58 protein-coding genes and 1 pseudogene (1 of these 59 only partly in view) are annotated in these 57,671 nt (G+C 45.2%); 52 read left to right on the forward strand and 7 right to left on the reverse strand.

Going from position 1 to position 57,671, the window contains the following annotated elements:
- From LRL21_RS30880 to LRL21_RS30895, 4 genes are all read left to right on the forward strand, one after another.
- Positions 1-330: the 3' portion of an ABC transporter substrate-binding protein gene (locus tag LRL21_RS30880; protein WP_240419620.1), read on the forward strand. 684 nt of this gene lie to the left of the window's left edge; 330 of the gene's 1,014 nt are visible here — the last part of the coding sequence; its start codon lies off the left edge, out of view; it ends in the stop codon at positions 328-330.
- Between the two features lie 27 nt (positions 331-357).
- Positions 358-1,149 (forward strand): ABC transporter ATP-binding protein, encoded by a 792-nt coding sequence (locus tag LRL21_RS30885; protein WP_240419621.1) that lies wholly within the window; start codon positions 358-360, stop codon positions 1,147-1,149.
- Positions 1,139-1,990: an ABC transporter permease gene (locus LRL21_RS30890; RefSeq protein WP_240419622.1), complete on the forward strand. Its 852-nt coding sequence runs from the start codon at positions 1,139-1,141 to the stop codon at positions 1,988-1,990. The genes LRL21_RS30885 and LRL21_RS30890 overlap by 11 nt, the downstream gene beginning before the upstream one ends.
- Before the next feature lie 166 nt (positions 1,991-2,156).
- A complete protein-coding gene (locus tag LRL21_RS30895; RefSeq protein ID WP_240419623.1) occupies positions 2,157-3,113 on the forward strand; it encodes an aromatic acid exporter family protein in 957 nt (318 codons plus the stop codon).
- 52 nt (positions 3,114-3,165) lie between these two features.
- Here the strand turns inward: LRL21_RS30895 and LRL21_RS30900 are convergent, their stop codons facing one another.
- Positions 3,166-3,312, reverse strand: a complete 147-nt coding sequence (locus LRL21_RS30900; RefSeq protein WP_144026350.1) for a lmo0937 family membrane protein — start codon at positions 3,310-3,312, stop codon at positions 3,166-3,168.
- A 157-nt stretch (positions 3,313-3,469) separates the two neighbouring features.
- Positions 3,470-3,586, reverse strand: a complete 117-nt coding sequence (locus LRL21_RS30905) for a YjcZ family sporulation protein (protein WP_218638991.1) — start codon at positions 3,584-3,586, stop codon at positions 3,470-3,472.
- A gap of 449 nt (positions 3,587-4,035) precedes the next feature.
- Between LRL21_RS30905 and LRL21_RS30910 the strand changes: the two genes are divergently transcribed.
- From LRL21_RS30910 to LRL21_RS30965, 12 genes are all read left to right on the forward strand, one after another.
- A complete protein-coding gene (locus LRL21_RS30910; RefSeq protein WP_240419624.1) occupies positions 4,036-4,602 on the forward strand; it encodes an outer spore coat protein CotE in 567 nt (188 codons plus the stop codon).
- Positions 4,603-4,821: 219 nt separating this feature from the next.
- A complete protein-coding gene (locus tag LRL21_RS30915; RefSeq protein ID WP_240419625.1) occupies positions 4,822-6,258 on the forward strand; it encodes a putative amidoligase domain-containing protein in 1,437 nt (478 codons plus the stop codon).
- Between the two features lie 69 nt (positions 6,259-6,327).
- The gene (gene mutS / locus LRL21_RS30920) at positions 6,328-9,039 is read left to right on the forward strand and encodes a DNA mismatch repair protein MutS (RefSeq protein WP_240419626.1); all 2,712 of its coding nucleotides are present in this window, start codon (positions 6,328-6,330) and stop codon (positions 9,037-9,039) included.
- Positions 9,040-9,111: 72 nt separating this feature from the next.
- Positions 9,112-10,563 carry a S41 family peptidase gene (locus LRL21_RS30925; protein ID WP_240419627.1) on the forward strand — a complete coding sequence of 484 codons (1,452 nt, stop codon included), beginning with the start codon at positions 9,112-9,114 and terminating at the stop codon, positions 10,561-10,563.
- 18 nt (positions 10,564-10,581) lie between these two features.
- Positions 10,582-12,519: a DNA mismatch repair endonuclease MutL gene (gene mutL / locus LRL21_RS30930; protein ID WP_240419628.1), complete on the forward strand. Its 1,938-nt coding sequence runs from the start codon at positions 10,582-10,584 to the stop codon at positions 12,517-12,519.
- Positions 12,520-13,317, forward strand: a complete 798-nt coding sequence (locus tag LRL21_RS30935) for a class I SAM-dependent methyltransferase (RefSeq protein ID WP_240419629.1) — start codon at positions 12,520-12,522, stop codon at positions 13,315-13,317.
- Positions 13,311-14,273 carry a tRNA (adenosine(37)-N6)-dimethylallyltransferase MiaA gene (miaA, locus tag LRL21_RS30940; RefSeq protein ID WP_240419730.1) on the forward strand — a complete coding sequence of 321 codons (963 nt, stop codon included), beginning with the start codon at positions 13,311-13,313 and terminating at the stop codon, positions 14,271-14,273. Before LRL21_RS30935 ends, miaA begins: the two co-directional genes overlap by 7 nt.
- A gap of 19 nt (positions 14,274-14,292) precedes the next feature.
- Positions 14,293-14,538 carry an RNA chaperone Hfq gene (gene hfq, locus LRL21_RS30945; protein ID WP_076228519.1) on the forward strand — a complete coding sequence of 82 codons (246 nt, stop codon included), beginning with the start codon at positions 14,293-14,295 and terminating at the stop codon, positions 14,536-14,538.
- A gap of 129 nt (positions 14,539-14,667) precedes the next feature.
- On the forward strand, positions 14,668-17,547 hold the full coding sequence (locus LRL21_RS30950; protein ID WP_240419630.1) for a transglycosylase domain-containing protein: 2,880 nt from the start codon (positions 14,668-14,670) through the stop codon (positions 17,545-17,547).
- A gap of 143 nt (positions 17,548-17,690) precedes the next feature.
- A complete protein-coding gene (locus tag LRL21_RS30955) occupies positions 17,691-18,401 on the forward strand; it encodes a peptidylprolyl isomerase (protein ID WP_240419631.1) in 711 nt (236 codons plus the stop codon).
- Between the two features lie 36 nt (positions 18,402-18,437).
- Complete coding sequence (locus LRL21_RS30960) at positions 18,438-19,097, forward strand: alpha/beta hydrolase (protein WP_240419632.1); 660 nt, start codon at positions 18,438-18,440, stop codon at positions 19,095-19,097.
- Complete coding sequence (locus LRL21_RS30965; RefSeq protein ID WP_240419633.1) at positions 19,094-19,708, forward strand: YdcF family protein; 615 nt, start codon at positions 19,094-19,096, stop codon at positions 19,706-19,708. The genes LRL21_RS30960 and LRL21_RS30965 overlap by 4 nt, the downstream gene beginning before the upstream one ends.
- A 112-nt stretch (positions 19,709-19,820) precedes the next feature.
- On the opposite strand, the gene LRL21_RS30970 is transcribed toward LRL21_RS30965, so the two are convergent.
- Complete coding sequence (locus LRL21_RS30970) at positions 19,821-20,603, reverse strand: GNAT family N-acetyltransferase (RefSeq protein WP_240419634.1); 783 nt, start codon at positions 20,601-20,603, stop codon at positions 19,821-19,823.
- A gap of 226 nt (positions 20,604-20,829) precedes the next feature.
- Between LRL21_RS30970 and LRL21_RS30975 the strand changes: the two genes are divergently transcribed.
- The 6 genes from LRL21_RS30975 to glnA all read left to right on the forward strand — a co-directional run bounded on the left by LRL21_RS30975 (position 20,830) and on the right by glnA (position 27,355).
- Complete coding sequence (locus tag LRL21_RS30975) at positions 20,830-21,756, forward strand: histidine phosphatase family protein (protein ID WP_240419635.1); 927 nt, start codon at positions 20,830-20,832, stop codon at positions 21,754-21,756.
- A gap of 120 nt (positions 21,757-21,876) precedes the next feature.
- Positions 21,877-22,872, forward strand: coding sequence for an AAA family ATPase (locus LRL21_RS30980; protein WP_240419636.1), 996 nt, complete (start codon positions 21,877-21,879; stop codon positions 22,870-22,872).
- A complete protein-coding gene (gene hflX, locus LRL21_RS30985; RefSeq protein WP_240419637.1) occupies positions 22,869-24,191 on the forward strand; it encodes a GTPase HflX in 1,323 nt (440 codons plus the stop codon). Before LRL21_RS30980 ends, hflX begins: the two co-directional genes overlap by 4 nt.
- Positions 24,184-25,434: a methionine gamma-lyase family protein gene (locus LRL21_RS30990; protein WP_240419638.1), complete on the forward strand. Its 1,251-nt coding sequence runs from the start codon at positions 24,184-24,186 to the stop codon at positions 25,432-25,434. Before hflX ends, LRL21_RS30990 begins: the two co-directional genes overlap by 8 nt.
- A 95-nt stretch (positions 25,435-25,529) precedes the next feature.
- Complete coding sequence (locus LRL21_RS30995) at positions 25,530-25,943, forward strand: MerR family transcriptional regulator (protein WP_076228527.1); 414 nt, start codon at positions 25,530-25,532, stop codon at positions 25,941-25,943.
- 74 nt (positions 25,944-26,017) lie between these two features.
- A complete protein-coding gene (gene glnA, locus LRL21_RS31000; protein ID WP_240419639.1) occupies positions 26,018-27,355 on the forward strand; it encodes a type I glutamate--ammonia ligase in 1,338 nt (445 codons plus the stop codon).
- Positions 27,356-27,542: 187 nt separating this feature from the next.
- Here the strand turns inward: glnA and lexA are convergent, their stop codons facing one another.
- Positions 27,543-28,166, reverse strand: coding sequence for a transcriptional repressor LexA (gene lexA / locus LRL21_RS31005; protein WP_240419640.1), 624 nt, complete (start codon positions 28,164-28,166; stop codon positions 27,543-27,545).
- 84 nt (positions 28,167-28,250) lie between these two features.
- Between lexA and LRL21_RS31010 the strand changes: the two genes are divergently transcribed.
- The 5 genes from LRL21_RS31010 (at position 28,251) to LRL21_RS31030 (ending at position 31,416) form a co-directional block, all read left to right on the forward strand.
- Positions 28,251-28,691: a LysM peptidoglycan-binding domain-containing protein gene (locus tag LRL21_RS31010; protein WP_240419641.1), complete on the forward strand. Its 441-nt coding sequence runs from the start codon at positions 28,251-28,253 to the stop codon at positions 28,689-28,691.
- A gap of 154 nt (positions 28,692-28,845) precedes the next feature.
- Positions 28,846-29,058: a DUF896 domain-containing protein gene (locus LRL21_RS31015; protein ID WP_076228530.1), complete on the forward strand. Its 213-nt coding sequence runs from the start codon at positions 28,846-28,848 to the stop codon at positions 29,056-29,058.
- Positions 29,059-29,076: 18 nt separating this feature from the next.
- Entirely contained in the window at positions 29,077-30,066 is a 990-nt protein-coding gene (locus LRL21_RS31020; RefSeq protein ID WP_240419642.1) for an aldo/keto reductase, read from the forward strand.
- A gap of 24 nt (positions 30,067-30,090) precedes the next feature.
- Positions 30,091-30,603, forward strand: a complete 513-nt coding sequence (locus LRL21_RS31025) for a hypothetical protein (protein ID WP_240419643.1) — start codon at positions 30,091-30,093, stop codon at positions 30,601-30,603.
- Between the two features lie 15 nt (positions 30,604-30,618).
- On the forward strand, positions 30,619-31,416 hold the full coding sequence (locus LRL21_RS31030) for an HAD family hydrolase (RefSeq protein ID WP_240419644.1): 798 nt from the start codon (positions 30,619-30,621) through the stop codon (positions 31,414-31,416).
- Between the two features lie 330 nt (positions 31,417-31,746).
- On the opposite strand, the gene LRL21_RS31035 is transcribed toward LRL21_RS31030, so the two are convergent.
- Positions 31,747-32,289 carry a 1,2-dihydroxy-3-keto-5-methylthiopentene dioxygenase gene (locus tag LRL21_RS31035; RefSeq protein WP_240419645.1) on the reverse strand — a complete coding sequence of 181 codons (543 nt, stop codon included), beginning with the start codon at positions 32,287-32,289 and terminating at the stop codon, positions 31,747-31,749.
- 233 nt (positions 32,290-32,522) lie between these two features.
- Here LRL21_RS31035 and metH point away from each other — a divergent pair, with 233 nt between their 5' ends.
- The 16 genes from metH to LRL21_RS31115 all read left to right on the forward strand — a co-directional run bounded on the left by metH (position 32,523) and on the right by LRL21_RS31115 (position 48,923).
- Positions 32,523-35,966, forward strand: a complete 3,444-nt coding sequence (gene metH / locus LRL21_RS31040; RefSeq protein WP_240419646.1) for a methionine synthase — start codon at positions 32,523-32,525, stop codon at positions 35,964-35,966.
- A gap of 93 nt (positions 35,967-36,059) precedes the next feature.
- Positions 36,060-37,007, forward strand: coding sequence for a ribonuclease Z (gene rnz / locus LRL21_RS31045; RefSeq protein ID WP_240419734.1), 948 nt, complete (start codon positions 36,060-36,062; stop codon positions 37,005-37,007).
- 73 nt (positions 37,008-37,080) lie between these two features.
- Entirely contained in the window at positions 37,081-37,434 is a 354-nt protein-coding gene (locus tag LRL21_RS31050) for a CidA/LrgA family protein (protein ID WP_240419647.1), read from the forward strand.
- Positions 37,421-38,113: an LrgB family protein gene (locus tag LRL21_RS31055; protein ID WP_240419648.1), complete on the forward strand. Its 693-nt coding sequence runs from the start codon at positions 37,421-37,423 to the stop codon at positions 38,111-38,113. The genes LRL21_RS31050 and LRL21_RS31055 overlap by 14 nt, the downstream gene beginning before the upstream one ends.
- 112 nt (positions 38,114-38,225) lie before the next feature.
- Positions 38,226-39,032 (forward strand): GNAT family N-acetyltransferase, encoded by an 807-nt coding sequence (locus tag LRL21_RS31060; RefSeq protein ID WP_240419649.1) that lies wholly within the window; start codon positions 38,226-38,228, stop codon positions 39,030-39,032.
- Between the two features lie 26 nt (positions 39,033-39,058).
- A complete protein-coding gene (locus LRL21_RS31065; RefSeq protein WP_240419650.1) occupies positions 39,059-40,015 on the forward strand; it encodes a lysophospholipid acyltransferase family protein in 957 nt (318 codons plus the stop codon).
- Positions 40,016-40,088: 73 nt separating this feature from the next.
- The gene (locus tag LRL21_RS31070) at positions 40,089-40,304 is read left to right on the forward strand and encodes a hypothetical protein (RefSeq protein ID WP_240419651.1); all 216 of its coding nucleotides are present in this window, start codon (positions 40,089-40,091) and stop codon (positions 40,302-40,304) included.
- A 171-nt stretch (positions 40,305-40,475) separates the two neighbouring features.
- Complete coding sequence (locus tag LRL21_RS31075) at positions 40,476-42,761, forward strand: DEAD/DEAH box helicase (RefSeq protein WP_240419652.1); 2,286 nt, start codon at positions 40,476-40,478, stop codon at positions 42,759-42,761.
- The gene (locus tag LRL21_RS31080) at positions 42,758-44,194 is read left to right on the forward strand and encodes a ribonuclease H-like domain-containing protein (protein WP_240419653.1); all 1,437 of its coding nucleotides are present in this window, start codon (positions 42,758-42,760) and stop codon (positions 44,192-44,194) included. The genes LRL21_RS31075 and LRL21_RS31080 overlap by 4 nt, the downstream gene beginning before the upstream one ends.
- Before the next feature lie 157 nt (positions 44,195-44,351).
- On the forward strand, positions 44,352-44,735 hold the full coding sequence (locus LRL21_RS31085) for a cyclic-phosphate processing receiver domain-containing protein (RefSeq protein WP_240419654.1): 384 nt from the start codon (positions 44,352-44,354) through the stop codon (positions 44,733-44,735).
- A 9-nt stretch (positions 44,736-44,744) separates the two neighbouring features.
- The gene (locus LRL21_RS31090; protein ID WP_240419655.1) at positions 44,745-45,521 is read left to right on the forward strand and encodes an ABC transporter ATP-binding protein; all 777 of its coding nucleotides are present in this window, start codon (positions 44,745-44,747) and stop codon (positions 45,519-45,521) included.
- Positions 45,521-46,555 (forward strand): SAM-dependent methyltransferase, encoded by a 1,035-nt coding sequence (locus tag LRL21_RS31095; RefSeq protein WP_240419656.1) that lies wholly within the window; start codon positions 45,521-45,523, stop codon positions 46,553-46,555. The genes LRL21_RS31090 and LRL21_RS31095 overlap by 1 nt, the downstream gene beginning before the upstream one ends.
- Before the next feature lie 60 nt (positions 46,556-46,615).
- Positions 46,616-47,266, forward strand: a complete 651-nt coding sequence (locus LRL21_RS31100; protein WP_240419657.1) for a class I SAM-dependent methyltransferase — start codon at positions 46,616-46,618, stop codon at positions 47,264-47,266.
- A gap of 282 nt (positions 47,267-47,548) precedes the next feature.
- Entirely contained in the window at positions 47,549-48,082 is a 534-nt protein-coding gene (coaD, locus tag LRL21_RS31105) for a pantetheine-phosphate adenylyltransferase (RefSeq protein WP_240419658.1), read from the forward strand.
- A 16-nt stretch (positions 48,083-48,098) separates the two neighbouring features.
- On the forward strand, positions 48,099-48,473 hold the full coding sequence (locus LRL21_RS31110) for a DUF1304 domain-containing protein (RefSeq protein WP_240419659.1): 375 nt from the start codon (positions 48,099-48,101) through the stop codon (positions 48,471-48,473).
- 48 nt (positions 48,474-48,521) lie between these two features.
- Complete coding sequence (locus tag LRL21_RS31115; RefSeq protein ID WP_240419660.1) at positions 48,522-48,923, forward strand: hypothetical protein; 402 nt, start codon at positions 48,522-48,524, stop codon at positions 48,921-48,923.
- A 138-nt stretch (positions 48,924-49,061) separates the two neighbouring features.
- Here the strand turns inward: LRL21_RS31115 and LRL21_RS45845 are convergent, their stop codons facing one another.
- Positions 49,062-49,184 carry a hypothetical protein gene (locus LRL21_RS45845; protein ID WP_275900984.1) on the reverse strand — a complete coding sequence of 41 codons (123 nt, stop codon included), beginning with the start codon at positions 49,182-49,184 and terminating at the stop codon, positions 49,062-49,064.
- 95 nt (positions 49,185-49,279) lie between these two features.
- On the opposite strand from LRL21_RS45845, the gene LRL21_RS31120 reads away from it, so the two are divergent.
- Genes LRL21_RS31120 through LRL21_RS31140 form a run of 5 tightly spaced genes read left to right on the forward strand, consistent with a single transcriptional unit; the run spans position 49,280 to position 53,640 of the window.
- On the forward strand, positions 49,280-50,416 hold the full coding sequence (locus LRL21_RS31120; protein ID WP_240419661.1) for an AAA family ATPase: 1,137 nt from the start codon (positions 49,280-49,282) through the stop codon (positions 50,414-50,416).
- Complete coding sequence (locus LRL21_RS31125) at positions 50,403-51,626, forward strand: TadA family conjugal transfer-associated ATPase (protein ID WP_240419662.1); 1,224 nt, start codon at positions 50,403-50,405, stop codon at positions 51,624-51,626. Before LRL21_RS31120 ends, LRL21_RS31125 begins: the two co-directional genes overlap by 14 nt.
- A 36-nt stretch (positions 51,627-51,662) precedes the next feature.
- Complete coding sequence (locus LRL21_RS31130; protein ID WP_240419663.1) at positions 51,663-52,508, forward strand: type II secretion system F family protein; 846 nt, start codon at positions 51,663-51,665, stop codon at positions 52,506-52,508.
- Between the two features lie 15 nt (positions 52,509-52,523).
- The gene (locus LRL21_RS31135; RefSeq protein WP_240419664.1) at positions 52,524-53,387 is read left to right on the forward strand and encodes a type II secretion system protein; all 864 of its coding nucleotides are present in this window, start codon (positions 52,524-52,526) and stop codon (positions 53,385-53,387) included.
- A 55-nt stretch (positions 53,388-53,442) separates the two neighbouring features.
- Entirely contained in the window at positions 53,443-53,640 is a 198-nt protein-coding gene (locus LRL21_RS31140) for a Flp1 family type IVb pilin (protein WP_240419665.1), read from the forward strand.
- Between the two features lie 146 nt (positions 53,641-53,786).
- On the opposite strand, the pseudogene LRL21_RS31145 reads toward LRL21_RS31140, so the two are convergent.
- Positions 53,787-54,278 (reverse strand): annotated as a pseudogene (locus tag LRL21_RS31145) (IS110 family transposase); the annotation flags it as partial.
- A gap of 383 nt (positions 54,279-54,661) precedes the next feature.
- Between LRL21_RS31145 and LRL21_RS31150 the strand changes: the two are divergent.
- The 4 genes from LRL21_RS31150 (at position 54,662) to LRL21_RS31165 (ending at position 57,053) form a co-directional block, all read left to right on the forward strand.
- Positions 54,662-55,147: an NUDIX hydrolase gene (locus LRL21_RS31150; protein WP_240419666.1), complete on the forward strand. Its 486-nt coding sequence runs from the start codon at positions 54,662-54,664 to the stop codon at positions 55,145-55,147.
- 192 nt (positions 55,148-55,339) lie between these two features.
- The gene (locus LRL21_RS31155; protein ID WP_240419667.1) at positions 55,340-55,726 is read left to right on the forward strand and encodes a hypothetical protein; all 387 of its coding nucleotides are present in this window, start codon (positions 55,340-55,342) and stop codon (positions 55,724-55,726) included.
- A 461-nt stretch (positions 55,727-56,187) separates the two neighbouring features.
- The gene (locus LRL21_RS31160) at positions 56,188-56,667 is read left to right on the forward strand and encodes an NUDIX hydrolase (protein ID WP_240419668.1); all 480 of its coding nucleotides are present in this window, start codon (positions 56,188-56,190) and stop codon (positions 56,665-56,667) included.
- A 164-nt stretch (positions 56,668-56,831) separates the two neighbouring features.
- Positions 56,832-57,053, forward strand: coding sequence for a hypothetical protein (locus LRL21_RS31165; RefSeq protein WP_240419669.1), 222 nt, complete (start codon positions 56,832-56,834; stop codon positions 57,051-57,053).
- The last annotated feature ends 618 nt before the right edge of the window (positions 57,054-57,671 follow it).

Consider the following 57,671-nt stretch of genomic DNA (forward strand, 5'->3'; position numbering starts at 1 on the left):
CAAAGTTATATTAACAAAAGCAAGGATACGATCCAGAAATTCGCGAATGCCATTCAGAAAGCGCAGAATTGGGTAGCTTCTGCCAGTGTGGACGATATTTCCAAGGCGATCAGCTCCTATTTCCCGGATACCCAAAGCGAGATTATTCAAGGTGTGGTTAAACGCTATAAGGACCAGGGCTCTTTTGCCACAGATGGACTGATTGATGAGCAGGAATGGAATAACCTGCAGGATGTGATGCAAGCAGCAGGGGAATTGAAGCAGCGTGCAGATTATAAGACATTGGTCAATAATCAATTCGCCGAGCAAGCCAAAAAATCGGTGAAATGACCCAAATGCACTTTGGAGGGGTGGAATATGCGACAGGATGCAGTAGTTCTTGAAGATGTATCTCATGTTTATGTGAACAATCGCGGCGCCTTTCTTGCTGTGGAGCATATGAACCTGAAAGCAGCACAGGGGGAATTTGTCAGCTTGATTGGCCCGAGCGGCTGCGGAAAAACCACGCTGCTATCGCTTGTTAGCGGGCTTATCAAACCCACCGCAGGAACGGTATATGTTGCAGGTGAGCCTGTAAGCCAGCCTACCTCCAAAGTCGGCTATATGCTTCAGCAGGATTACCTTTTTCCTTGGCGTACGATCTACGAAAATGCGTCCATAGGTCTTGAATTGATGGGTCGAAAGACAGCCGCGGATAAGGAAATCGTAAATCAGCTGCTGGAAGATATGGGTTTATCCCGTGCTATCGGCAGCTATCCGCATCAGTTGTCCGGAGGCATGCGTCAGCGTGTTGCGCTGGTAAGAACCTTGGCAACTGAACCTGATATATTACTGCTTGATGAACCGTTCTCCGCGCTCGATTATCAGACCAAGCTGCAGCTGGAGGATTTGGTTGCCAGTACACTGGGTGCATTGAACAAAACGGTAATTTTGGTCACTCATGATATTACAGAGGCAATCGCCATGAGTGATCGGATTATTGTGCTTCAAGCAAATCCCGGGCGAATAAGAACTGAGGTGGAGGTTCCCGCAGCGATCCGCGCCAGCCTGCCTTTAATAGCCCGTGAGCAAACAGGTTTTCACGAATTGTTCCACGAGCTGTGGAAGCATCTGGAGGAGAAGGAGGTGCACCTTGTAGATGAAGGATGAAGCAGTTAAGCAGCTCAGTACAACTGAACAAGCTGGTTTTACTGCTCAATTAGCCGAGCAGGAGCTTGGGCGATTCAGGAAGGATGCGAGGCGAATCACCTGGATCGCCCGATTCACGCAATTATCGATTCTGGTCGTATTCATGGTGTGGTGGGAATTGGCAGGCAGGCTGCAATGGATCGACGCATTATTGTTCAGCTATCCAAGCCGGATAGCGGTGCTTTTATACAGTAAGGCAATGGATGGCTCTATATTCATCCATCTGCAGGTGACCATCTGGGAAACGATTATAGGATTTGTGCTGGGGACTTTATTTGGCACAGCGGCTGCAGCGATAATCTGGTGGTCGCCTTTTTTGTCCCGTGTACTTGATCCTTATATTGTCGTGCTTAACAGTTTGCCGAAGGTAGCATTAGGTCCATTGTTTATTGTTGCTTTTGGTGCAGGGCAATTCGCCATTATTGCAACAACTTTATCCTTGACCGTAATCATTACACTTCTTGTAGTGTCTAACAGCTTTAAAGAGGTAGATTCGAATTACTCCAAGGTTGTCAACATTTTCGGGGGGACACGCGGACATATATTTCAGAAGGTTATCCTGCCTGCCACATATCCAACCATTCTTTCCACGTTAAAAGTCAATGTCGGACTTTCCTGGGTCGGTGTGATCGTAGGAGAGTTTCTTGTTTCCAAAGAAGGGCTCGGTTATTTAATTATATATGGCTTTCAGGTATTTAATTTTACGCTGGTCATCGGGAGTGTCATCCTGATAGCTATAGCAGCGGCTGTTATGTATCAGGGTGTGGCTTTTTTGGAGCGAAAGCTAATGGGTCGGAGGTAGTAAATTAAGAAGCGGGATGACAGCACCTGTACAGTGTTTCGCAGCATGTTCGAATGGTGGTTGAATCCTCGTCAGATTAAAGATAAGATAATTCATAATCTTATCTTTTTTTGTCGTTTCAGCACCATCCATGTCAGTTCAATTCATAATACGACCGGGGGATCTAATGGGAATTCGAATAATGAAGACGGCTGCAGCTGTAATAGCAGCTATCTATTTGGCTCATTTGTTAGGCCTACATAGCCCTAACGCGGCAGGCTTATTAGCGATCCTTGGTATTGATGTTACCAAAAAAAGGGGACTGCAAACGTCATTCCAACGGTTGATGGCTTCTTCCATTGGGCTTTTTGTCGCAGTAGTTTTATTCTGGCTATTGGGTTTTGAGGTTTGGGTGGCCGGACTGTTTGTGCTTATCTTGTATCCGATCCTCTCCCGTCTTAAATTGAAAGAAGGCATTGTCACAAGCTCTGTTATTATGTTTCATATTTTTAACGAGCAGAGATACGGCTTCGATCTGATTGTTAATGAGCTTGCTTTGCTGCTGGTAGGTCTGGGTACGGCTACCTTGATCAATATTGTGTATATGCCCAAGGCGGATAAACAATTATCGGACATGCGGGCCAGACTGGAAAGCTGTTTTTCTCATATTTTTTCTGAAATAGCTAATCATTTACGAGATAACGGACACATTTGGAGCGGTAGCGAGCTCTTGGAGGCGCATGATATCGTACAGGATGCACTGTTGATAGCTCGGCGCAAGCAAGAGAATACGTTACTGCAAGAGGACGCTTTATGGATGGTATATTTCTATATGCGCAAACAGCATTTGGATTCGATTGACAGGATGCTGGAGTACGTGGCACAGGTGTACCAGACGCTACCTCACGGTGAGCTGTTAGCGTCCGTATTTGACGAATTAAGCGAGGATGTCAAGGTTGAGTATTACACGGGCAGGTCTGAGAGTAAGCTTCGTGTTTTGCAGGGGGAATTTCGTCAAATGCCGCTGCCTGTAACCCGTGTTGAATTTGAAGTGCGGGCCGCTCTGCTGCAGCTGGCCGTAGAGCTGGACGCTTTCCTGGCCGTAGCGAAGCGGGAGAAGAAACAAAAAGCAGCCGCTCAATGAGCAGCTGCCGGATCATGCTAAGATGAATTCCTTCATGCATGATGCTTTTGGGCTAACGGGTTTTTCTGCCGCTGATCAGATTGAATACTAGTGAAATGGCGGCAATAACAAGTAAAATATGTATTAAATTACCTGCTACATCAAAGGCAAAGCCAAGGCCCCACAGGACAAGTATCACTACAAAAATGGTCCAAAGCATATCGACACTTCCTTTCAGTTTTTCAGGATGCTTGCAACTTCATGTTCATTCTTAACCAGATTAGCCATGATTAAATCATCTGGAAGGATGGCTATTGAAATTCAGGCAAAAGAAAAACCGCCTTCCAGCTAGCTGAAAAGCGGTTCGATCCTATGATTTAGATGAATGTGCGGCTGATGATAACCAATAAAATGAAGAGTACAAGTATGACACCAGTCGTAGTGCCCAAACCATAACCACCGCAACTTCCACCAACTCCTGCTACTACACCCATATTGACCCCTCCTTTCGCCTTACATTAGTATGGTATGTGTGACAATGGCTTTGTGATTGGACGGTTCATAAAATGGGTGCATATCTCGCTTTCTAATGAACAGACGGCTGCCATTGTGCGTCGTCTGTTTCTGTATGCGGCAAATCTATTTACATGAAACAATTGCCAGAGTGTATTGTGGGTTGTCCGATATCGCAAAAGCCGGCTGGCAGCAGTCGTCCGACTTCTGTTAAAAAGTTGTCATTCTTTGCTCAGCAGGCAGATTGTAACCGATTATGGGGTGTTAATTGGCAGCAATTCAATATATTATTTCGACCCTAATATAAATTCAATCGGCATAGCATATGAATTTTAATAACTATCTAGATTTATCTATGCTTATTTTATCAACATTCGCCCATGTCCTGCATACAAATGTAATGAATGATTGAATGGAGGAGGTAGAACAGATGTCAATAGATAAAGATTTGCAAACCAGAGAGATCTATACCAAAGCTGTCTGCGGAAAAGGACGCAAATTTTCGCAAGTCACCAATACGGTCACTCCGCCTCATGCTCCGACAAGTATACTGGGTGCATGGATTATCAACAACCAGTATGAGGCGGTGAAATCTGGTGAAAACGTCGAGGTGGTGGGTACTTACGATATCAATATTTGGTACTCCTACAATAAAAATACCAAGACGGATGTTGCCAAAGAAACGATTTCGTACGTGGAGGTAGTAGGACTCTCTTTCCTGGATAAGCGCCACAAGCCGATAACCGCCGAAGTATCGGCTGTCGCTACTCAGGAACCCAATTGCGTGGAAGCCAGTATCTCTTCTCGTGGAGATAGTGTGATTGTCCGGGTGGAACGTGAATTCAAGGTGGAAATGATCGCTGAAACAAAAGTTTGCGTAGTGGTGTCCGCGAACGGCTGCAATGATTTTGACGACAAGCATGTGGAGTTTGATGATGCAGGCAGCGATGACTATGAAGATTTGGATCCGGATTTGCTGGATGACGATTTGAACTGATGCTCCTGCTTTTATTATATGACACTTAGGTTCATTTCGGCAGAGGGCGTTAGCCCTCTTTTTGTTATAATTTCAGAATAATAAATTTTCAGCAGAGCTGAATATTCTGATATTTCAAGAAAAGCAACCTATTGGATACGAATGTATCTTCACCGAATAGGCTTCGATCAGAAGCTTTTCTTCTAATTTTCAGAAATTTTGTGCTTGGGGGGAATTAACATGCGTGTATGGCTCTTGCACTCGAATGAACCGACACTACCGCTATTATTAGATCGGCTGCAGGTGCCTAACGGTACACGTTTGCCGGTTCAGCTCGATTCGACCTGTATTATACATTGGGGCTGTTTTCAGCCCCAAAGACAGGAGCAATTGATTTTACAGCCGGTAAAAAGTCAGCTCCGCGCTGCGAATCCAGAGAAGGCTGCGGCTTTGCTGCAGCTTCATGGAATAAAGAGCCATTGGGAGCCGGAGGGTCAGCGGTTTTCTTATGAATACAGGATTCCCGTGTTTCATTTGCAGGCATTGAGTTTGTTCCAAAAGCAATCTGTTGTTTATTACGGGAAGCAGCTGCCCTTATCACTGCGACAGTCAGGAGAGGGGGAGTTTGAGGAATTATCTATTGAAACTCTTTCTTACCATGCGGTTCGCTCAAAGCGTGAGGCAGTAAAGGCGCTTTATGCGCTTGGTCTCGACTATGGTGTCGTTCATATCGGGGTGCGTCCCGGGGGAGAGCTTGTCGTGCTGGAAATACAGGCGATCCCACAATTGACAGTCCGCCTAGCAGAGCTGTTCGCCGACGCGATTCACCGGTTTGCTGAAGAATTAGACGCTTCCTACATAAGCAAAGAGGTAGCTTTACTGGGAGCCGACCCGGAATTTTTACTGCGCGATCCAAGAGGCAAGGTTACCTTTGCTTCGAAGTTTTTGAACAAGGACGGACCGGTTGGCTGTGATGCTATCGTGCTGCCGAGCTTTCGCAAAATTTATCCGCTGGCGGAGCTGCGGCCGGAACCGAGTGCCGATGTTGATCAATTGGCTAACCAGCTGTACCGTACCATGCAAATGGCATCAAGAAGAATAACGGACGATACGCTCGAATGGGTGGCAGGCGGCATGCCGATACAAGGTTTTCCTTTAGGGGGGCATCTCCATTTTAGCGGGGTCTGGTTGAACGTTGAGCTGCTGCGTACATTGGATAACTATCTGGCTCTGCCGCTCACATTGATTGAAGCTCCTACAACGGGCCGTAGAAAGCCCAAATACGGCTTTCTGGGTGATTATCGCAAGCAGCGTCACGGAGGCTTTGAATACCGTGTACTTCCAAGCTGGCTCATCTCCCCGAAGGTTACGAAGGGTGTGTTCGCGCTAGCCAAGCTGATAGCCGATCATTATCGCCTGCTGCCGTCGCGCCCTCTTCAGGATGTATCCGTACAGGAAGCTTATTATTCCGGTGACAAGCTGGTGATTCGCCCCTTACTGCCCACTTTGTGGAACGATCTGGTACGACTCCCTACTTATCGCAAGTATGAACGCTGGCTTGTGCCACTTAGAGCTATGCTGTTGAAAATGGACGCATGGGATGAGCAACAGGATATTCGCAGGAAGTGGCAAATTGGTCCTTATCATAGAAAAGAAGAATCGTCCGTGCATTCATGATATAATGGAAAAGGTATAAGGATAACTAGAGTCTATATTATGAATGCACACATGCATGGAGGTTGCAGCATGGCGACATACACGCCGATGATCGAGCAATATCTGGCCATCAAGGCGGAGGTATTGGATGCTTTTTTGTTTTTTCGTTTAGGTGATTTTTATGAAATGTTTTTTGAGGATGCGATTCTGGCTTCCAGGGAGTTGGAAATAACGCTGACCGGTAGGGAAGGGGGAGCCGAGGAACGCATTCCGATGTGCGGAATCCCCCATCATGCGGCAGATAATTATATCGCCCGATTAATCGAAAAGGGCTACAAGGTTGCGATCTGTGAGCAGGTCGAGGATCCGTCACAAGCCAAAGGAGTAGTTCGCCGCGAGGTCGTCCGCATTGTAACACCGGGTACGGTGATGGATGCAAGGTCTCTGAGCGAAACCAATAATTACATCGTGTCAGTCATGGAAACGGATGAGGGAAGCTTTGGTTTTGCGGCTTGCGATATATCCACGGGTGAGCTGTTCGTGACCCGGCTGGAGGGCACCAAGGCCCTGATTCTGGACGAAATGAATGTGTATCATCCCTCGGAGCTGCTGGCGACTCCTGGCCTGCTGGAGCAATTGGGAGAGCAAGGCAATGCTTGGGCGGGTTCGACGGTATTAACGCCGCGCGAGCCTCTGCAAGAGCAAGAAAATCTGGCGCTCAGCGCCTTTTTTGCCGAATCTGAGCTAGCATCCTTACCGAATGGCGGGGAAGCTGTTGTTAGACAGCTGATGGCGTATTTGATAGAAACCCAGAAGCGGTCGCTCGGACATATCAAGCACATTCGTGTCTATGAACAGAATCAATATATGATCATGGACCCTTTTACCCGACGCAATCTGGAATTGGTCGAGACGGTACGTGATCGGGCGAAGAAGGGTACGCTGCTGTGGCTTCTCGACAAGACGGTTACGGCAATGGGCGGAAGATTGCTGCGTCGTTGGATAGAGAAGCCGCTGACAAGCGCCACGGCCATACAGGAGCGTCTGGAAGCTGTGGATCGATTGTATCATCAACTGATCGTTCGCGATGGACTTAAGCAATCGTTAAAGGAAGTGTATGATCTGGAGCGGCTCGTTGCCCGTATCGCTTACGGAAACGCCAATGCAAGAGATTTGTGCTCCTTAAAGGTGACTTTGCAGCAGATACCGCTCTTGAAGCAGGAGTGCGAATCGTCGGGCTCTACGACACTAGCTAAGCTGGCTGCACAAATGGATCCTTGCGCGGATGTGATGAACTGGATTGAAGAAGCGATTAGCGATGAACCTCCGATATCGATTCGTGATGGCGGTATGATTAAGCCGGGTTACCATGCTTACTTGGATCAGCTGCGTGAAGCCAGCACGAATGGCAAGCAGTGGATAGCGGCGCTGGAGAAGCAGGAACGCGAACGAACTGGCGTTAAATCCTTGAAAATTGGCTATAACAAAGTGTTTGGCTATTATATCGAGGTCAGTAAATCAAATCTGTCTACCCTGGAGGCAAGTCGTTATGAACGGAAACAGACGCTTGCCAATGCAGAACGATTCATTACACCGGAATTGAAGGAAAAGGAAGGCTTGATTCTCGAAGCGCAAGAGAAGATGGTTGATCTGGAATACGAGCTGTTCATGCAGCTGCGGGACAAGCTATCCGTACATATATCCAGATTACAGAAGCTTGCTGAGCAGATTGCGGCTGTTGATGTGTATCAATCAATGGCAGCAGTAAGTGCGGCTAATCGTTACTCCAGGCCGGAAATTGGCGAGTTCTACGAGCTGCATATCGAAGAAGGACGGCACCCCGTTGTGGAGGCTGTGATGCAGGATGGTTTTTTTGTCGCGAACGACACGGTGTTGAACTCGAATGATGGCAGCATGCTGTTGATCACCGGACCGAATATGGCGGGGAAAAGCACTTATATGCGCCAAGTGGCCATTATTTGTCTGATGGCGCAGATTGGCTGCTTCGTGCCAGCGAAAGCCGCAACCGTGCCTATCATTGACCGGATATTCACGAGAATTGGCGCAGCCGATGATTTAATTGGCGGTCAGAGCACGTTTATGGTGGAGATGATGGACATTCAGGTGATGACCGATAAAGCGACGTCCAAAAGCCTCGTTATTATTGATGAGCTGGGGCGTGGAACCTCGACCGGTGAAGGGATGGCTATTGCTCAGGCGGTAATTGAGCACTTGCATGATCAAATCGGCTGCAAAACGCTCGTGTCCACCCATTTTCACGAATTGGCTCATCTGGAAGAATCGCTGCACTCGCTGCGCAATTACTGTATGGCTGTCAAGGAAAGTGGTCGGCAGGTGACCTTTCTGCGTAAGCTGGTTCCTGGCGCAGCAAGTACGAGCTATGGTATTTATTGTGCGCAAATTGCCGGTTTGCCGGGAGGCATCATTGACCGCTCTTACGAGCTGCTTCATGCCTTCGAACAGAGGGCGGAGCTTCTGGCGGATCAAACTGCTCCTGTTGTCGCTGCTTCTACAATTGTAGAGGTTGCGCCTTCTGTTAAGCAGACTTATTCAACCGCTGCAATCGTTGCTGCTCCAATATTGTCAGAACAAATTCATGAAACCGCTGCGGCCGTCCAGCTAAGCTTGTTCCAGGAAGATGCTTCAGCCTCCAATCGTTCGAAGAAAAAGGCGGATGCCCGAACTGAGCAGCTTATCGAGCAGTTGAAGACGGCTGATTTAATGAATATGACACCTATGATGGCGATGAACTTTTTATTTGATTTGAAAAAGCAATTATAGTATTTATTCGTTCGCTGGTTTGAAATTCATTGATTTATAACCTTTGTTTTGATGAGAGGATGGCCTTATTACATGAAAAATAACAGCAATCGCGCCTTTTGGCGGCACACGACTTCCATCGCAATCGCGCTATCCCTTCTTCTTCCTACAGCTTCAGCTGCGTGGGGGGCTGGACAAGCAGATGTGGAGGCTGCCCGTACTAAAGAAGTTATGGAGCTTTTGGAAAAATATCACGTTAGCGCTCCTATCAAAAAGAATCTAGCGGACAAGCCTATTAAAGAGATGATAAGCTCTCTTAATGATCCGTATACGGTTTATTTTTCACCTGAAGAATTAAAAAGCTTTGAGAATGCGGTGCAAAACAACTATGTGGGCATTGGTATCCGTGTTACTGAGCTTCCAGAAGGTGTGTTTGTTACGGAAGTATTTGAAGGGCCTGCTTCCAAAGCGGGGATGAAGTCGGGAGACCGTATTGCTGCGGTAAATGGTGAATCGGTAACAGGAATAAATGTTGATGATATTATTAAGAAAATTACAGGTCCCGAAAATTCCAAGGTATCCGTTACCGTTGAACGGGGCGAGCAAAGTCTACCGTTATCGATGACGCGTCAAACGATCCAGCTGCCATCTGTAACACACAAAAGATTTGATCCCGGCGTAGGCTACTTAAGTGTAACCGGATTTTCTGGCGATGCGGATGAAGAAATGACGGCACAGCTAGCCGAGTTAAAGGCACAGGGAATTAACAGCCTGATCCTTGACCTGCGCGACAATCCCGGCGGCTTGCTGGATACGGCGTTAAACATGGTCAAGCTGTTCGTCAAGGAAGGCATCATGATTCACACAAAGGATAAAAACAATGTGGATGAGCCTGTAAAATTCAGCAATGGAACCACACAACCTTTTCCACTGTATATTTTGGTCAATGAATACAGTGCAAGTGCCTCCGAGGTATTGACAGGAGCTCTTCAGGACTACAATGTGGCGACCAAGGTGATCGGTATGAAAACGTATGGCAAGGGCAGTGTGCAGACAATCTTTCCTATGGCGAGCGGCGGGGCCATGAAAATTACGATCGAGGAATATTTAACCCCCAAGCTGCGCAAGGTCAACAAGATTGGCATAAGCCCTGACATCGAGGTTGACGGTGAGGTTCCGCAGCTAATTACAGCACTTCATGAAGCCGGTATCTCCCAAATCAAAGTTGCTCTGAACAAAAAAGGGGTTACGGTGAACGATACATCGGTGATGGACAGCTTTAATGTCATTCGTGAGAATGGCAGCGTCTATGTGCCTTCCAGAGTGCTTGCTTCATTGCTTGGGGGAACCATTTCCTGGAATGATACGTTAAAATCTGTTGATGTATCGGCATTTGGGGTTACCAAGTCCTACCCTTCAACAACGGGTGAATTGTTACTCAAAAATGGCTTTGGATATGTAAGTGTCAATAAATTTGCAGAAAGCTTTCCGCAATTAAGCTGGTCGGATGATGGTGAGCTGCTCACCCTGACCGCAACGAAGTAAGAGTTAGGAGCATACGCTATGGGAATAATCAGGGTACTTGATGAACATATTGCCAATCAGATCGCCGCTGGCGAGGTTGTGGAGCGCCCTTCCTCAGTCGTCAAGGAGCTTGTAGAAAATGCAGTCGATGCTGGGAGCAGCCGGATCGATGTTACGATTGAGGAAGGCGGTCTTGCGCTGATTCGTGTAAGTGACAATGGCTCAGGAATGCAGTCCGACGATTGTGAAGCAGCCTTCTTTCGCCATGCAACGAGTAAAATTGTCAGCAGTCAGGACTTGTTTTCCATTCGGACACTTGGATTTCGAGGTGAAGCACTGCCGAGTATCGCAGCTGTTTCCAAGGTTACCTGCCTAACTTCAACGAATTCAAGCGGGTTGGGTCATCAGCTTGTTATTGAAGGCGGGACCGTCAAGGTTTCTGAGGAAACGGCAGCTCCGCGGGGTACGGATATTCAAGTGCGTGAGCTATTTTATAATACACCTGCGCGTTTGAAATATATGAAAACCGTACAAACCGAGCTGGGGCATGTATCCGATTTTATTTATCGTCTTGCATTAGCCCATCCCGAAATAGCTTTCACGTTGAAGCACAACGGCAGTGTGATGATCCAGACACTCGGCAATGAGGATATGCGCGGCGTTATCGCTGCGATTTATGGGACCACTGTGGCTAAAACCATGCTTCCGATCGAAGGCGAGCAGCTGGACTATTCGATTCGCGGATTTATCGGAAAGCCGGAGACAACACGGGCTAACCGTAATGGAATCTCTACTTTTATCAATGGACGCTACGTCCGTAATTTCACATTAATTCATGCGCTGATGCAGGGTTACCATACCTTTTTGCCGATTAACCGGTTTCCTGTTGCAGCGATTCATATTGAAATGGACCCGACACTGGTGGATGTCAATGTCCATCCGGCGAAGCTGGAGGTGCGATTCAGCAAGGAGCAGGAGCTTATTCAATTTGTTGAGGAGCAGGTGCGTCATGTGCTTAATCAACAGGTTCTAATTCCAACAGGGGCAGCTCCTTCCAAGTCCAAACCGATTAATCATATTCAGGAGCAACTGGAGCTGTACCGCTCTGCCCCGCCTGCATCGTCAGCAAACGGTAATATCGATAAGGCATATGATCGCAAGCAGGACGTTGAAGCCTTGAATCGCTGGTCGCAGGCAGATCTCCAATCTGAACGGGAATTGGATGTGAAACGTTCGGTCAATACGTTCAATTCTACTGGGCGTGACACCGAGCAGAGAGACAAGCAGCTGCGTAGTGAACCTGTTCAGTCTTTCAAGGAGCAGTCAGCAGCCAATGAGGCGCTGCTGCGTACCCTGGCTGCTGACGAGCAGACGGTTGCCCCTGTGCTGCCGTCGTTTCCAAAGCTATCTCCCATCGGGCAAATGCATGGGACTTATATCATTGCCCAGAATGAGGAAGGCTTGTTCCTGATCGACCAGCATGCTGCTCATGAGCGTATTAACTATGAGTATTATTTCGAAAAATTCGGCAATCCAGCGGAGGCCAGCCAGGAACTGCTCGTGCCCATCACCTTGGAATTCACCTCATCGGATGCTGTACGGATCCAAGATAAGCTGCCTTTGCTGGAACAGGCTGGCGTATATGTGGAGCCCTTTGGCGGCAACTCTTTTCTCGTAAGAGCCTATCCTCATTGGTTTCCGGATGGAGATGAGAAAGCATTGATCGATGAGATGACGGAATGGCTGTTGGCTGAGCGTAAAAGTGTAGATGTGAGTCGATTGCGGGAAAAAGCAGCGATTATGTGCTCCTGCAAGGCCTCCATCAAAGCGAATCAAAGCATGCGGGTGAACGAGATGGAAGCTCTATTGGATCGGTTGGCAGCATGCCGCAATCCTTATACATGTCCGCATGGTCGTCCCATTGTCATCAGCTTTTCTACCTATGAACTTGAAAAATTATTTAAAAGGGTGATGTAAGTGCTCATAACGACCTCTTACGACCCTCAAGCTGAACACCTGGAAGCTGCGGCCCAGCTTGCCAGGTCGATCAAGAAGCTCCAAGGGATAGTGAATCCGGTACGACTCGTCCCAAGAAAGCGGCATTCGTTGGCCCGACTGCGAACGTTGTACGACGATTCGGAAATCCTGCTTGTTTCAAAGGAGCGGATAGAGTATTATCATGAAGATCAGCCTGCTTTATTTTTCCATCCCAGCACGGCAGCGATTCGAGTTAAAAGGCTTGTGAATGGCGAGCATGATCCGCTTATGGAGCTTTCAGACATACAGTCCGGTGATCGTGTGTTGGACTGCACCGCAGGTCTTGGCTCTGATGCGCTTGTTTATTCTTATGCAGTGCAGGGTAATGGAGAAGTGGTAGCTCTGGAGAGCGAACCTATTCCTTATTTGATTCTTCAGCAAGGTCTGATGACTTATGATTCTGATATTCCTGGTATGAACGAGGCTATGCGCCGTATACAGGTTATCCAGATGGATCATAGTGAATATTTGCAGCGACAGCCTGATAATGCTTTTGACGTTGTTTATGTGGATCCGATGTTTCGACAACCGATCCAAGAGTCCAGCTCCATCAGTGCAATTCGTACATTGGCAAATTCGAGACCTGTAAGCGAACAGACCATTAAGGAAGCGCTGCGTGTAGCGAGCAGGGCCGTAATTATGAAAGAGCACAGGAGCAGTAATGAATTTGATCGCCTAGGCTTTGAGGAAGTAAGACGTTCCACCACGAAAATAGCTTACGGAGTGATACGATTGTGACACAGGCACCACCCAAACCCAAGCTGCTTGTTTTGGTAGGACCGACAGCAGTAGGGAAAACAGGATTAAGCCTTAAGTTGGCCGCAGAATTTGGTGCGGAAATTATTTCCGGGGATTCGATGCAGGTTTATCGGGGAATGGACATTGGCACAGCAAAGGCTACCGCCTGGGAGCGGCAGCAGGTTCCACACTATATGATTGACATCCATGAGCCGGACCACCCGTTTTCTGTAGCTGAATTTCAGGATACCGCACGTAAATTGATCCTTGACATTGCCGGTCGCGGCAAGCTACCGTTTATTGTAGGCGGAACCGGACTTTATGTGGAGTCGGTTTGCTATGATTTTCAGTTTAGTGAATCCGGTTCTGATGAAGCGTACCGTGAAGAGCAGCAGGCTTATGCGGACGCCTTCGGTCCTGAAGCGTTGTGGGAGAAGCTGCGGGAAATCGATCCTGCAAGCGCAGAACGGCTGCATCCCAATGACCAGCGACGTATTATTCGTGCAATGGAAATGTTCCATTTAACGGGTGAACGGTTGTCCGAGCGGTTGAAGGAACAGAAAAAACAGTCTCCATACGAACTATGTATCGTCGGGTTGACAATGGATAGAGCTTTGCTATATAAACGTATAGAAGAGCGAATTGATTTAATGCTGCAGGAAGGTCTTGTGGATGAGGTTAAGCATCTGATGGATCAAGGCTATGGCAAGCAGTACATATCGATGCAGGGTTTGGGCTACAAGGAAATCATCGATTTTTTGGAAGGCAGAAGCTCCTGGGAAGAGACTGTGTACCTGTTAAAGCGGGACACCCGCAGATTTGCCAAAAGACAGCTTTCCTGGTTTCGTCATATGAAGGACATAAATTGGGTGGATATGACTGAATTGACAAATTCTACTACGCAATTTAATGAAGTTCATGCTATAATAGCAGATAAGTTAAAATTCGAACGTTAAACTCACAAGGGGGCCCATGATGAATAAATCGATCAATATTCAGGATACATTTTTGAACCAGCTGCGCAAGGAAAATATTCCCGTTACGGTATACCTGACCAATGGGTTTCAGATCCGTGGGGTCATTCGGGCGTTCGATAATTTTACGATTATTATTGATAGTGAAGGCCGTCAGCAAATGGTTTACAAGCATGCTATTTCTACCTTCACACCACAGCGTTCGGTTTCGTTAATGCAGCAGCCGGACAGCAGCTCGGACAATTAATCAGCTTTGTTACAGCAACTTGGCAACTTTTTGAGTCCAGCATTCGTATAATGAATAGGAACCATGAGAGCAACCCGTTCCGCTAGGGTTGTTCTTTTATTGTAAAGAGAGAATCAGGGGAGGCAGAGGATGGCAACTGACAAAAAAACAACGACAGCAAAACCACCTGCGAAAAAAACACCAGCTAAAAAGAAAAAAAAGAAATTCAGCTTTGGTAAAGCTTTGATGTTTGCTTTTGTAACGGCTGTTCTTGGTATTATATGCGCCTTGGGCGTCTACATTTTTATCATAATCAACGGTAACAAGATATTGGATGCAAATATTGATAAGCTCGATATGGACGAAGCCTCGCATTTGTTTGATGTGAATGGAACCGAAGTAGCGGTACTCCATGGCGAGCATGACAATCGGGAAATTGTTAAGCCGGAAGAAATTCCTTTAAAGCTCCAGCAAGCTTTTATAGCAACAGAGGATCGCAGATTCGAGCAGCATACCGGTATAGACTTTCTGGGTATAGGACGAGCACTCGTTAAGGATGTCGTGGCTCGAAGTGCAGTTGAAGGCGGCAGTACCATCACGCAGCAGGTCGCCAAAAACATGTTTTTGAATAATAATAAAACCTTTTTCCGTAAAGCTACTGAAATGTCCATAGCAGTTGCTCTGGAGGACCGTAAAACGAAAGACGAAATTTTGGCCTTGTATGTAAACCGGATCTTTTTTGGAAACCGGGTGTTTGGAGTCAAGGCGGCAGCAAAGAAATATTTTAATGTCAGTGAATTGAAGGATTTGAAAATATGGCAAATGGCTACGCTAGCGGCCATTCCTAAGGCACCGAGCGTATACAATCCGATTGCCAATCCGGATAAATCGAAGGAGCGACGTGCTGTTGTCCTGAAGCTTATGCAGGATCAGGGGTATATTACAGAAGCTGAGCGTGCTGAAGCAGCTGCAGTCGATTATGTAGCCCCTCCGGCCACAGGAAACAAGGACTACCTGACCTTTATCGACTACGTGATTAATGAAGCTGAGAAAGTGTATGGCATCCCTGAGGCCGAATTGCTGAGCAATGGCTATAAAATCTATACGACGATGGATTCCAATGCACAGAAAATTATGGAGCAGACGTTTGCCAACGATAAATTTTTCCAAAAAAACGGTCCTGAGCAAAAGATGCAGGGAGCTATGGCTATCATCAATCACAAGGATGGCGGTTTAGTTGGTATTATTGGTGGACGGGATTATGTGCAAACCGGATTGGATCGTGCGGTAGTTCCACAGCAGCCGGGCTCCTCGATCAAGCCTTTATTGATCTATGCACCTGCATTAGAAAGCGGCAAGTACAATCCTTACAGCATGCTGGAGGACAAAGAAACCAACTACAATGGTTATTCGCCACGAAATTATGATGGTGTCTATAGAGGACAAGTCGATATGTTTGAAGCGGTCCGTAAATCGATTAATGCACCTGCTGTATGGTTGTTCAATGAGATTGGTGTGAAAACGGGGATGGATTTTGCCTCCAAGCTGGGAATTCCGTTTGAACCGCAAAAGGATCGAAATCTCGCAATTGCCCTTGGTGGTATGACCAAAGGAGCGTCACCATTACAAATGGCTGCAGCTTATGGCGCAATCGCGAATAATGGATATTTGAACACGACCCACTCTATTATTAAAATTGTTGATGATCAAGGCGCCTTGGTCAAAGAGTTCAAGCAGGAGCGCGTAACTCCGGCGATGAGCGCGAAAACAGCTTATTACATGACTTTGCTCATGCAAAGCGTTGTTGAGCCAGGAGGTACAGGAACAGCAGCCAAATTTGAGCGTCCGGTATCAGGTAAAACCGGCTCCACGCAAACGGTTATAAAAGGGCTGGAGAAATATAATCGCGATCTCTGGTTTACAGGATTTACACCGGAGTGGAGCGCAGCGGTATGGATCGGCTTTGACAAGTCCGATGCGAAGCATTACGTTACGATGAGCAGCGGCAGTGCAGCGGTGATATTCAAGGAAGTAATGCAGAAGGCGCTGGCTAATCGCCCGATGACGAAGTTCGTTAAACCGGACGGAGTTCCGGATTTGGTCAAGCCAGAGCTGCCTCCTCCAGTGAAGGATATGGGTGAACTCCAGGCGGAGTATGTCAAGAACAATGGGGGTCCATCTGTCGTACTAAAATGGTCATCGCTTGGTGATAACGTGACCTACCGTTTATTGCGTAAAACAGATAAGGATAAAGAATTTGCGTCTGAACCGATGCTGACAACAACTCAAACGGAAGTCAAGGACATTACAGTAAAATCGGGTGAAACCTATCAATACGCAGTTGTAGCGTATGATCCGAAAACAGAAAAGACAGGAACGCAATCACCATCCGTGACCGTGGTTATCCCTGCTGATGGTGCACTGCCACCAGGGCAAGTACCAGGTCAGGGAGCGGGAACAACGCCGGGTGCAGGAACAACACCAGGTGCCGGAGCGAAGCCGGGTACAGGTACGGGAACGACGCCAGGAGCCGGAACGGGAACGACACCAGGAGCGGGAACGGGAACAACGCCAGGAGCCGGAACGGGAACGACACCAGGAACCGGAACCGGAACGACGCCAGGAGCCGGAACGGGAACAACGCCAGGAGCCGGAACCGGAACAACACCAGGAGCCGGAACGGGAACGACACCAGGAGCCGGAACGGGAACGACGCCAGGAGCCGGAACGGGAACGACGCCAGGAGCCGGAACGGGAACGACGCCAGGAGCCGGAACGGGAACGACACCAGGTGGTGGAGCGGGAACGACACCAGGAGCCGGAACGGGAACAACGCCAGGGGCGGGAACCGGAACGACGCCAGGAGCGGGAACCGGAACAACGTCAGGAGCCGGAACGGGAACAACGCCAGGTGGTGGAGCGGGAACGACACCAGGAGCCGGAACGGGAACAACGCCAGGTGGTGGAGCGGGAACAACACCAGGAGCCGGAGCGGGAACAGCTCCTGGTGCTGGAACTGTTGTACGTTAATGAATGGAGAAGCAGCTTAACGCACAATGTAACAAAGTCTCCGATGGGTTCATCATCAGGAGACTTTGTTAATTTTTACCGTGTCGTAGTATAATACTTTAGGGGCTTACCCAATAAGAGATGATGATCTGGAGGAATTAGAGATGAAAGCAATATCTACAACCAAGATGACCAAATGGGCAGCTATCGCAGTGGTTTGCGCGCTTATGCTGTCGGCCTGCGGCACCAACCCTTCGGAAAATGCAGGAAAGACAACAACACAGGGCGGTCAGCCGGCAGCCAATACACAGCAGCCAGCCGATACTGCCAAGCCAGCGGCTAAGAAGAGCTGGACGGCTCCACCAGCCATGACGATTGATGTCAAGAAAACATACCAGGCAACGATTGCGACCTCCAAAGGCAGCTTCAAAATCGATCTATACGCCAAAGATGCACCGATTACGGTCAACAATTTTGTGTTTCTAGCCAAAGAAGGCTTTTATAATGATATTGTGTTCCATCGCATTATCGAATCGTTTATGATTCAAACTGGCGATCCGCTTGGAGTTGGCAGCGGTGGACCCGGATACAGCTTTCAGGACGAGCTAAAATCCCCATATAAATATGAGCCGGGAATAGTTGCTATGGCTAACGCTGGACCTAACACCAACGGCAGCCAGTTCTTTATATGCACAGGCGAAGACAGCAAGAACTTGAACAAATCACCGAACTATACGATTTTTGGTAAAGTGACTGAAGGCATGGATGTTGTCAAAAAAATCGCAGCAACTCCAGTTGCAAGTGGCGCTTCTGGTGAGAAAAGCTCCCCAACTGAAAAAGTTGTCATCCAATCCGTTGCCATTACTGAAAAGTAATAAAAGACCTATTTTGTAATTAAAAGAGGTGCAGCCTTGGAAAAAAGACACTGCCTTATGCTCCACGGCTTTACAGGTGGACCGTATGAACTGACTCCATTGGCAGCGTATTTAACCGAACAGGGTACCGTATGCCATGTGCCGACTTTACCAGGGCATGACCCCGAGCTGAGCACGTTGGGAGAAACAAACTGGCATGATTGGCTGGAGGCCGCCGCTATGGAGGCTTCCAGCCTAACTGCACAGTATGGCGAGATCGATCTGGTCGGTTTTTCGATGGGTGGACTGATCTCGGCGTACATTGCCAATCGTTATCCAATTCGCAGACTTGTTTTGTTAAATGCGGCTGTTTTTTATTTTAGTCCGTACCGATTTATGAGAGAGTTGGTACGTAGAATTCAAATGGACGACTGGTCGAATTGGGGGAAGGTAAGAAGGACTCCGTTGAAGGCTACGAGACAATTTATCATGCTGAATAAACAGATGCGTCCTGAACTGCCGATGATCAAGGTGCCGACACTTATCGCACAAGGTGAGCAGGATGGCATTATTCATCCGAAGAGTGCCCATTATTTATTCAATCAGCTTCAGGGGGAAAAAGAAATCGAGTTTTTTCCTGAAGCTCGTCATATGATTTGTCTGGAGCCTGGAGCGCAGGCAGTATTTCATTCTGTCGAACGCTTCCTGACTAAATGATGAGTCAGCGGCCATCGTGGAAACGTACACGAAGATTGTTGTGGTTGTGTGTTGTCGTAGGCTTGTTGTGGGTGTCTATACTGCAATACCGAATGGCGAATGTTCCAGACAATGCTTCAGCAGCTGGAGAAGTTGGCATTATATTAGGCTCTTCCTTGAAAGACAACGTGGCCACTCCTTCGCTTCAGGAACGTCTGGATGGAGGGATTAAGCTTTTTAAAGATGGGAAGATCAAACATATTATTGTATCTGGTGGATTGGATCGTACGGAGTTCCAGTTAACCGAAGCTGAGGGAATGAGAAATTATTTGCTGGAACACGGTATTGGGGACAACGTGATCATGATGGAACAGGAAGCAACCAGCACTTATGAAAATTTATTGTTCAGTCAGCGGTTCATGCTGCAGCAAAAATGGAACTCAGCGGTAATTATAACACACCGTTATCATATGCTCAGAGCAATGGAGATGGCAGAATTTTTAAATTACAGGCAGGTAGAGGCTTATCCGGTAGACTCCAAAGCAGTGAATAATAGCTGGAATCTGATTCGTGAAACGCTGGCCCATGTTAAATGGAAGCTGGATAAACTTCGTATGGCATTAGGTAGCTAACTTATGGATACATAGCTTATATAATCGGATTGACTTCAAACCATACAAGCCTTTTTTCCCTTGCTGTAATCCACGCGAGAGAAAGAAGGCTATTGCCATTCATTTGGTTTTCTCAGGGTTGTACACGATAATGGAACTGGAACAAGGAGGTAAATCCTGCTTTTTGATACAAACGGTGCGCCGCCACATTATCATTAACGACTTGCAGGTAAATTCGCTGAGCGCCACGGCTCATACTCCATGAAGCCAGTTCATTCAGCAAAAATTTTCCAATTCCTTGCCCTCTGAGCTCCGAGTTGACAACGATATTGGTAAGTCCGGCCCATTCCCCTTCGACAACAGCGGTGCCGACTGCTGCACTTCGGCCGTTCCATTGAAGAGAACAGAAGCATTTGGTTTGGGTGATGCGTGTAAACAAAGAATCATAAAAAGACAGCTTGCTCTTGTCAAAGCCTTCCATATCGATGAAATCTGTCAACCATTGTTCATTATGAACGGACAGTATTTCGACACTCGGCTTATTAGATTCGGAGGAAGTATGATGTATGACCTTCTCAGTATCTGCAATTAGCACGGAACAAGGGATTTCCTTGAGAAAGCCTGCCTGATCCAATAAGGTATCGAGCCCCTTTGGAGAAGCATCGCTGATATGATACCGTACTGGAAGCCCGTGTGTGTCGTAAAATTGCCGTGCTTCCTGCAGCCAATCTCCCTTGGGAAGGGAATCGCCAGCGCCTGTCCAGATGCTGTTGGCTCTCTTGGTAATGCCGTCTGTCGCACGCATAATCCAGTTCCCTTGTTTGGTATTCGTAGCAGCAGGCCAAGTGTTAAAAGCATATCGTTCAATTTGCTGGAGAAGCTGAGAATGATCAGTGGAGGAGCCTGTGGTGTTCATCGCGCACTATCCTTCCTATGTATGAAGTAATAATAATTGTATAAATATACTATTTAATGAATTAAAATTCAATATTAAATTATGAAAACTCCATAAACTTCAGTTTTATTCGAATTTTTGTACGAAATAATGGCTAATAAACAAAAAATCTCTACCATCTTCTGTCTGATCATTGTACGATACTGAGTACAGGTTTGACAGATTGATCCAAAAGGTGGAGTGCCCTATGCTTGCACAAGCTTTGCTTATAAAAGATGGGTCAGTGCTGATGCTTCATGAATATGTCCAGCGTGGTGATTTGGTATGGAACTTTCCTGGTGGCGGGATTGAGCCGGGAGAGTCGCCTGAGCAGGCATGCATTCGTGAAGTGAAGGAAGAGACCGGTTATGATGTGAAAATTACGCATCTATTGCATCGCACTGAATCTAAATATACGTATCTTGTGGATATTGTTGGTGGTCAGTTAGCTGTCGATATGCAGCATCCAGATAATCAAACGATTGTTTCTGTCGAATGGGTGTCGCTATCGGACGAGAACAGATGGGATCAGGTAACACGGCCGATCTGGGAGGCTTACAATAAGCTTGCAGATGCTTTAAAGTCCCTATACGTAATTCGGCATGCCCAGGCTGAAGGGCAAGCGGCAGAAGCCCTTCTGACGCCTCTGGGCATGAAGCAGTCGGAACTGCTGGACCGATTGTTATTGCATCTTCAAATTGATGAGTTCAGAGCAAGTCCTATGATGCGAGCACAGCAAACTCTGGAGCCCGCCGCCCTGCGGACAGGTCAAAGGATTCATGTGGATCATCGTTTGTCCGAACGTGTATTGAGCAGCGAATCGATGATGGATTGGCGTACCCAATTGGAGCGGACCTTCAATGATAAGTTTCTGTGCTTTCCAGGTGGCGAGTCCAGCTATTCCGCATCTCAGCGGATGGTAGCCGTTGTGAACGAACTGCTTGCGTCTGCTGCACATACATTTGCTATAGCTACTCATGGCAATGTGATGGCTCTGCTGTTGGGCCATTATGATGATCAGTTTGGTTTTGAAGCCTGGAGTCGGCTGACCAATCCGGATGTTTACCGTCTGACCTTCACTGGAAGCAGTCTACTCTCCATGGAACGAATTTGGGATGCTGACAAGCATTTTTAGCAGTTGTTGATGGGCTAGTTTTGAAATTTTGACGTTTCACTATACAATAGAGGAAGAAAATGAGCACATTCATCTGGGCTTCTGCGTATACTGCTAACACCAAGTAAAGAGGTGATATGCATGAGTGGACGTGTCCTGCCAACAGATCAGATCCAAATTACACAAAATGCTCATCAAATCAATGTGATTTTACGCAACTCGGAGCCCCTAACTGCGCCTAATTCCGAGCCTCAATTTCACGGTAAGCCATTGTCCCAGCAAGGTCATTTTGGGGAAATCATGAAAGAGCTTGACCGGATGGTCGGTTTGGAATCCATCAAGGAGCTTGTATTTGAAATTTATGCGCTGCTGCGAGTTGCCAGTTATCGGACTGATGCCGGTTTAACGGCGAATTCACAGGTGTACCATATGGTTTTTAAAGGTAATCCAGGTACGGGAAAAACGACTGTAGCTCGTATTATAGCAAAACTGCTGCAAACGATGGGTGTTTTGAGTAAAGGCCATCTTATCGAGGTTGAGCGCGCAGACATGGTAGGTGAGTACATAGGGCACACGGCACTGAAAACACGGGAAATGGTAAAAAAAGCTCTTGGTGGTGTGCTTTTTATTGATGAAGCCTATAGTCTGGCGCGCGGCGGCGAAAAGGATTTTGGCAAGGAAGCCATTGATACACTTGTCAAAGCGATGGAGGATCACAAAAATCATTTTATTTTGATTTTGGCAGGGTATTCCGAAGAAATGGATCAGTTTTTGCAAACCAATCCCGGTCTCCCTTCCCGGTTTCCCATCCATCTGGAGTTTCCTGACTACACGGTCGAACAGCTCATGCAAATTACCGAAATGATGATCAAGGAACGGGAATACGTATTGAATGCACAAGCTGAGAGCAAAATACGTCAGCAAATCATCAGCGAAAAACAGCAGAGTGATTCCGAGGCTTCTTTCAGCAATGCACGTTTTGTGCGAAATTTGATTGAAAAAGCGATGAGAAACCATGCCGTGCGTTTGTTGAACAGCCATGTCCAGCAGCCCAGTAAACAGGATTTAATGACACTTCGAGCCGAAGATGTCAAGCTGGAACGAAAACAATCAAAGGAGACCCATAAATATTTATGAAAACAACCACACATAGTATTGATCACGAATTGGAACGGGCTGTTCTTATGAGCCTTGTTACCCCGCAGCAAAAAAGAGAGCAGTCGTATTCTGCAGAATATTCCTTGGCAGAGCTTGTCAGCTTGGCTGAGACCGCAGGTGTTGAGGTGTTGACGACTTTATCGCAAAATAAGGAAAAGATTGACTCCAAATGGTTTGTAGGTAAAGGCAAAGCCGCTGAGCTCAAAGAGCTTATTGATGAGTATGGAGCCAATACAGCTATATTTGATCAGGAATTGTCCGGTGCCCAGGTGCGGAATCTGGAAGAATTTCTGGATGTGAAAATTATTGATCGAACTCAATTGATTTTGGATATTTTTGCTCAAAGAGCCAAAACGCGTGAAGGCATCATACAGGTCGAGCTCGCCCAGCTTAGCTATTTGCTGCCAAGGTTATCCGGTCAAGGCAAGAACCTGTCACGTTTGGGCGGTGGAATCGGAACAAGAGGACCAGGGGAAAGCAAGCTGGAAACCGATCGCAGACATATTCGTGATCGGATTGATGAGCTCAAGCAGCAGTTGTTTGAATTCGTCAAGCATCGTAATCTGCACAGAGAGCGCCGCAAGAAAACAGGTGTGTTCCAGGTTGCTATTGTCGGGTATACGAATGCCGGGAAATCGACACTTCTGCGTCAAATGACGGATGCTGATGTCTATGTGGAGAACCAGCTGTTCGCTACGCTTGACCCGACCTCAAGGATGCTGAAGCTGCCTGGTGGCAAGGAAATTGTACTGACGGATACGGTAGGATTTATTCAAAATTTGCCGCATGATTTGGTTGCCGCTTTCCGTGCTACTTTGGAAGAGGTTTGTGAAGCTGACCTTATTTTACATGTTGTGGATAGCTCCGCTGATATGCTGGAAACCCAGATGCATGTCGTTAAACAGGTACTTACTGAGCTCAACGCTCATGGGAAGGATCAGATTACATTATTTAACAAAATCGATCAGTGTACACCCGAACAAATCCAAATGCTTTCTACAGAGGGTGACTTCTTGCGGATGTCCGCTTATAATGAAAGCGATCTGGAACAGGTATGCGAACTTATTGAAGGTCGTTTAATGGGAGACAGCAAGAAGTTTCGGATTCCTGTGGAGAAAGGCGATATGATTTCATTAATGTACAGGATTGGCGAAGTCCTGGAGAATGAAGTGGAAGGCAATGATATGGTGTTTCAGGTGCGTATAGACAAACAGGAATACGAAAAAATCAGTCATTTGTTAACCTCTTATGCAACAGATCAGATACCGGATGAGGGAGAGAATGAGTTGTATGTTTAATGAACGCATAACGGCATGGATGGAGCTTGCCGAACAGCGGATTGAAGGTAAGTTTAAAGAGGTGGAACGGATCATTGATCAGAATCAGTGGAAGGTGATCCGTGCCTTTCAAAAGCATAAGGTCAGTGACTATCACTTCGCTGGCTCTACAGGCTATGGTTATAATGATCGAGGCCGCGAGGTACTGGATCTGGTGTATGCAGATGTGTTTGGAGCGGAGGCTGCCCTGGTGCGGCCTCATTTTGTGTCTGGGACCCATACGATCAGCACAGCCTTATTCGGTGTGCTGCGTCCAGGTGACGAGCTGCTGATGATCACTGGACGTCCCTACGATACTTTGCACAAGGTAATTGGACACCCTCAGGATGGCAAAGGCTCTTTACAGGATTGGGGAATCATCTATAACGAGGTTGCTCTGCTGGAAGACGGCAGCCCGGATTATGAAACGATTCGCAGCAGTATGACACCACATACCAAGGTTATCGGTATTCAGCGCTCGCGCGGCTATTCCTGGCGTTCTTCGTTCAACGTCTCGCAGATTGAAGAGATGTCCCGTTTTGTAAAAGAACTCAAATCCGATGTTATTGTTTTTGTCGATAATTGTTATGGAGAGTTTACGGAGCTTCAGGAGCCGACAGAGGTTGGCGTAGATCTGATGGCAGGTTCTTTAATTAAAAATCCTGGCGGCGGATTGGCGGCAACAGGCGGATATATCGCAGGTAAACACAAGTATGTAGAACTGGCTTCCTTTCGCTTGACAGCGCCTGGTATCGGCGGAGAAGTTGGAGCGATGCTGGATACTACCCGCGGCATATATCAAGGGCTGTTCCTGGCACCACATTTGGTGGGACAAGCGGTCAAGGGCTCCATATTTGCAGCTGCCGTATTTGAACAGCTTGGCTTTGTGACACATCCACATTGGAACGACAAGCGTACGGACTTGATTCAAGCGATTCAATTCACCAGTGCCGAGCATTTGATCGCCTTCGTTCAAGGTATTCAGCAAGCCTCAGCGATTGATGCACATGTGGTTCCTGAGCCTTGGGCTATGCCCGGCTATGAGCATCCGGTCATCATGGCTGCAGGTACTTTTATTCAAGGCGGGAGCCTGGAGCTGTCTGCGGATGCACCGATCCGTGAACCGTATATTGCTTATATGCAAGGTGGATTAACTTATTCCCATTGTAAATTAGGCGTATTAACAGCTCTGAATAGTATGATCGAACGAGGTTTATTAAAATAATGACTTATACTTTGCATGAACCTAACATAACTTGACACGTTTATGTAGGAAGAGTAGAATGGGGGTAGGTTTTAAGTACACAGAGGTGATGAATCGTGGCTGATGATATACGTCGGAATATGGCGTTATTCCCCATTGGTATCGTAATGAAGTTGACAGATTTAACAGCTAGGCAAATCCGGTATTATGAACAGCATGAGTTGATCATACCGGCTCGGACAGGCGGGAACCAGCGGCTCTATTCTTTTAACGATGTGGAACGTCTGCTGGAAATTAAAGACTTGATTGAGAAAGGCGTCAATATCGCCGGAATTAAGCAAGTCCTGCTGCCTATGTCCAAGGATTCAGAGGATGCAACTGTTCTTAATGAGCAATCGGAAGTTAAACGCAGAGAAATGACGGATTCACAGCTTCACCGGATGTTAAAGCAGCAGCTGCTTGGTGGAGGCAAACGTTTGGGACAGGTATCTCTGATCCAAGGCGAGCTATCCAGATTTTTCAAAAAATAAGCGCTTTCCAATGATTCAAATGCGGACTTATCAAAAAATGATAAAACTGCGCAACTTAAGGAGGAACATGCAAAGTGACTGAAAAGAATTATAAAAAAGAGGACATTATCAAGATTGCCAAGGAACAAAATGTAAGATTTATTCGCTTGCAATTTACCGACTTGCTTGGAACGATCAAAAATGTGGAAATTCCTATTAGCCAGCTGGAAAAAGCATTGGACAATAAAATGATGTTTGATGGTTCTTCGATTGAAGGTTATGTACGTATTGAAGAGTCTGATATGTATTTGTATCCTGATCTTAGCACTTGGGTCATTTTCCCTTGGGTGGTTGAGGATCGTATTGCACGTTTAATCTGCGATATTTACTTGCCGGATGGCAGACCTTTCCCTGGAGATCCGCGCGGAATCCTGAAGAATGCTCTTAAGGAAGCCGAGGATATGGGATTTACAGCAATGAATGTTGGACCAGAACCGGAATTTTTCCTATTCAAAACCGATGAAAATGGCAATCCTTCGATGGAATTAAATGATCAAGGCGGATATTTTGACTTGGCTCCTATGGATCTTGGTGAAAACTGCCGTCGTGAGATCGTACTGACTTTGGAGGAAATGGGCTTTGAAATCGAAGCTTCCCACCATGAAGTAGCGCCGGGTCAGCATGAGATTGATTTTAAATATGCGGATGCGATCAAAGCGGCCGATCAAATTCAAACGTTCAAGCTGGTAGTTAAAACGGTAGCAAGACAGCATGGCCTGCACGCAACTTTTATGCCAAAGCCATTGTTCGGTGTGAACGGATCTGGTATGCATGCTCATCAATCGCTATTTAACGGTTCCACGAACACGTTCTATGATGAAAGTGACAAGCTGGGTCTAAGTGCAACTGCAAGATATTATATGGCTGGCATTTTGCGTCATGCCCGTGCGTTCGCAGCGATTACCAACCCAACCGTAAACTCATACAAGCGTCTGGTTCCTGGCTATGAAGCTCCTTGTTATGTTGCTTGGTCTGCCAGCAATCGGAGTCCGATGATTCGTATTCCTGCATCCAGAGGACTAAGCACCCGTGTTGAGGTTCGTAATCCGGATCCTGCAGCTAATCCATATCTGGCATTAGCTGTTATGCTGAAGGCTGGTCTTGACGGAATCAAGAACAAAATGCAGCTGCCCCCGCCAACGGACCGTAACATTTATGTCATGACCGAGGAAGAGCGTGAGGATCAAGGTATTCCAAGTCTGCCGGTTAATCTCAAGGTTGCGTTGGAAGAGCTGCTGCGCGATGATGTTATTTGTGATGCGCTCGGTGATCACGCTCTGGCTCACTTCATTGAGCTTAAAGAAATCGAATGGGATATCTATCGCACTCAGGTACATGCATGGGAACGCGAGCAATACTTGACACTATACTAAAAATTAGTTCACCATATGAATTATTTCTTTTCCATGAATAGATAGATACATAAGCAGCTTTCCCCTAGTAGAAATTTTACTGAGGGAAAGCTGCTTTTTGTATGTGAGGACGCGATAGCAGCTATAGCAAAAAACCGACTGCCAGATAACCCTGACGTCGGCTTCAATAATTGCTCGATTATAATGACTATACGATGTCTCGGAACAAACCTACGACTCTTCCCAAAATAGTAACAGTCTTTAAACGAATCGGTTCCATAGTAGGATTCTCAGGCTGTAGACGAATATGATCCTTTTCCTTGTAAAACCGTTTGACTGTAGCTTCGTCATCCTCAGTCATTGCAACAACAATATCTCCGTTATTGGCGGTTTGCTGCTGTCTGACGATAACATAATCCCCATCGTTGATACCGGCGTCAATCATACTGTTGCCTTCGATGCTCAACATGAACACATTGTAATCGCCAACATAATGACTCGGAAGCGGGAAGTAATCTTCGATATTTTCCGTAGCAGTAATAGGAATACCGGCTGTAACACGTCCAATCAAAGGGACGCGAACAACGGATAAAGCAAAATTGCTGCCCTCTGTCAGGGTGCCGTCCGTAATTTCAATAGCTCTTGGCTTAGTAGGATCACGCCTTATGAGTCCCTTTTTCTCCAAACGCTCCAGATGTCCGTGCACTGTTGAACTGGAGGCAAGGCCAACTGCTTCACCAATTTCACGAACGGAAGGTGGGTACCCTTTATCTTTCACTTCATTCTTAATAAAATCCAGGATTGCCAATTGTCGAATGGATAGCTTGCTCATTAGGATCACTCCAATGCTTGGTAATAACTAGTGAGAGTATAACATAGAACCGGAGTTCGTACAAACATAAGTTCTAATTTGTAATTGACACAAACATTTGTTCGTGTTATTTTGAGAACAGAACAAATGTTTGGGGGCGCTGTTATGTATATGAATGAACAATTGTTATCAAAGAGAGAATCTGTTACCAGGGATGCTTCTGCCTTTCCGCTGCTTCTAGCTTCCATTATTCCTTATCGAAAAAAGCTCTTGAGATATGCAGTCTTGTTCGCAGCGGCGATCATCATTATTTTAATCAGCTTTTCTATTTCGCTTCTTGGCGGGGATCAGGGTGCTTATGCTTCCTCGGATCATACGCCGATTGAATATACGGTAGAAATCGTAAAGGGCGATACCTTATGGTCGATAGCCAGCAAACATGCACATAAAGGACAGGATGTCCGTGAATATATTTATAACCTCAAAAAGGCAAATGGATTAAAGTCAAGTATACTTCAAGAAGGACAAACACTTAGACTTCCTTGAAAAGTAGACTTAATTATGTATGTCGGAATTAATATTCTCACGCGCATTATACATAGAAACACCTCCTTGACTCTTGACAATGGTAGGCCATAATGTCAAAGTATACTTTGATGCATGAATCAAGCATTTTTGTAGAAGATCGGGAGGATTTTACATGGATAATGGAACAGAGCCATATATTCAACGAATCAATGAATTGGCCCGTAAAGCCAAAACAGTAGGTTTGACAGACGATGAGCTGGAAGAACGCAATGAGCTTCGCAAACGTTATATAGAAGCTTTTAAAGGCAATCTTCGCAGTCAGCTGGAGACCATCAAATTTGTTGATGAGGAACAAGAGGATAGTGACACGAACCAGCACAAATAATTAGGGGTGAATCATAGCGTGCAGTATCGAGTATTGGGCAAAAGCGGGGTTGTGGTTTCAGAGCTTTGTTTGGGGACCATGACCTTTGGCAATACAACCAGCGAGGAAGACTCAACGACCATGATTCACGATTTTTTGGATCAAGGTGGGAACTTCCTGGATACTGCAGATGTGTATGTATCGGGACGTTCTGAGGAAGTCGTAGGCAAAGCGATCAGTGGTCAACGCTCAGACGTAATTCTGGCGACTAAAGTACGTTTTGCGACAGGAAATAATGTTAATCATGTCGGCTTATCCCGCAAACATATTTTAGACGGTGTAGAAGCCAGTTTACGGCGTTTAAATACCGATTATATCGATTTATATCAAATGCATGTCTGGGATCAAATTACACCGATTGAAGAAACATTACGTACGTTGGATGATTTGGTGACATCTGGAAAAGTCAGATACATCGGATGCTCCAACTTTTTGGCGTATCAAATTATGAAATCCCTTGGGATCAGCGATTATAATCGATATGCCCGATTTATTTCCAATCAACCGCAATATAGTCTTGTGTCGCGTCAGATGGACAGGGAAGTGCTGCCTTTATGTATCGAAGAAAATGTAGGTATTATTCCCTGGGGACCTATCGGCGGCGGTTTTCTAAGTGGTAAATATCCTCGTGGTGAAGCACCGACAGAAGGCAGGCTCTCGTCTAAAGCAGGTGAAAGCAGCTGGATGCTGCGCAACTCGGAGAAAAATTTCCGTATACTTGAAGAAGTTCTTGCTGTTGCATCAGAAATAGAACAAACACCTGTTCAGGTGGCTTTAAATTGGCTCATACATAAAATGGGGATTACAGCCCCTATATTTGGTGCAAGGACATTGGAGCAGTATCATGAGAATATGGGAGCAGTTGGCTGGAAGCTCTCGACAGATCATTGGAACCGCCTGGATGCTGTGAGTGCACTTGAGGATGACTATCCATACCGATTTATAGAAAAATTCAAAAGAGAAGTGTAGCCGGTATATTAAAGGAGATTGCCTATGTCTCGCAAGTGGGAACGAATGGTCAAGAAGAATACGAAAGTAGTTAACAAAAGCAGGGTCAAGCATGGCAAACCAACGATCAGCCAAACCGTATCATCAGACGATTCGGTTACTATTAAAGGGCGTAATTGGACGTTATCGTTATTTTTATTTTGCGTAGGTATTTTTTGTTTTATAGCCTTTCAGAATACGAATCAGGATGAATATTTGTACTGGTTAACAGGTGGAAGTTATATGCTGCTGAGCTTATTCATGTTTGGTGTCAGACGCCCGCAGCTTAAAATTGGCAAAGACTTTTTGGGAAGCCGTCGATTTACAGGAGACAAAAGAGTGCCTGCTTCGGATATTAAAGAAATCGCATTATCTTCGGATGCCGTCATCATTTCATTGAAGAGCAGCAAAATCAGATGGTCGTTTACACGTTTTTATCATAGAATGGATATTTCAGCGATGTCCGAGCGGTTGAAGGAATTTGCCGCTAATCATGCAGTACCTTTGAAGGTGGAGTAGAAAGGGAGAGGCTCAATGGCTATTAAGGCAGTTTTATTTGATTTGGATGATACGTTATTGTGGGATGATCGTAGTGTGAAAGAGGCTTTTCAGGCAACATGTTTAGCGGCAGCGGAGCAAGTCGATGTTGACCCTATCGAACTCGAACAGGCGGTAAGACAAGAGGCTCGGAAGCTGTATGAGTCTTACGATACGTTTGCTTTTACAAAAATGATCGGAATCAACCCTTTTGAGGGGTTGTGGGCTAACTTTACAGAAGGTGATAATGAGAATTTTCGTAAACTGGAGCAGCTTGCACCTCAATATCGTACTGAATCATGGACCCTAGGTCTTAAAGCTTTAGGTATAGATAATGCAAAGCTTGGCTATGAGCTTGGGGAGAGATTCCCGATGGAACGCCGCAGCCGCCCAATTGTTTATGAGGAAACGTTTGAGGTACTGGATCAATTAAAAGGAAGCTATAAGCTGCTGCTCTTAACCAATGGGTCTCCGGATTTACAGAAGGAAAAACTGGCTGGTGTTCCTGAGCTTGCTCCTTATTTTGACCATATTGTTATATCGGGGAATCATGGAGAGGGCAAGCCTGCAACCTCGATATTCAATCATGCACTTGACCTGCTTCAGGTTACAGCTGATGAAGCGGTTATGATTGGTGATAAGCTCACAACCGATATTTTGGGCTCCAACCGGATCCATATGCGTAACATGTGGATTAATCGACATGCGCTGCAAAGAGACGACGAAATCATACCTGCCTTTGAGATTGTAAGTTTGCGAGATATTCAAGGTGTCATTGATTCCATAGGTTCATAAGTGTAAAAAAAACTATTAAATGCAATAAAAACCCGCCAGCGCTGAGTAACAGGCTGACGGGTTTTGTTCATAATATCAGAATTTATAGTTTTCAGCAGAGCTGAATATTCTGATATTGCAAGAAAAGCTACATTTAAAACACAGATGTAGCTTCACCGAATAGGCTTCGATCAGAAGCTTTACTTAAGAGATAAGAATTTATAAGTTTTCAGCAAAGCTGAAGGATTCTTATCTCGCAAGAAAAGCTACATTTAAAACACGGATGTATCTTCACCGAATTAGGCTTCGATCAGAGGCTTTTCTTATATTGTGTATATGGATAATATCATTTTATGCTTTCTGAAAGGACTCGTCTGCATAAGGGTGTGCGATCCAGCCATCAGTTTCAATAAACAAACGAATAGCAACAATTTGGCGATTGTCCATCAAAGTGAAAAAGTGAGCCTTGTGCTCGGGAACAGAAATAACATCCCCTGCTTCCAATTCGACATCAAAATATCCAACATCATCAGTACCTTTAATAATAAAAATACCTTTTCCTGAAACGATAGCTCTTACTTCATCCTCGGTGTGGGTGTGAACCTGTTCGAATTTGGTAAGCAGCTCCTCGATATTGGGTGTAGCCTCGGACAGAGCAATAACATCCCAGGTTCTGTAGCCCCGTCTTGCCGCAATTTCCTGAATTTCTTCGTCAAATGTCGACAGAATTTGCGCTTTATTCTCATCGGTCAAAATGAATTTCTCTTGTAGATCAGCAGGAAGCTTGTCGGCATTCCAATGCTCATAAAGTACCTCTTGTTTTTCCAAAAATGCGTGAACGTTACTTTCTCCAGAGATGCGTTCATTAGTATTGCGAATACGGATTTCAGCCACGGTCATCCCTCTTTCTATACACTTAATAAGTTTCTAACGTATATTATAATAGAATTCCGTGCTGCTGTCGATCTGTTTTGTTGATAATTCCGATATGAATAATAAGAAAATGTAAATTAATTGAACTATATTCGACCTCTGTCGAATTGTGTCCGCATTATCTTTTCATGATGACAGGTTTCTGGTACACTAAAGGTTACAATTGGACGGTTGCCGTTGAAAGGAAGATTAGCATGGGCAAAATACCTTTACAAGAACAGCTTAAGAAGAAAATTATGATTTTGGACGGTGCAATGGGCACAATGATCCAACAGGAAAACTTGACCGAGGAAGATTTCGGTAGTGAGGACCTGGATGGATGTAATGAAATTTTGGTAATTACACGTCCTGATGTCATTTCAAAAATACATGAGGCTTATTTTGCAGCGGGTGCAGATATTATCGAAACGAACACTTTTGGATCGACAAGTGTCGTTCTTGCTGAATATGATTTACAGGATCGAGCAAGAGAGTTGAATCTGGTAGCAGCCAGGTTAGCAGTTGAGGCAGCGAATAAATTCAGCACACCGGAGTGGCCGCGTTATGTTGCAGGTGCTTTGGGACCAACAACCAAAACACTTTCCGTAACCGGAGGCGTCACCTTTGACGAACTCGTTGACAGCTACTACGAGCAATCGGTAGCACTGATCGAAGCAGGCGTAGACGCAATGCTTCTTGAAACCTCGCAGGATACGTTGAATGTTAAAGCGGGTAGTATTGGTATTCGTCGTGCTTTTGAGACCACGGGTATCACACTTCCATTAATGATTTCCGGAACGATTGAGCCAATGGGCACAACGCTTGCGGGTCAAAATATTGAATCCTTTTATATTTCCCTAGAGCACTTAAATCCGATTTCTATTGGTCTTAACTGTGCAACGGGTCCGGAATTTATGCGTGATCATATTCGTTCCTTGTCTGAGCTGGCTACTACGGCTGTCAGCTGTTATCCGAATGCCGGATTACCAGACGAGAATGGGCAATATCATGAGTCCCCTGAATCCCTTGCCAAGAAAATGGCTGGGTTTGCCGAACAAGGTTGGCTTAATATTGCTGGCGGCTGCTGTGGAACGACACCTGATCATATTCGTGCTATGGCCGAAACTTTATCCCAGTATAAACCACGGGAGCACGCAATTTCTCACTTATCTGCAGTATCGGGCATTGAAACTGTCTATATCGAAGATGCAAATCGTCCCTACATGGTTGGGGAACGTACGAATATTTCAGGGTCCCGTAAGTTCAAACGATTGATGAAAGAAGGCAAGTTTGAAGAGGGCGCAGAAATAGCACGTGCACAAGTGAAGAATGGTGCTTATGTCATTGATATCAACGTACAGGATACCGATATTGATGAAGTGTATGCGATGGAGAACTTTTTGAAAGAGGTAGTCAAAAAGGTTAAAGTCCCTTTGATGATCGACTCGACTTATGACCATATTATTGAGCTCGGTTTGAAGTATTCACAAGGCAAAGCGATAATTAACTCTATAAACCTGGAAGATGGCGAGACCAAGTTTGAAGCTATTTTGCCGTTGATCCACCGATATGGAGCAGCTGTTGTTATGATTCTCATTGATGAGCGCGGACAAGCCGTATCACGGCAAGCCAAAATGGAAGTTGCTGAACGCTCCTACGAGCTGTTAACCAAAAAGTATGGCATGAATCCGGAAGATATTATTTTTGACCCGAATATGTTCCCGGTAGGTTCAGGGGATCCGCAGTATATTGGATCTGCTGTTGAGACCATCGAAGGTATTCGCATGATCAAGGAAAAATATCCTGAATGTAAAACCATACTTGGTCTTAGCAACATTTCCTTTGGTCTTCCGCCTGCCGGGCGTGAGGTTCTGAATTCGGTGTACCTATACCATTGTACCAAAGCCGGACTGGACTTTGCCATCGTTAATACGGAAAATCTGGAACGTTATGCATCCATTGGTGATCACGAGAAGGAACTTGCCGAAAAGCTGATCTTTGAGACTAATGATGATACACTTGCAGAATTTGTTGCTCATTTCCGTGAGAAAAAAGTCGATAAGAAAGAGAAAATCTCTAATCTTACGATTGAGGAGAGATTGGCGTCCTATGTGGTTGAAGGAACGAAGGAAGGCCTTGTAGCTGATCTGAACGAAGCTATGAATACGTATGCGCCGCTGGATATTATTAACGGGCCTTTAATGACGGGAATGGCTGAGGTAGGCAGATTGTTTAATAACAATGAGCTGATTGTAGCCGAGGTGCTGCAAAGTGCGGAAGTCATGAAAGCATCCGTATCCCATCTTGAACCGTTTATGGAAAAAGCGGACAGTGCCGTTAAAGGAACAATCATGCTGGCAACAGTTAAAGGTGACGTTCACGATATCGGTAAAAACTTGGTTGAAATTATTTTATCCAACAACGGCTACAAAATTATTAACCTGGGCATCAAGGTTCCGCCAGATCAAATTATTGAAGCATTCCGTAGAGAAAAGCCTGATGCTATAGGGCTGTCAGGTCTGCTCGTTAAATCTGCACAGCAGATGGTTATAACCGCTCAGGATTTAAAAACTGCTGGTATCGATGTGCCTATTCTGGTAGGTGGCGCCGCATTGACTAGAAAATTCACGAAAACACGTATCGCGCCGGAATATGAAGGTGTTGTTCTATATGCAAAAGATGCTATGGATGGTTTGGATATTGCGAACAGGCTGAGCGATCCTGTTCAGAAGCAGCAATTAATTGATGAATTGCGTGAAGCGATGGAATCCGATGTTAAGGAGTCCGGCAAGAAAGCAGAAGCCATGCCAGTCTTGACACGGGTACTGAAATCTACCATCGATCGTACTTTGCCCGTACAGGTACCTCCAAGTCTGGAGAGACGTGTCATTCGTGATTACCCTATAAGCCATGTGATGCCTTATATTAATATGCAAATGCTGCTTGGACATCATCTCGGTTTGAAAGGTAAAGTCGATAAGCTACTGGCTGATAAAGACCCGAAGGCGATTCAGCTCAAGGAAACCGTAGACGGGATTTTGGTAGAGGCTCAAAAAGAAGGCATTATCCGCGCTCATGGCATGTATCAGTTTTTCCCGGCGCAGTCATCGGGTGACGATATTTTCATTTATGACAAGGATGATTTAACAAAGGTACTGCAAAAGTTCTCCTTCCCAAGACAGCAGACGGATCCATTCTTCTGTCTTGCCGATTATCTCAAATCGACAGACAGCGGCGAAATGGACTATATTGGCTTTATGGTCGTTACAGCTGGTCACGGTATAAGCGAGAAGGCACAGGAATGGAGAGAAAAAGGCGACTACCTGCGATCGCATGCTCTTCAATCCACTGCGCTTGAAACTGCGGAAGCACTGGCCGAACGTGTGCACCAAATGATGCGCGATGTTTGGGGATTCCCGGATCCGGCTGGTATGACAATGGGTGAGATGTTTGGTGCCAAATATCGTGGACAACGCTTCTCCTTTGGTTATCCCGCCTGCCCGAATCTGGACGATCAGGAGCAGCTGTTTGCATTGTTGAAGCCAGAGGATATCGGCATTGAGCTGACTGAAGGCAGCATGATGGAGCCGGAAGCTTCGGTATCAGCCATTGTATTCTCACATCCGGAAGCACGTTATTTTAACGTGGATAAGGTCTAGGATATACTAGTGAAGGAGTGGGGTCATAGGGGCTCGACTCCTTCACTTTATGTAGAGAGATACAGCACGACATAGGAAATGGAGAAGATGAGCTTGGAAATATACTTTCTCGGTACAGGAGCAGGTATGCCTTCGAAAGAACGAAATGTGTCTGCGATCATTCTGAATCTGTTAGCCGAAAACAACAGCTATTGGATGTTTGATTGCGGAGAAGGGACGCAGCAGCAGATATTACGCTCTCCCATTCGGACAAGCAAGCTGGAGAAGCTGTTTATTACGCATCTGCATGGGGATCATTTGTACGGGCTGCCTGGGCTTCTGACGAGCCGTTCTTATCAAGGCGGTGATGACACGCTTACTGTTTACGGTCCTGAGGGTACAGAGTTATTTATCCGAACGGCTCTGGCTGTCAGTCAGGCTCATTTGACCTATGAGCTTAAGATTGTTGAATTCGCACCCGTGGATCAGCAGCTATTGTTTGAAGATAAGCAATTTGAGGTGTACATCGCTCCTCTTGTCCATCGGGTTCAGAGCTATGGCTACCGGATTGTAGAGAAACCGCAAACAGGCAGCCTGCAAGCGGATAAGCTGAAGGAGCTTGGAATCACTTCAGGACCCTTGTTTGGTAAAATCAAACAGGGAATGGATATAACCTTGGAGAACGGCACTTTACTTAGGGCAAAAGATTATATCGGACCTGATGTTCAGGGGAGAATCGTGACCATTCTGGGTGACACACAGCCCTGCCAATACTCACTGGAGCTTGCTCGTGATGCGGATGTACTTGTTCACGAGGCAACCTTTGCGGAGAGTAAGAAGCATCTGGCTGTTGCCTACGACCATTCAACATCTGTGGATGCCGCTCGCACAGCGCGAGATGCCGGCGCACATGCCTTGATTTTAACGCATATTAGCTCACGATATCAGAAGGATGAGGCTGCTCTATTAATTGATGAGGCTCAGCAGCTATTTGACGAGGTGTATTTGGCACGCGACCACTGGAGCTATGAGGTGCCGCGGGACAAACGGAGCCAAAATTAGCTTTTGATCTATTGTAAAGAAAGCTGTACGACGGTTTCCAATATGCTGTAGCTGCCTTTCGGAGGGATGCTGATTGTTAGGGTTTTCCATATTAATTGGATATTATGTATTGGGTTGGGTAATTCAAACCGGACTGCAGGTTCCCATCCCGGCTAATGTGATAGGGCTCATACTGTTTACGATGAGCCTTTTTTTTAAGATCATCAAGCTGGAATGGGTCGAAGCAGCAGGGGAGTTTTTAATCAAGCATATGCTATTATTTTTTATACCTTTTGTTGTTGGAACGATGGTTTTCTTTCCATATATAGGAGCCAATGCGGTTCAATTGCTTGTAAGCTTATTTGTAAGCACGATTGGAGTCCTTATGATTACAGGCTGGAGTGTCAAGCTCCTGAAGGGAAAGGAGAAAAGCAATGAGTCTCCATGACTTTCCGCAGCAGCCTATGTTCGGTTTAGCGCTATCAGTTATTGCTTATGCGATAGCTCTCCGATTAAACCAACAATGGAAATGGCTTCACCCACTGTTTATCAGCTCAGGCCTTATTATAGGATTTATGCTATGTGCACATATTCCTTATGAATCGTATCGTCTTGGTGGCGATTTTCTTGTTTTGCTGCTTGGACCTGCAACGGTTGCTTTGGGTATTCCGATCTATAAAAATGCTCGGCGCATCCGTTCCAGTCTTGTTGCCATCATGAGCGGAATCACAATAGGTTCCATTGCTGCTCTACTGTTGTCAGGGGTTCTCGTATGGAGTCTCGGAGGTACGGCAGAGCTGATGGTGACCATGATGCCAAAGTCAGTAACGTCACCGATTGCACTTGAAATCTCGCGTAAGGCTGGTGGTATTCCTGAATTGACCGCAGTACTGACCGTATTGACCGGATTGTTCGGCAGTATGTTTGGACGCAGTTTGCTGCGGCTGGTTGGTGTTCGTGACGACATATCCATAGGAGTAGCCATGGGCACCTCGTCCCACGGAATCGGTACTGCCAGGGTTATTAGAGACTCCGAGCTTCAAGGCAGCATTAGCGGATTTTCAATGGGAGCGGCTGCGATTATTACTTCGCTATTATTTATTCCTTTATATGGTTGGCTGCAATAGTGGCAATCTGAAAACCTCATTGATTTGAGGTTTTTTTGTATGTTCAAAACCTTACAATTTATTCATAACACGAAAACGTCAACTTAATAAATCTCTGCTACGCTGTAGATATATGACTAAACCAACTTTCCTGAAGAAGGGCGTGTTGATGATGCCAACTACTGCTGTTCATCCTGTTCCTCTGTCAAACTTGTCTGTGAAAGTAGCTACCCGATCATGGGAGATTGAGCAAGCCATGCGTTTAAGGTATCAGGTTTTTGTAGAAGAGGAAAAAAATATGCAGATGCTGAATGAAAGTGGCTTGGAGCAGGACCGTTACGATATGTATTGTGATCATTTAATTGTTACGGATTTGGAACAGCAGCAAATAGTGGGGACGTATAGGTTATTGCCAGGTTTACGTGCATTGGCGGGCATTGGCTTTTATTCGGAAACAGAGTTCGATTTGAGATCGTTTCAGGAGCACAAGCCGCATACGTTGGAGCTGGGACGCAGCTGTATTGCCCCTGCTTACCGTAGTGGTAAGGCGATTCACCTGCTGTGGGAAGGAATAGCCAAGTATATTGCCGAGCATCATTATTCATATTTAATCGGCTGTGCCAGTGTGCACGTGAGCTCTCTGGAGGATCTTAACGCCATCTACAGCATGCTGCGCTTCAAGCAGGTAATCACAGACCGTTACGGAATACAACCGCTGGAATCTCATCGCATTTCGGGTTTGCAGCAGATACCAAGTGAGCTCAATGAAAAAGAAATATTCCGTAAGCTGCCTCCGCTTATGAAGGGCTATCAATACCTGGGTGCGCAGATTGGAGGCGATCCAGCATACGATAACTGTTTTGAGACGGTAGATTTTTTTATTGTTTTGGAAAAGGATCGCTTGGCTCGTAAATACAAAAAGCATTTTCTGAATCAATAAATCGTAAACCGGGAGGCATCCTTTGTATGTATGAATGGATTGGTAAATTTACAGAAAATCAACGATTAATACAAAAAATGGCTGTTTGGTGCAGGTGGATACCTAAGCCTTGTATACTTATGCTGCTTGCATGCGCAGCGGTTATTCTGCAGTTGTCAATATTTAGCAAGGGAATGCGTATCAAAATTGATGCTAACCTGAGCACATTGCTGAAGGATCGAAGTACTGAGGAGTTAATGCGTATCCGCCAGCAGTTTTTTCACAATTTGGTCAGTACACTTTACGAAATCATAGTGGAGTCCAAACATCTGGAAGGCAGTGAATCGTGGCGATTTCGGGTTGAGGGCGAGGATCATCTTAAGGAGGCACTACAGCTTGGCCGAGGCGCTATCATCTATGCTCCGCATGTGGGCAACTTCTTTTATTATTACTGGTATCTTAGTCAAAAATATAAGTGCCTCACAATAGCTACTGCCGAAAGTCCTGAGCTGCGCCCCTTGTATGAGCAATTTCAATTAATGGGCTGTGAAGGCCTGGATTATGATCGCACCCCGCCTTTACTGCTGCTTCGCAAATTAAAAAAGCATTTGAAAAACAATGGGGTTGTGTTTATTCTGGGGGATTTTTATCGGCCTACTTTTCCACAATCTCAATTTTTCGGACGGAAAAGTCGTACACCAGAGGGCGCAGCCTTGCTGTCCTTAGATCAACGTGTACCGATTATTCCCTTTTATGGACGAAGAGATCAGGGATTCAAGCACTGTCTTATATTCGAGCAGCCGCTGCATTTATATGCCTGTTATAAAAACTCTCAACGGTCTGAAGCCACTCAACTACTTAATCGATATATGGAATCGGTTATACGCAAACATCCTGAGCAGTGGTTTTACTGGTTCAATGTAGAAGAACGCTTTAAAATCGATTTCAAGGAAGAAGATGAACAAAACTTGGATTATGATAAAATATTGCGTGTTTCATCTTGAAACTATGCATATTGATTATGATTTGGGATATACTAGTTCAGGTGAAAAAACTACTCTCAGGAGGGGCTGCAGCATGGATTTTACAAGTCACGATATTGCAGTAATCGAGCAAGCCTTGCATCTGGCCATGAGTATGAAAGGTAACGATTCAAAAGCGCAGCAGTTTCGTGAGGTGTTAATCAAGCTGCAAAGCAATTCGGCTGCAGCCTTCAGCGGCGGTAATTATCTGCAAAAAGAGGAACGTGATGGATTACGCTACGATTATGATGATTCCTCTGACCTGCTGTAATTAAATAAATTTTTTGTTCAAAAGTTCAATTTCTGGCCCTGGCGGAACAATATTCCGTTCAGGGCTATTTTATATGTGCCCAGCAGGATAAACAAATAATTGATATAAGAACGTACATTCGCTATAATATAAGCTACTACAATCCGGCTTTTAAATGAGGAGCTTGATCCCATGAACCCATTAACCGGCAAGGTTGATTCCATAGATGAAATGATCCAATTAGTGAAAAATACTCCAGAGCTGATGTCTCAGGTTACATACTGGCATACGATTCCGCCGCGTGATCCGATGTATGATGCATTCCCGTCTGAGCTTCATCCCATTTTGTTAGCTGCTCTGAAGGTCAAAGGAATTGAAGGGCTGTATACGCACCAGGCGCAATCGTTTCGCGAGGCAGCAGCAGGCCATCACGTTGTTACCGTAACTCCAACTGCATCCGGTAAAACCCTTTGTTATAACCTGCCGGTTTTACAGGAAATACTGAATAATGATAGCTCACGTGCGCTATATTTGTTTCCGACTAAGGCGTTGGCTCAAGATCAGGTATCAGAGCTTCAGGAAACCGTTAACCGGATGGGAGCCGATATTAAGACTCACACCTACGATGGGGATACGCCTCCAACGGTAAGGCAGGCTATTCGCAATGCAGGTCACATTGTTGTGACCAATCCGGATATGCTCCACTCCGCTATTCTTCCCCACCATACCAAGTGGGTTAAGCTGTTCGAAAATATTAAGTATATCGTCATTGATGAAGTCCACTCATATCGCGGCGTATTTGGCAGTCATGTAGCCAATGTGATTCGAAGACTGAAGCGAATTTGTCGATTCTACGGTTCCTCTCCACAATTTATATGTGCGTCAGCAACCATTGATAATCCACAGGAGCACGCAGAGCGTCTGATCGGCGAACCCGTTTCATTGGTCAGCCGCAACGGAGCTCCAGCTGGTGAAAAGCATTTTGTTTTTTATAATCCGCCTGTTGTAAATCAACAATTAGGTATACGGAAGAGCAGTGTATTGGAAACCCGTAAAATAGCAGGCATGCTGCTCAAGCAAGGTGTACAGACGATTGTATTTGCCAGAAGTCGTGTACGTGTTGAGCTGCTGCTTACGTACTTGCAGGACCTGATCAAGCATGAGTTGGGAGACAAGTCGATTCGCGGTTATCGCGGCGGGTATTTGCCCCAGCTGCGACGGGAGATTGAGCGCGGACTGCGTAATGGAGAGATTCGCGGAGTCGTCAGTACGAATGCCCTGGAGCTGGGTATTGATATCGGACAGCTGCAGGCATGTGTGCTTAACGGATATCCGGGGACGATTGCCAGCACCTGGCAGCAATCCGGACGCGCAGGCAGAAGGCAGGAGAGCTCCATCACGTTTTTGGTTGCAAGCAGCAACCCGCTTGATCAATATATGATCCAAAATCCACGATATTTCATTGAACGTCCACCTGAGCAGGCGCGAATTCATCCTGATAATTTGATCATATTGGTCGATCATGTCAAATGTGCGGCGTATGAGCTTCCTTTTGAAGAGGGAGAGCAATTCGGTGGCGAATCATTAAAGGATGTTTTGGAATTTTTGACCGAGGAGCATATCCTGCACGTCGTGAAAAATCGTTGGTATTGGATGGATCAGTCTTTCCCTGCCCATGATATTTCATTACGCTCCGCAGCTCAGGAAAACTTTGTCATAGTAGATATGACTAATGGTACGCGGGTTATTGGAGAAGTGGATCGATTCAGTGCACCGACTATGATTCATGAAGAAGCCATCTATATCCATGAGGGCATTCAGTTCCAGGTGGAAAAGCTTGACTATGAAGAGAAAAAAGCGTTCGTACGCCAGGTGAATGTCGATTATTTTACAGACGCAAGCATGGCCGTCCAGCTAAAGGTGCTTCATGTACACCGCGAAGTGGAGGAGCATGGACTGCATCGTAATTATGGCGAAGTAACTCTGAATGCAAAACCGACTATTTTCAAAAAAATCAGATTGCGGACTCACGAGAATATTGGCTCAGGACCGATTCATTTGCCTGAGGAGGAGCTGCACACCAGCTCTTATTGGTTTACCTTTTCGGAACAAGCCTCAGCGGAAACCTCGGTTAATGATATGCAGTTTGCGCTGCTCGGCTTATCCAATGTATTGGTGCATATCGCACCGCTTTATTTGATGTGTGATCCACGGGATATTCGTGTAGTGCCGCAGGTACGTGCTATTCACAATAAGCTGCCAACGATATTTTTCTACGATAGTTATCCTGGGGGTGTGGGCTTGAGTGAACGACTATATGACGTCCATGGTGAATTAATAGCTGAAGCGAAGCGGCTTATTTCAAACTGTCAATGTTTAAGCGGCTGTCCTGCCTGTGTTGGGCCCATTGAAGAGGTTGGATTGATGGGTAAGCAGCTTTCACTCAGCTTGCTGCGACGGCTGGAGGTAACGCAATGAGTGGACTTCGTGAAAGGCTGCTGCGCCACAAATCGTCGGGAAGCCAAACGAAACCCGCTGCTGCATTGGATACTTCTGTTCAGACATCGGAATGGTCAGTAATTGACGCTCATATGGAACACAATGAATGGGGCTCGTTTGTGATGAGACGGCGTTACTATGACCAGCAGGCCAAGCATGGGCATTACGCGTTGAGTGAACTGTTGGGACAGTCCGATAAGCTGCTCCATCTGCTGGGAGCTGAGGCAGTGACTCCAGAGGAGCAGGATGGTCTAACTCATGAAAAATTGCTATATCTCGATACGGAGACAACAGGTCTTGGGATTGGTACGGGAAACGTCGCTTTTATGATCGGTATCGGTTTTTATGAAAAAGATCAGTTTGTCGTAGAGCAGATGTTTATTCGTGATCCGGGTGAGGAGCTGGGCATGCTTCATCATCTGCACGAGAAAATAGCCGAGCATCCTTATTTGGTGACGTATAACGGCAAAACTTTTGATTGGCCGATCATTAAGAACCGTTATATTTTGAATCGTATGCAGCTGGACACCCAGATTGCTGGACACTTTGACTTTTTATACCCATCGCGCAGTTTGTGGAAGCATACACTACCCTCATGTCGGTTGGGTAAGGTAGAGGAGGAACAGCTTGGCGTTGTACGTAAGGATGATGTGGCAGGAGCGCTTGCTCCTGTGCTCTATTTTCAATATTTGGCAGAACGAAAAGTTTCTATTGTCGAGGGCGTATTTATTCATAATGAACTCGATATTTTATCGTTGGCTGGTTTATCGATTCATTTTGCAAGGATTTTGAGCGGGAAAAGCAATTTTAAGGACATGGGCTTGGAAGAGCTGTATCGGCTGGGTGTATGGTTGGACAAGCTGAACCAGCAGTGGATGTCAGAGCAAGCACTGGAGTGTCTGGCCAAGCGGATTACAGGTGCAGACAGTGAGGAAGAAGAGCAAGGGGCTGATGACTATTTGCTGCCGCTAGCCCAGGTGTATAAGCAGCAGCACCGTTATACAGCAGCGCGGGATTTGTGGGAACTGTATGTGGAGCGCAGAAAAGAACGCACGACAGCTTCATTGGACGCTTATGTCGAATTGTCCATGCATTATGAGCATCGAGAGAAGCAGTATGGGTTGGCTCTGTCCTATGCCGAGCAAGCACTAGACAAAGCATGGCGACAGCATTCTTTAAAGCGTTCCTATGGGGGCGGAGGTGTTAGGTCAACTGGAAAACGTCAATCATCAAAATCACTCGAACATGTGCAAGAAAGTGGTATCGCAGATTTGGAGAAGCGCATCCAACGATTACGACAAAAGTCCGCCAGAGCTAACAACCAGTTGACAAAGGATAAGAAAAGGACAGTTACCCGAAGTCAGGTTGGATCAGAATCAGATCTTGTTCTGACGATGGATAACCTGATTTAAACGAAGATAAGCTCTATTCTTGGCATAACATAGACTTTATTTGGTAATATATAGACTACGGATTCGTGTATTTTCATCTGGGAGCGTTACAAGGCTGTGAAAATATTATACAATGTTTGCATGAGGTAGTTTCGGAGGAACACGGTCATGTCATACCATGCTGCTCATAGAGATTCTATGGAGGGTGATTGCTATCATTCATGTTTATTTGGACGACGTACGTCTGTGCCCTGCCGGTTTTGTAGCTGCCCACAATGCAGAGGAATGTATATTATTGCTTAAGGAGTGTGAGGTTGGCATTTTGTCTCTAGATTTTGATCTGGGATGGGGTCAACCAACCGGGCTGCAGGTAGCGAGTTTCCTGGCGTCTTCTCAGCGTTTTCCCAATGAAATTTATTTACATACCTCCAGCTGGAGCGGTAAACAAGCGATGTATCAGCTTTTATACCGGAGCAAGCCGGATAACGTTAAGCTGGTTAACGGACCGATGCCTCACGATATGCTTCAAACCATTGCCAATACAGCAAAGAATAGGTTGTGATCTTGTATTATGCAGCACGTAATATCATTAAGTAATGTACATTTTATCCGCGAGGAGCGGGCGATTTTATCGAATATTGAGCTTCAGGTACAACTAGGTGAACATTGGGTCATTCTTGGGAAAAATGGATCGGGCAAAACGACGATTCTGGAGATGATTAATGGATATCAATTCCCAAGCATTGGGCAGGTCCAGGTTCTGGATCATCTTTATGGACAATGTGATGTGAGAGAAGTACGTAAACAAATCGGGTACATTAGTCAATCCTTATACGAAAAACTGAATCCGGCTGATCCCGTATGGGAGGTCATCGCTACCGGCGAATATGCTTTTTTGCGTTTTTATCAGGAAATATCGCCTAAGGTGCGTACAAAGGCACTCGGGATGCTGGATGAAATACGTCTTTCACATCTGGCAGAACAGCCACTCGGCACGCTATCGCAAGGGGAACGCAAAAAGGTGATGCTGGCCAGGGCATTAATGACAAGCCCCTCGATTCTGATCATGGACGAGCCTTGCTCGGGCTTGGATTTATTTGAGCGTGAGCGGTTGCTTGAAACCGTTAATCAGCTTGGCAAGCAAAATATTACTGTATTGTATGTCACGCATCATATCGAGGAAATTATGCCGATGTTCACACATGTTGCGTTGATTGACGATGGCAAGCTCGTAGCCTCTGGCCGTAAGGAAGACGTATTGAATGAAGAAAATTTGTTGAGTGCATTTCAGGTTCCGGTTACTCTTGAATGGTTTCAAGGCCGTCCCTGGATCAAGGTACTCGGGTAATGAGTGTGGATGAGCTGCAAAGCAGCGCTTTTATCGGTACAGCCAATCGCGGCTATGGACAGCAGGCACAGGAGGAAATTCTAAGGTTGTTTGGATCGCCTATCAAGTTTGCGCATCTGGTTCCTAATGAGATATTTCTTTTCCAGCTTCCAGTGAGCAAATCTGAAGTTATTCTCAAGCTGACAACGCAAGAGCCGATGTTTCTTCGCCATATTCAGCCTGTGGACGCGGAGCTTGATTGGGATGGTGAATTGGCTTCGCTGCAGTCGTGGGCTATCAATTCTGTTCAGTTAGACGCAGAGAGCAAGGTTGCCGTGCAGGTTCGTAAAACCGAGGAGCTTACGACGGGCATTTCACAAGGTGAATATAAACAGGCACTTGACCATATATTGACGGAAACGTACGCAACAATTCCCGTTGCCAAAGGCTCGGATTTGATCGTGTCTCTTTATTTGGTTCCGGGCATTGCCTATATCGGCGTCTCCAAGCCGGAACACAATTTGTCTGATTGGTCAGGCGGTGCGATACGCTATCGCAAAGAAGAAGGGCAACTGTCACGTGCCAAGTTCAAGCTATTAGAGGCTGAGCAGGTATTCGGTCTTGATTTAACACAATACAAGACGGCGCTAGACGTCGGAGCTGCACCAGGAGGCTGGACCTCGCTGCTGCTGGAACGGGGGATCAAGGTGACAGCAATCGATCCGGCCAAGCTGGATAAGGATTTGCTAAAAAACAAAAATCTGACCTTCCATCAAAAAAATGCTGCCGATGTTAAGCTGCAGGATGCTTCCTTTGAGTTGATTGTTTGTGATATGAGCTGGAGTCCAAGACAAATGGGCAAGCTTATTAAAGGGCTTTTACCTGCACTGATTACAGGAGGAACGGCGATCATTACGGTTAAATTGATGCATAAAAAAGCTTTTCAAACAGTTCGGGAGCTTGTAGGCGATTTATCACCGGAGCTCACTGTGCAAAAGGCCAAGCAATTATTTCATAACCGCGAGGAGCTCACTTTGTTTTTTATCAAAGCGTAGCAGGTTTATGAAAAGCATGGAACACAATTATCGCAATGGTTAAAGGAGGCCAGGCTCGGAATGGCAAACGAGTATGCAGGAAGTGGCGAATTATCGAACTGGAACTCTATTTATAACATAAAAGATGAAGATCAGCCTCCAGTATATGACGATTGGCTTGTGAAGCATATGGATGTGCTGGAGGCTTCCCGACATACTGCTGTTCTTGACCTTGGCTGTGGAAATGGGTGTGACAGCTTGTTTCTATCTGAACGTGGATTTGACGTCATTTCCTGTGATTGGTCGGAGGAAGCGCTGCTGCGAGTGCGGCGGCATGTTCCGCTTGCGGATACACGGGCGGTGAATTTGCTGGAGCCGCTGCCTTTTGCTGATAATAGCGCCATTGTGATTATCGCCGATTTGAGTTTGCATTATTTCTCGTGGGAAGCGACGATAGCTATTATCAATGAACTGCAGCGTGTTTTGCAATCAGATGGTTATTTATTATGCAGAGTGAATTCTATAAAAGACGTCAATTTTGGTGCAGGTGTAGGTCAGGAAATCGAAGCTGGTTACTATGAAAATGAGGGACACAAAAAGCGATTTTTTGATAAGGAGCGACTCGAACAATTGTTTCATCAATGGCAACTCACCTACATAGAAGAAGCTGTCCTACATCGTTATGGTAAACCAAAGTTTTTATGGGAGCTGGCTGTGACCAATTTGAAATAAGTATCTTCACTTGTGATAAGAAAGCCTTCAGGTGTTACAGATTAGGAGCGAATAATGGGAGATTATTTGTTAACAAGACTGCTCGTGCCCGTCGCAATTTTTTTGGCGATTACCCTGCTTGCCTTCCTATTCGTGCCGCAGACCTGACATATCAAATAAGTAATGGGATACTACATACGTGCTTGGTGCTGCAGGTAATTATTGGATATGGACAAATAGGATGGATGTCAAAGGGCTAACACCAAGTAAAAAAGACTTGTAGATGCTAAGGAGTGATTACTCATGAAAGCCGTCTATGCAGGAAGCTTTGACCCCATTACCCTAGGACATGTGTCTGTTATTGAACGTGCCTTTAATTTATTTGACGAAGTGCATATTATTATAGCCAACAACCGGGCCAAGTCGCATTACTTTACATTACAGCAAAGAACGGAATTAGTCAGACTTTCGATTCCTGCGGAATATAATACGCGAGCGCATATTGTACCTTTTGAAGGCATCGTGGCCAATTACATTAATGAGCACAAGATTGACGTTGTGATCCGGGGAATTCGCAATGCGACTGATTTGGACTATGAGCTCCAATTGGAGCAATTTGTTCGTAATTCAACAGAAGCGGATACGATTTATTTATCGCCGTACACACCCTACATGCAAACTAGCAGTTCATTAGTTCGGATGTTTTTCCAGTCCAATAAGTACACGCTCGCCCTTAACTATATGACTCCTGATGCTTACGATCAAGCGATATGCTACATGCAGGAAACGAATCAACCACCGTCCAATAAACTTTCGAGTCCAACAAACGACTTATAGGGTCAACAATTTGGGAATGGGGGTAACTGTCATCATTATTGCTAAAATTTTAGTCGCATTAGTTGCAATAGAGCATCTGTATATTTTATATTTGGAAATGTTTATGTGGACCAAACCCAAGGGCTTGAAAGCTTTTGGTATGACACCGGCAGTAGCGGAAGCTTCAAAGTCACTTGCAGCTAATCAAGGACTGTATAATGGTTTTTTGGCAGCTGGTTTGATCTGGAGCTTGTTTCACTCTCATGTGGAGGTAGCAAAAGAACTTCAAATCTTTTTTCTGTTATGTGTTATTGTAGCAGCGATTTTCGGTGGAGTGACTGCCAAAAAGTCAATCCTGCTTGTTCAGGGACTTCCAGCCCTTGCAGCACTGCTTTTTGTTTGGCTGACATGAACCGTAGGCGTTCATAAAGGTTATTAATTACGAAATCATGGAGAATGTATGCATACTATATTTACTGCAGATATTGTAGATCCTCTTATCGTACGTATTGAAAATTACAATAGGCTGCTTAAACTCATAGACCTCAAAAGTCTGGAGGATGGCAGTTGTACGCTTCCTCATAAGGTGATGGCTAATTTTCTTGACGTGACGCACGCGGACATTGTTAAATGGATCGATAAACTGATCGACTTTGGAATTATTGAGCAGGTCGGTTCTAATAAAGCTTACAAGAGAAAGAGCTCTGAAGTAGAGAACCCTTCTTTAAATTGTTTAATAGATTTGTTAAAATTGTTCAAGCAAAACCCTAATCTCAGCTTTTCTCAGCAAGCCGAAGCTCTCGACATCTCGATCCAGGAATTGGAATATTTATTTGGAATGCTGATTCAAATTATTGAATGATGTTTTTTTGGTCTTGGGCTCTACCATGTAAAAAATAAAATTTACAATATAAGGGTTGAAAAAACCATTTGTTGTGCTATAATCAACGTAAATATGAAAAACAAATGCGGAAGCACCGCTGAACAAGAAGTTTCTTGTTTAGCGAGTGCTTTTTTTGCGTTCGTATTTGGATAAGGAGGTGCGCACATTAACAATAACGTGAAGGCTGCCATCGTGTTGGCGATTGTAGCGGTCATCCTCGTGATCAGTGGAATCATGCAAATAAAGGGGGAGATGTAGAGACGCTGCTTCACCAAACAATCGTTGCTAAGGAGCCACTAAATAAGTTGAATTACACCGACAGGGGGGATATCGGTATGGGGAAGATGAGACTCGTTTTGTTGGAGGAGGATCATTATTTCGTTGATATGTGCTCTTCCTATATTCGAACCTCTGAGCATGCGGAGAAGTTCATGTTCACGACGTTTTCGAACAAGGAACAAGGCTTTGATTATATTGAGCGGTCTAAAGAACCTTACATTTTATTGGTGCATGAAAGCTTTATGCCACTTCCAGAAAGGGTTTTTCAACAGCAGCATGGTTGTTTAATCATTCTAAGCGATGTTCCTGTTGCAGCGGATGTAATGGAATATCCAATCTTGTGCAAATATCAGCCGCTGAATCAGTTTGTTTCACATATTATCTCACACTTTAATGAGTATACGTCGAGTCCAAGATTAAGAGGCAATCATTCGGCAGAGGTCATTTCCGTGTACTCCACAGTTGGCGGAAGCGGGAAGACAGTCACAGCGACTCATTTGGCACGAGAGCTGGTCTATCAGGGGAAGCGGGTATTTTATTTGAACCTGGAACAGCTGCCCTCCTTATCATGGCTGGATGACGGCTTGAAGCAAGCAGAAAATAATTTATCGCGCATTTTGTACTATGGGAAAACGAGTGAACAATTGCAGACGGCAAAGGTAGAGCTGTATAAGAGACGGCATCCAGTTATGGGTTTTGATTATTTTCCGGGTATGTGCGAGCCTGCAGAAATGGATGAAATAACCGATAAGGATACACAATCCTTGATACGTTCAGTGCTTGCAACAGGAGCCTACGATTACATCATCCTTGATTTGGATTCAGCTCTTCAACCCAGAACCAAAGCTGCTTTGCGGATTAGTGACCAGGTCCTATGGCTAGTGCTTGATGATCGAGTTCATTGGGACAAAACACAAGTATTAATGAATCTGCTGCGTTCAAGTTTAGATGATCATGAGGCGGATTGGGGGCGTAAGCTTTATGTAGTCGTGAACAAATTCAATGGAAATTTATTGAATGACCGTTCAACCTTGCCTGCTGCGATTGCTGGGTATTTGCCCTATATTCCCGAATGGAAAGCACATGCTGCTGTTGAAGCCTTGCAGGTAAGAGGGGTTTTCAGTGAAGGGCTCTCCAAGTTGTCCTTATTATCCTCATTCCGGGCGGAGGCACATAGCTATGCTGTCGGATGAAGATTTCGCTGGCTTAAAACAATCAATCAAAGAAAAGCTCGATTTATCTTATTCGGTGACGGACCAGCAGCTGATGGATATGGTGGAGCAGGAGGTATTTGCGCTCTCCTTTGACCACTATCAGACCGCCGGGCAAAAGCACGCTTTGGTACTGAGGCTTTTTAACTCATTTCGAGGGTTGGACGTTTTGCAGCCCTTGGTCGATAATCCAGCGGTTACGGAAATCATGATTAACCGTCACGATCAAATATTTATCGAGCAGGAGGGTCGTGTCCGATTAACGAATGTGAAATTCGAAAGCAAGGAGAAGCTGGAGGACGTCATTCAGGCGATTGTTGCCAAAGTAAACCGAGCAGTCAATGAGGCTAATCCGATTGTGGACGCCAGGCTGTTGGACGGATCACGTGTCAATGTGGTGCTCTCGCCTGTGGCACTTGAAGGGCCTGCCATGACAATCCGTAAATTCCCGGAATCTCCTCTGACACTGGATAATTTAGTAGCCAGAGGTGCATTAACAAAAGAAGCGGCTGATTTTCTAATAAATTTGGTGAAAGCCAAATACAATCTGTTCATTGGAGGTGGCACAGGCTCCGGAAAAACAACCTTTCTTAATGCTCTGTCGCAATATATCCCTGACGATGAAAGGATTATTACAATCGAGGATTCAGCAGAGCTGCAAATCCGAACAGTACCGAATCTAGTGCGCATGGAAACTCGAAATGCCAATACGGAAGGAAAAGGCGAGATCACGATACGTGATTTGATCCGTTCCTCGCTCCGTATGAGACCTAATCGAATCATAGTTGGAGAGGTACGTGGCGCAGAGGCTCTGGATATGCTATCCGCCATGAATACTGGACATGATGGAAGCCTTTCTACTGGTCATGCGAATTCAAGTACGGATATGCTCAGCCGACTGGAAACGATGGTGTTAAGCGGTGCAGCACTGCCCGTTGAAGTTGTACGCAAACAGATCTGTTCAGCGATTGATATTATGATTCACCTCCAACGGCTTCGTGATCGTTCGCGCAGAGTGACTGAGATCAGTGAGATCATTGGCATGGAAGGGGGCGAGGTCAAGTTGAATCGGTTATTCGAATTTGTAGAAAGGGGAGATGACAAGGAGGGTCGTGTGATCGGTGAGCTTATGCTGACAGGGAATGTGCTGACTAGGCAGGAGAAGCTGGCTATGTCGGGCTATGCTCTGTAAACCGAGTTTAGTCACCAAAGGAAAGGAGACAGCAGCTTGTATATTGTAATGGTGGCAGTATTGCTGGGCGGTGGCTTTTGGATATATATCACTTCCAAACGCTCGAATAAACCCAACCAGGTAGCAAAGGGTCCTCAACTGCTCCAGTACAATGTGTACGAAATGAGTTCGGTAGAATTAATCGTTACAGTGGTAATAGCTATGGGGATTTTGGGTGGGATTGGTTATGTATTTTATCAGCATGTGATTGCTGCTTTACTGATCTCATTGGCAGGTATCTACTATCCGAAAATCCGTAGAAAAGATCTTATCCGCAAACGCAAGGCGCTTCTTCAATTGCAGTTCAAGCAAGCATTAGCTTCGTTATCATCAGCCTTGGGGGCAGGTAAATCGGTTGAAAATGCATTCCAGGAAGCACTAGTTGATTTGAGGTTGTTGTATCCGGATCCACGTGCGCTCATTGTGAAGGAGCTGGAAACGATTAATCGGCGAATTGAAAATGGAGAAACGATTGAGATGGCCCTTAAGGATTTGAGTGAACGGACACAGATTGATGATATTCAGCAATTTACAGAAGTATTTGCAACCTGCAAGCGAACGGGAGGTAATCTGGTTCATGTCATCCGGCGTACAGCCTCGATTATTCAGGAAAAGCTGGACATTCAGCAGGAAATTGCGGTCATGATGGCACAAAAACGTTTTGAATCGAGAGTGCTTGCTTTTGCACCCGTTATCGTAATTGCTGTGCTTAGCTTCAGTTCTCCGGATTACATGGAACCGATGTACAAAGGGTTAACAGGATATTTAATCATGAGCGCAGCATTACTGATACTTCTTGGATGCTTTGGCATAACAAAAATGATTATGAATATTAAGGTGTGATGATCGACTGTGTACATGCTGGCTTTGCTGTGTGTAGAGCTTGTGATTGCTGGAGTGATTTTAATGCTGGCAAACCCGCTGTATAAGGGATTTGTCAAGGAGCACCAAGTACTGTTAAAGCTTACTATTGTTGCCCCAGTATCGCTGTGGCTGATGGACAAGCTGAGGGTAGCCGATCGGTTGCCTGAAAGTATCTCAAAGATACACCATATGATGTTTGGTTTATACGGAAGTAAGACCGCTATGATTCGCACCAAATGCTTTATTGTCGGAATGGTTTCGTATTCGATTCTGATCGTTATAGGAAGCACTTTTCTTGGATGGGCTTCGGATGTAGGGGCGGAAATGCTTGCATATGGGAGTGGGCTTTTATTGTTTTTACCGTTTCTCCTGTACAAAAATCTGGCAAGTCAGCTTCTCAAGAAAAAAAGACAGATGCTGCTTGATTTGCCGGAAATGGTGAATCAAATTGTACTGCTTGTAAATGCAGGAGAAACTGTGCAAAAGGCGTTGATGCGCTGCATCGAGCGAAATCCAAATGTACAGCAAAGTCCGTTGTTAACGGAGCTTTCAATTGCTGCTTATGAAATCGGGATGAACGCCTCTTTCACCAAATCAATGGAAGATTTCAATAAACGCTGCGGAGTGCAGGAGGTATCCTTGTTCACGACTACATTGCTGCTCAATTACAAAAGAGGTGGCGATGAGCTGGTGATGTCACTCAAGGAGCTGTCTTTTACCTTATGGGAAAAGCGAAAATCCATTGCCAAAACACTTGGAGAAGAGGCCTCATCCAAAATGGTGTTTCCGATGGTGTTCATATTCCTGGTTGTCATGATTGTGGTAGCGGCACCGGCAATTTTGATGATGGAGCAATAAGTGAAACTGAAATATATACAATGAATTGACTACAATAAGGATGGAGTGTGTTTGTATGACGAAAATAAGTGTTGTGAATAAAGGGATTCAGAATTTTTGGAGCGATGAGGATGGGCTCGGGACGTTGGAGATTTTGCTGATCGTAGCGGTGTTAGTTATTGTTGCCATAGCTTTTAGAAAATGGATCATGAAATGGGTGCTGGAGTTGTTTAATGCAACAGGAACAGAAGTAACAACTGATCAAGGAAAATAAAGATCGTTAGTGGAAAATAAAGTCCGTTAGTGGAAAATAGAGTTCGTTAGTGGTTGTTTACTTTTGTGAATTTTAGGTGTTTTTGCTTTTAAGGAAAAGTCATTTGTCTTAAGTCGCTATAATATAAATCACCGGAACAGTCTAGAATCGGGAAAAACCTGATCTAGAACCGCTTGGAATTGCAACTTTATCTGTACATACATTTGGGTAAGTGACTCAAACTGTCGCGTTAAATGGCGGAGATTCAGTAATTCGACTCCTCGTCGTTTATGGTCTTCGAATTCCTCTTTGTAGTACAACTCACATAATCGGTAAGCATCGACAGCATCGGTTTTTACTTTGCGCAGACTCGATTTCTTAGCTTGATGCGAAATGAGCGGATTTACGACGAGAAACAGAATACCGTGTTCCTCCAGGAACTGAATGACTGCCTGATGGTAGTGTCCTGTGGACTCCAATATTACAGTAGGAGCTTTCCCAGCCTTATCTTGTACTTTAGAAATGACGTCTAAGAGCTGTTTAAGACCTTCCTGATTATGTTGAAAACAAAACGGATTTCCAAAAGGTTTGCCTTTGCCCAAGAAGACTTGCCCATCACTTTTTCCTTTTGAAATATCCAGACCTATGACTGGATTCATGAAGCACTCTCCCTTTTAATAAAATTGCCGGTACCCCTAACACTCCTCATAGTTCCACAACATCGCTTGTTATGCGAGATCTAATCGTCTCAACCAGCTTAAACATGGTTTCTATAAGAAGGGGGCAATCAGTTTTAGCGACGGGTTACAGACCCAGGGGAACGAACGATCTGCCCCGGCTACTGACAAATACACCACTAAAACAAAAGTGGTCAACCAGTAAAAACTGGCTGACCTCATAATACGACTGGGAACTATAGCTCAATAAACAATTAAGATGCGGCTGCTGGCATAGATCGGCAGCCGCGTTGTGCCACGGGCAGGATAATGCAAGAAGGTAATTGAATAAATATAGAACATTGCCGATAAAGGAGGGACGTAATATGCCATTTCCAACGCACATAGTATCCGCAGGTGGATTTGTGGAAGATGGGCAAGGAAATATCCTTTTAGTAAAAACTCGTGACGGTGGTTGGGTTTATCCTGGTAGTCAAGTGGAAGTTGGAGAAAATCTGATGGACGCTTTGGTTCGTGAAATCAAAGAGGAAAGCGGAATAGACACCACGGTTAGCTACTTAATTGGTGTCTATTCGAATACAGGTATTTTTAAATGGTATGATGGCGTGACTGATGTTCCTACGCAAGTTATATTTGATTTCGTATGTAAACCTGTTGGCGGGGAGTTAGCTGTTTCTGAAGAAACAACAGATAGCCGCTGGGTGGCGAAATATAGAGTTCTTGATTTCATTACACATCCAGCTATTCGCACTCGCTATCAGGCTTATTTGGAGTTTAACGGAGTGGTAAATTACATGGAGTATGTAACGAGCCCAGAGTTTATAATCAAACACCAAAAAGGTATATCGTAGTAAATTATTTCTCGTTGTTGATCAAACGAGGAACGTTAGCACAATAACACCAGGACGAGGCTGCCAACACGATCGGCAGCCCCCATTACGTTAACGGGAGGTTAGTTCAATATTTTTCAACAACACTTGGGTTATTCCGTGATATAATTAACCAAAAATTTAACAGACCTATAAGGAAGTAAGTATTATTTTATGATAATAAATGAACGTCTTGCTTTTAACTCGGATTATACTTTAGAGGAATTAATCAAATTGCTAAGAATGTCCTTAAGTTTAGATGAATTTCAATTCGATAATGAAAATGAAAATAATTGGGGATGGACGTATGATGAAAATCGAATAGAAATCAATGTGTCAAAGCCATTTGAGGAAGATAAACTATATGAATGGGATTCTACTGTGCCAAAAGGTTGCAATTTTGGTGTAGCTCTAATGAGTAATGATAGCAATTTCAACTTTGATCCTCATAAGTACGATCACGACTATGTAATAAACAAACTCATACCTAAGTACATATGTACAATTGAACAAATAACAAAAACAAAAGTATACTATCACCGAGGTAATCATCTCAAATAATCTGTCTGCGGCTGACTACTCATTAAGCTATAACGGAGAACGATAGTCCAGGAGCATTCCGCGTGGCAGCTCTTCGTTTTTGTTTATTAAAGTAACGGATAGTTTAAGATCAAACGCGGTGAGCCATATCATAAGTAATGGCGAAAAGTAGTGACGCTTTAGGGTACTAAAGGGAATATGGAATAGTGTGAATAAGAGCCTCTAATACCTTTGGTTTTAGGTTTTTTTGTCGTTAATACTTCCATTATGTGGTATTATTGGGTTGATTCATAGATATGGGTTTTGGATTCGTGAATAATATAAAAACACTGGTATTTTCGAAGTTCGCAAATAAGGTGTTATGTGCATTCAGCGCAATGATAAAAAATGAAAGGATGAGACAAGTGGGAGGAACAAAGAGGTTGTTCGTTTCAAAAGACTTCAAAGTAATGGCAATAGTTTAATTAGAAGCAGGTGATGTTTTGCTATCGAAGTTAATAAACTTAATACCTCATGATTGGCTTGTTTACATGTATAAACATGTGCCTTTTAAGAAATTTAAGGACTGGGTTGTGTACAGAGCACAAAATAAGTTCCTTGTATCAGTATTAGGAATTATTACAAATGAAACAGGTCAAGTTTTGTTATTAAGGCATGTATATCGTACAGAGCCGTGGGGAGTTCCGGGCGGTTGGATGGAATTAGAGAAACCTGAAGTTGCTTTGGAAAGAGAAATATATGAAGAAACTAAACTGAAAGTAGAAATTACCGGGCTAGCTAAAGCCATATTTGGACAAAACCCAGTAAGAGTAGATCTAATATTTAGAGGCAGAATTGTTAACGGGACATTTACGCCGAGTGCTGAGATTTCAGAAATGATTTATTGTGATATCGACGATTGGCCAGAAGGAATGCCAAATGAACAAAAAAGACTAATTAAAGAGATGTTAACTAACTCATAAGCTAAATCGAAAAGGTGCTAATAATACCATGTTCCCGCTGTGGGCCTTTCACCCCGTGGTCTGTAGAGGAAACGATAGTTCAAGTCAAACAGAAGTGAAATTTGGATAATAAGCTTGCAGGAAAGAAGGCACCTGAGTGAGAGTGATCGATTTGTCGTTGCCGATTGCGTACTCATGACCATTTATCCCGTCGACTGGAGGTAAAAGTCAAAAACGCATACACGACTTGCTATGTTGTGGCCACCTTTGTTGTCGGCGAACTGTCTGAAGAGCTTGAGCGGGTGTTGTTAGGTATCGGAATTGTGACGTATACGGGGAGACAGGGTTTGGATCGTCTTCCCAACGGAGCAGGGGATATTGAACTCTGGGGAATTGGTTGTATTTGAATTAAGAGTTAGCTGTAATTGACACGGAATAGCCTGAGCACTCCAGTCAACGAACGGAATACCTTACAATAGTCTATTGCTTCTGTTGGTCATAGTAATCGGTATTTGCATAATTCTTATAGGTGAAGGGATAGGAGCTTACGCTAAAAGTAGATATCATCATCCGTTAGACAGCGGATCCTATAACTTACCCTACAGTTACGGGCTCGCTCGAACGCCCAGGTATCAAACACGCAACCGATACATCCCAATAGACTCTTATGAATAGAAGGACTTGGACCCTCGCGGTTTAAGTCCTTCTATTTTAGTGCGCCCAAACATTGGCGTTATCAATAGGGTTCAAGTCCTGAATTGTGAGGCTATAGTAATAGTGTGTTATACGGGATCTGTAGATAGGATAATGTTCTACTATCTGATATGCTTACACTATATTAATATAGCAAGTTTGAAAGAATGAACCGGAAGAACGGCCAGCCAACGCGTACCCTTGAAAGCCTAAAAAGATTTAACATCGGCACGAACTTCTACTTTTGGCGGAGGCAAATAGGGCAAATGAAGTCTTGGCCGGGACATTAAGGTATAATAAATTATGGGAGAGAACACAGAGGGTCCTGATGG

The organism is Paenibacillus periandrae (assembly GCF_022458865.1).
Classification (GTDB): domain Bacteria; phylum Bacillota; class Bacilli; order Paenibacillales; family NBRC-103111; genus Paenibacillus_S; species Paenibacillus_S periandrae.

Bases quoted from the DNA above. Each gene is read 5' to 3' on its own strand.
- LRL21_RS30885 (WP_240419621.1), top strand. From the start codon at position 358: ATGCGACAGGATGCAGTAGTTCTTGAAGATGTATCTCATGTTTATGTG.
- LRL21_RS30890 (WP_240419622.1), top strand. From the start codon at position 1,139: ATGAAGGATGAAGCAGTTAAGCAGCTCAGTACAACTGAACAAGCTGGT.
- LRL21_RS30895 (WP_240419623.1), top strand. From the start codon at position 2,157: ATGGGAATTCGAATAATGAAGACGGCTGCAGCTGTAATAGCAGCTATC.
- LRL21_RS30900 (WP_144026350.1), bottom strand. From the start codon at position 3,312: ATGCTTTGGACCATTTTTGTAGTGATACTTGTCCTGTGGGGCCTTGGC.
- LRL21_RS30905 (WP_218638991.1), bottom strand. From the start codon at position 3,586: ATGGGTGTAGTAGCAGGAGTTGGTGGAAGTTGCGGTGGTTATGGTTTG.
- LRL21_RS30910 (WP_240419624.1), top strand. From the start codon at position 4,036: ATGTCAATAGATAAAGATTTGCAAACCAGAGAGATCTATACCAAAGCT.
- LRL21_RS30915 (WP_240419625.1), top strand. From the start codon at position 4,822: ATGCGTGTATGGCTCTTGCACTCGAATGAACCGACACTACCGCTATTA.
- mutS (WP_240419626.1), top strand. From the start codon at position 6,328: ATGGCGACATACACGCCGATGATCGAGCAATATCTGGCCATCAAGGCG.
- LRL21_RS30925 (WP_240419627.1), top strand. From the start codon at position 9,112: ATGAAAAATAACAGCAATCGCGCCTTTTGGCGGCACACGACTTCCATC.
- mutL (WP_240419628.1), top strand. From the start codon at position 10,582: ATGGGAATAATCAGGGTACTTGATGAACATATTGCCAATCAGATCGCC.
- hfq (WP_076228519.1), top strand. From the start codon at position 14,293: ATGAATAAATCGATCAATATTCAGGATACATTTTTGAACCAGCTGCGC.
- LRL21_RS30950 (WP_240419630.1), top strand. From the start codon at position 14,668: ATGGCAACTGACAAAAAAACAACGACAGCAAAACCACCTGCGAAAAAA.
- LRL21_RS30955 (WP_240419631.1), top strand. From the start codon at position 17,691: ATGAAAGCAATATCTACAACCAAGATGACCAAATGGGCAGCTATCGCA.
- LRL21_RS30965 (WP_240419633.1), top strand. From the start codon at position 19,094: ATGATGAGTCAGCGGCCATCGTGGAAACGTACACGAAGATTGTTGTGG.
- LRL21_RS30970 (WP_240419634.1), bottom strand. From the start codon at position 20,603: ATGAACACCACAGGCTCCTCCACTGATCATTCTCAGCTTCTCCAGCAA.
- LRL21_RS30975 (WP_240419635.1), top strand. From the start codon at position 20,830: ATGCTTGCACAAGCTTTGCTTATAAAAGATGGGTCAGTGCTGATGCTT.
- LRL21_RS30980 (WP_240419636.1), top strand. From the start codon at position 21,877: ATGAGTGGACGTGTCCTGCCAACAGATCAGATCCAAATTACACAAAAT.
- hflX (WP_240419637.1), top strand. From the start codon at position 22,869: ATGAAAACAACCACACATAGTATTGATCACGAATTGGAACGGGCTGTT.
- LRL21_RS30990 (WP_240419638.1), top strand. From the start codon at position 24,184: ATGTTTAATGAACGCATAACGGCATGGATGGAGCTTGCCGAACAGCGG.
- lexA (WP_240419640.1), bottom strand. From the start codon at position 28,166: ATGAGCAAGCTATCCATTCGACAATTGGCAATCCTGGATTTTATTAAG.
- LRL21_RS31015 (WP_076228530.1), top strand. From the start codon at position 28,846: ATGGATAATGGAACAGAGCCATATATTCAACGAATCAATGAATTGGCC.
- LRL21_RS31025 (WP_240419643.1), top strand. From the start codon at position 30,091: ATGTCTCGCAAGTGGGAACGAATGGTCAAGAAGAATACGAAAGTAGTT.
- LRL21_RS31030 (WP_240419644.1), top strand. From the start codon at position 30,619: ATGGCTATTAAGGCAGTTTTATTTGATTTGGATGATACGTTATTGTGG.
- metH (WP_240419646.1), top strand. From the start codon at position 32,523: ATGGGCAAAATACCTTTACAAGAACAGCTTAAGAAGAAAATTATGATT.
- LRL21_RS31055 (WP_240419648.1), top strand. From the start codon at position 37,421: ATGAGTCTCCATGACTTTCCGCAGCAGCCTATGTTCGGTTTAGCGCTA.
- LRL21_RS31060 (WP_240419649.1), top strand. From the start codon at position 38,226: ATGACTAAACCAACTTTCCTGAAGAAGGGCGTGTTGATGATGCCAACT.
- LRL21_RS31065 (WP_240419650.1), top strand. From the start codon at position 39,059: ATGTATGAATGGATTGGTAAATTTACAGAAAATCAACGATTAATACAA.
- LRL21_RS31070 (WP_240419651.1), top strand. From the start codon at position 40,089: ATGGATTTTACAAGTCACGATATTGCAGTAATCGAGCAAGCCTTGCAT.
- LRL21_RS31075 (WP_240419652.1), top strand. From the start codon at position 40,476: ATGAACCCATTAACCGGCAAGGTTGATTCCATAGATGAAATGATCCAA.
- LRL21_RS31080 (WP_240419653.1), top strand. From the start codon at position 42,758: ATGAGTGGACTTCGTGAAAGGCTGCTGCGCCACAAATCGTCGGGAAGC.
- LRL21_RS31085 (WP_240419654.1), top strand. From the start codon at position 44,352: ATGCTGCTCATAGAGATTCTATGGAGGGTGATTGCTATCATTCATGTT.
- LRL21_RS31090 (WP_240419655.1), top strand. From the start codon at position 44,745: ATGCAGCACGTAATATCATTAAGTAATGTACATTTTATCCGCGAGGAG.
- LRL21_RS31095 (WP_240419656.1), top strand. From the start codon at position 45,521: ATGAGTGTGGATGAGCTGCAAAGCAGCGCTTTTATCGGTACAGCCAAT.
- LRL21_RS31100 (WP_240419657.1), top strand. From the start codon at position 46,616: ATGGCAAACGAGTATGCAGGAAGTGGCGAATTATCGAACTGGAACTCT.
- coaD (WP_240419658.1), top strand. From the start codon at position 47,549: ATGAAAGCCGTCTATGCAGGAAGCTTTGACCCCATTACCCTAGGACAT.
- LRL21_RS31110 (WP_240419659.1), top strand. From the start codon at position 48,099: ATGGGGGTAACTGTCATCATTATTGCTAAAATTTTAGTCGCATTAGTT.
- LRL21_RS31115 (WP_240419660.1), top strand. From the start codon at position 48,522: ATGCATACTATATTTACTGCAGATATTGTAGATCCTCTTATCGTACGT.
- LRL21_RS31120 (WP_240419661.1), top strand. From the start codon at position 49,280: ATGGGGAAGATGAGACTCGTTTTGTTGGAGGAGGATCATTATTTCGTT.
- LRL21_RS31125 (WP_240419662.1), top strand. From the start codon at position 50,403: ATGCTGTCGGATGAAGATTTCGCTGGCTTAAAACAATCAATCAAAGAA.
- LRL21_RS31135 (WP_240419664.1), top strand. From the start codon at position 52,524: ATGCTGGCTTTGCTGTGTGTAGAGCTTGTGATTGCTGGAGTGATTTTA.
- LRL21_RS31140 (WP_240419665.1), top strand. From the start codon at position 53,443: ATGACGAAAATAAGTGTTGTGAATAAAGGGATTCAGAATTTTTGGAGC.
- LRL21_RS31150 (WP_240419666.1), top strand. From the start codon at position 54,662: ATGCCATTTCCAACGCACATAGTATCCGCAGGTGGATTTGTGGAAGAT.
- LRL21_RS31155 (WP_240419667.1), top strand. From the start codon at position 55,340: ATGATAATAAATGAACGTCTTGCTTTTAACTCGGATTATACTTTAGAG.